Source organism: Streptomyces wuyuanensis (assembly GCF_900103455.1).
Classification (GTDB): domain Bacteria; phylum Actinomycetota; class Actinomycetes; order Streptomycetales; family Streptomycetaceae; genus Streptomyces; species Streptomyces wuyuanensis.
This window is the reverse complement of sequence record NZ_FNHI01000003.1, coordinates 59,565-117,235: the sequence shown is the minus strand read 5'-3', so window position 1 is coordinate 117,235 and position 57,671 is coordinate 59,565. Positions and strand designations below refer to the sequence as shown.

45 protein-coding genes and 3 pseudogenes (1 of these 48 only partly in view) are annotated in these 57,671 nt (G+C 72.7%); 27 read left to right on the top strand and 21 right to left on the bottom strand.

The genetic code is table 11. The features are described from left to right. Window positions 1–131 precede the first annotated feature (131 nt). Window positions 132–1,697 carry a phytoene desaturase family protein gene (locus BLT82_RS05985; RefSeq protein ID WP_093652782.1) on the top strand — a complete coding sequence of 522 codons (1,566 nt, stop codon included), beginning with the start codon at window positions 132–134 and terminating at the stop codon, window positions 1,695–1,697. A 128-nt stretch (window positions 1,698–1,825) separates the two neighbouring features. Here the strand turns inward: BLT82_RS05985 and BLT82_RS05980 are convergent, their stop codons facing one another. Beyond that, window positions 1,826–2,950: a GlxA family transcriptional regulator gene (locus BLT82_RS05980; RefSeq protein WP_093652781.1), complete on the bottom strand. Its 1,125-nt coding sequence runs from the start codon at window positions 2,948–2,950 to the stop codon at window positions 1,826–1,828. Between the two features lie 96 nt (window positions 2,951–3,046). Between BLT82_RS05980 and BLT82_RS05975 the strand changes: the two genes are divergently transcribed. Continuing rightward, window positions 3,047–4,021: an NADP-dependent oxidoreductase gene (locus BLT82_RS05975; protein ID WP_093652780.1), complete on the top strand. Its 975-nt coding sequence runs from the start codon at window positions 3,047–3,049 to the stop codon at window positions 4,019–4,021. A gap of 222 nt (window positions 4,022–4,243) precedes the next feature. Here the strand turns inward: BLT82_RS05975 and BLT82_RS05970 are convergent, their stop codons facing one another. Beyond that, complete coding sequence (locus BLT82_RS05970) at window positions 4,244–6,070, bottom strand: serine hydrolase domain-containing protein (RefSeq protein WP_093652779.1); 1,827 nt, start codon at window positions 6,068–6,070, stop codon at window positions 4,244–4,246. 150 nt (window positions 6,071–6,220) lie between these two features. Between BLT82_RS05970 and BLT82_RS05965 the strand changes: the two genes are divergently transcribed. From BLT82_RS05965 to BLT82_RS05950, 4 genes and pseudogenes are all read left to right on the top strand, one after another. Beyond that, window positions 6,221–7,330, top strand: coding sequence for an NAD(P)H-dependent flavin oxidoreductase (locus tag BLT82_RS05965; protein ID WP_093652778.1), 1,110 nt, complete (start codon window positions 6,221–6,223; stop codon window positions 7,328–7,330). Continuing rightward, window positions 7,327–8,904 (top strand): acyl-CoA synthetase, encoded by a 1,578-nt coding sequence (locus BLT82_RS05960; RefSeq protein ID WP_093652777.1) that lies wholly within the window; start codon window positions 7,327–7,329, stop codon window positions 8,902–8,904. Before BLT82_RS05965 ends, BLT82_RS05960 begins: the two co-directional genes overlap by 4 nt. 177 nt (window positions 8,905–9,081) lie before the next feature. Continuing rightward, complete coding sequence (locus BLT82_RS05955) at window positions 9,082–10,182, top strand: calcium:cation antiporter (protein WP_093652776.1); 1,101 nt, start codon at window positions 9,082–9,084, stop codon at window positions 10,180–10,182. A gap of 95 nt (window positions 10,183–10,277) precedes the next feature. Further along, a pseudogene (locus BLT82_RS05950) lies at window positions 10,278–11,767 on the top strand (acyl-CoA synthetase). Between the two features lie 77 nt (window positions 11,768–11,844). Here BLT82_RS05950 and BLT82_RS36760 read toward each other — a convergent pair. From BLT82_RS36760 to paaK, 3 genes are all read right to left on the bottom strand, one after another. Then, the gene (locus BLT82_RS36760; RefSeq protein ID WP_143041473.1) at window positions 11,845–12,027 is read right to left on the bottom strand and encodes a hypothetical protein; all 183 of its coding nucleotides are present in this window, start codon (window positions 12,025–12,027) and stop codon (window positions 11,845–11,847) included. A 174-nt stretch (window positions 12,028–12,201) separates the two neighbouring features. Beyond that, a complete protein-coding gene (locus tag BLT82_RS05945) occupies window positions 12,202–12,747 on the bottom strand; it encodes a hypothetical protein (RefSeq protein ID WP_093652775.1) in 546 nt (181 codons plus the stop codon). Window positions 12,748–12,925: 178 nt separating this feature from the next. Then, window positions 12,926–14,242 carry a phenylacetate--CoA ligase PaaK gene (gene paaK, locus BLT82_RS05940; RefSeq protein WP_093652774.1) on the bottom strand — a complete coding sequence of 439 codons (1,317 nt, stop codon included), beginning with the start codon at window positions 14,240–14,242 and terminating at the stop codon, window positions 12,926–12,928. Between the two features lie 189 nt (window positions 14,243–14,431). Here paaK and BLT82_RS05935 point away from each other — a divergent pair, with 189 nt between their 5' ends. From BLT82_RS05935 to BLT82_RS05920, 4 genes are all read left to right on the top strand, one after another. Then, window positions 14,432–15,289, top strand: a complete 858-nt coding sequence (locus BLT82_RS05935; protein ID WP_093652773.1) for an alpha/beta fold hydrolase — start codon at window positions 14,432–14,434, stop codon at window positions 15,287–15,289. A gap of 131 nt (window positions 15,290–15,420) precedes the next feature. After that, window positions 15,421–16,449: an L-threonine 3-dehydrogenase gene (tdh, locus tag BLT82_RS05930; protein WP_093652772.1), complete on the top strand. Its 1,029-nt coding sequence runs from the start codon at window positions 15,421–15,423 to the stop codon at window positions 16,447–16,449. Between the two features lie 81 nt (window positions 16,450–16,530). Beyond that, complete coding sequence (locus BLT82_RS05925) at window positions 16,531–17,730, top strand: glycine C-acetyltransferase (RefSeq protein WP_093652771.1); 1,200 nt, start codon at window positions 16,531–16,533, stop codon at window positions 17,728–17,730. Next, the gene (locus tag BLT82_RS05920) at window positions 17,727–18,641 is read left to right on the top strand and encodes a LysR family transcriptional regulator (RefSeq protein ID WP_093652770.1); all 915 of its coding nucleotides are present in this window, start codon (window positions 17,727–17,729) and stop codon (window positions 18,639–18,641) included. Before BLT82_RS05925 ends, BLT82_RS05920 begins: the two co-directional genes overlap by 4 nt. 28 nt (window positions 18,642–18,669) lie before the next feature. Here the strand turns inward: BLT82_RS05920 and BLT82_RS05915 are convergent, their stop codons facing one another. From BLT82_RS05915 to BLT82_RS05905, 3 genes are all read right to left on the bottom strand, one after another. Next, a complete protein-coding gene (locus BLT82_RS05915) occupies window positions 18,670–19,473 on the bottom strand; it encodes a GNAT family N-acetyltransferase (protein WP_093652769.1) in 804 nt (267 codons plus the stop codon). Between the two features lie 83 nt (window positions 19,474–19,556). Next, window positions 19,557–20,840 carry a pyridoxal phosphate-dependent aminotransferase gene (locus BLT82_RS05910; protein WP_093652768.1) on the bottom strand — a complete coding sequence of 428 codons (1,284 nt, stop codon included), beginning with the start codon at window positions 20,838–20,840 and terminating at the stop codon, window positions 19,557–19,559. A gap of 228 nt (window positions 20,841–21,068) precedes the next feature. Continuing rightward, window positions 21,069–22,700 carry an acyl-CoA synthetase gene (locus tag BLT82_RS05905; RefSeq protein ID WP_093652767.1) on the bottom strand — a complete coding sequence of 544 codons (1,632 nt, stop codon included), beginning with the start codon at window positions 22,698–22,700 and terminating at the stop codon, window positions 21,069–21,071. A 176-nt stretch (window positions 22,701–22,876) separates the two neighbouring features. Here BLT82_RS05905 and BLT82_RS05900 point away from each other — a divergent pair, with 176 nt between their 5' ends. The 7 genes from BLT82_RS05900 (at window position 22,877) to BLT82_RS05870 (ending at window position 28,684) form a co-directional block, all read left to right on the top strand. Further along, window positions 22,877–23,677, top strand: a complete 801-nt coding sequence (locus tag BLT82_RS05900; protein ID WP_093652766.1) for a crotonase/enoyl-CoA hydratase family protein — start codon at window positions 22,877–22,879, stop codon at window positions 23,675–23,677. 196 nt (window positions 23,678–23,873) lie between these two features. Continuing rightward, a complete protein-coding gene (locus BLT82_RS05895) occupies window positions 23,874–24,896 on the top strand; it encodes a Zn-ribbon domain-containing OB-fold protein (protein WP_093652765.1) in 1,023 nt (340 codons plus the stop codon). Window positions 24,897–24,898: 2 nt separating this feature from the next. Next, entirely contained in the window at window positions 24,899–25,951 is a 1,053-nt protein-coding gene (locus BLT82_RS05890) for a thiolase domain-containing protein (protein WP_093652764.1), read from the top strand. Continuing rightward, a complete protein-coding gene (locus BLT82_RS05885; protein ID WP_093652763.1) occupies window positions 25,941–27,110 on the top strand; it encodes a thiolase domain-containing protein in 1,170 nt (389 codons plus the stop codon). Before BLT82_RS05890 ends, BLT82_RS05885 begins: the two co-directional genes overlap by 11 nt. Before the next feature lie 149 nt (window positions 27,111–27,259). Next, window positions 27,260–27,502, top strand: coding sequence for a DUF397 domain-containing protein (locus BLT82_RS05880; protein ID WP_093652762.1), 243 nt, complete (start codon window positions 27,260–27,262; stop codon window positions 27,500–27,502). A 179-nt stretch (window positions 27,503–27,681) separates the two neighbouring features. Beyond that, window positions 27,682–28,080, top strand: coding sequence for an ACT domain-containing protein (locus tag BLT82_RS05875; RefSeq protein ID WP_093652761.1), 399 nt, complete (start codon window positions 27,682–27,684; stop codon window positions 28,078–28,080). Window positions 28,081–28,183: 103 nt separating this feature from the next. Beyond that, on the top strand, window positions 28,184–28,684 hold the full coding sequence (locus BLT82_RS05870; protein ID WP_093652760.1) for a hypothetical protein: 501 nt from the start codon (window positions 28,184–28,186) through the stop codon (window positions 28,682–28,684). A 313-nt stretch (window positions 28,685–28,997) separates the two neighbouring features. Here BLT82_RS05870 and BLT82_RS05865 read toward each other — a convergent pair whose 3' ends face one another. The 4 genes from BLT82_RS05865 to BLT82_RS05850 form a co-directional block, all read right to left on the bottom strand. Further along, window positions 28,998–31,292 carry a terpene synthase family protein gene (locus tag BLT82_RS05865; RefSeq protein WP_093652759.1) on the bottom strand — a complete coding sequence of 765 codons (2,295 nt, stop codon included), beginning with the start codon at window positions 31,290–31,292 and terminating at the stop codon, window positions 28,998–29,000. 141 nt (window positions 31,293–31,433) lie between these two features. Next, window positions 31,434–33,341, bottom strand: coding sequence for an N-acetylmuramoyl-L-alanine amidase (locus BLT82_RS05860; protein ID WP_093652758.1), 1,908 nt, complete (start codon window positions 33,339–33,341; stop codon window positions 31,434–31,436). Window positions 33,342–33,756: 415 nt separating this feature from the next. Continuing rightward, window positions 33,757–34,650: a universal stress protein gene (locus tag BLT82_RS05855; protein ID WP_093652757.1), complete on the bottom strand. Its 894-nt coding sequence runs from the start codon at window positions 34,648–34,650 to the stop codon at window positions 33,757–33,759. Window positions 34,651–35,030: 380 nt separating this feature from the next. Then, window positions 35,031–36,149: an aminoglycoside phosphotransferase family protein gene (locus tag BLT82_RS05850; protein ID WP_093652756.1), complete on the bottom strand. Its 1,119-nt coding sequence runs from the start codon at window positions 36,147–36,149 to the stop codon at window positions 35,031–35,033. A gap of 233 nt (window positions 36,150–36,382) precedes the next feature. Here BLT82_RS05850 and BLT82_RS05845 point away from each other — a divergent pair, with 233 nt between their 5' ends. Continuing rightward, window positions 36,383–37,876, top strand: a complete 1,494-nt coding sequence (locus BLT82_RS05845) for a DNA-binding protein NsdB (RefSeq protein ID WP_093652755.1) — start codon at window positions 36,383–36,385, stop codon at window positions 37,874–37,876. 314 nt (window positions 37,877–38,190) lie between these two features. On the opposite strand, the gene BLT82_RS05840 is transcribed toward BLT82_RS05845, so the two are convergent. The 5 genes from BLT82_RS05840 to BLT82_RS05820 form a co-directional block, all read right to left on the bottom strand. Continuing rightward, window positions 38,191–39,636: a PP2C family protein-serine/threonine phosphatase gene (locus BLT82_RS05840; protein WP_093652754.1), complete on the bottom strand. Its 1,446-nt coding sequence runs from the start codon at window positions 39,634–39,636 to the stop codon at window positions 38,191–38,193. Between the two features lie 171 nt (window positions 39,637–39,807). Next, window positions 39,808–41,202 (bottom strand): cytochrome P450, encoded by a 1,395-nt coding sequence (locus BLT82_RS05835; RefSeq protein WP_093652753.1) that lies wholly within the window; start codon window positions 41,200–41,202, stop codon window positions 39,808–39,810. Window positions 41,203–41,574: 372 nt separating this feature from the next. Continuing rightward, window positions 41,575–42,414, bottom strand: coding sequence for an amino acid ABC transporter ATP-binding protein (locus BLT82_RS05830; RefSeq protein WP_093652752.1), 840 nt, complete (start codon window positions 42,412–42,414; stop codon window positions 41,575–41,577). Between the two features lie 7 nt (window positions 42,415–42,421). Beyond that, the gene (locus tag BLT82_RS05825; protein WP_093652751.1) at window positions 42,422–43,222 is read right to left on the bottom strand and encodes an amino acid ABC transporter permease; all 801 of its coding nucleotides are present in this window, start codon (window positions 43,220–43,222) and stop codon (window positions 42,422–42,424) included. Next, on the bottom strand, window positions 43,219–44,058 hold the full coding sequence (locus BLT82_RS05820; RefSeq protein WP_208867735.1) for an ABC transporter substrate-binding protein: 840 nt from the start codon (window positions 44,056–44,058) through the stop codon (window positions 43,219–43,221). Before BLT82_RS05820 ends, BLT82_RS05825 begins: the two co-directional genes overlap by 4 nt. A 145-nt stretch (window positions 44,059–44,203) precedes the next feature. Between BLT82_RS05820 and BLT82_RS05815 the strand changes: the two genes are divergently transcribed. From BLT82_RS05815 to BLT82_RS05800, 4 genes and pseudogenes are all read left to right on the top strand, one after another. Then, a complete protein-coding gene (locus tag BLT82_RS05815; RefSeq protein WP_093652750.1) occupies window positions 44,204–44,962 on the top strand; it encodes a nucleoside/nucleotide kinase family protein in 759 nt (252 codons plus the stop codon). A gap of 410 nt (window positions 44,963–45,372) precedes the next feature. Next, window positions 45,373–45,996, top strand: coding sequence for a flavin monoamine oxidase family protein (locus tag BLT82_RS37780; RefSeq protein WP_244291854.1), 624 nt, complete (start codon window positions 45,373–45,375; stop codon window positions 45,994–45,996). Then, window positions 45,989–47,406: pseudogene (locus tag BLT82_RS05805) on the top strand (aldehyde dehydrogenase family protein). Before BLT82_RS37780 ends, BLT82_RS05805 begins: the two are co-directional and overlap by 8 nt. Window positions 47,407–47,587: 181 nt before the next feature. After that, on the top strand, window positions 47,588–48,463 hold the full coding sequence (locus BLT82_RS05800; RefSeq protein ID WP_244291853.1) for a class I SAM-dependent methyltransferase: 876 nt from the start codon (window positions 47,588–47,590) through the stop codon (window positions 48,461–48,463). A gap of 10 nt (window positions 48,464–48,473) precedes the next feature. Here the strand turns inward: BLT82_RS05800 and BLT82_RS37775 are convergent, their stop codons facing one another. Beyond that, window positions 48,474–49,652, bottom strand: a complete 1,179-nt coding sequence (locus BLT82_RS37775) for a hypothetical protein (RefSeq protein ID WP_167745971.1) — start codon at window positions 49,650–49,652, stop codon at window positions 48,474–48,476. 442 nt (window positions 49,653–50,094) lie between these two features. Further along, window positions 50,095–51,147 carry a hypothetical protein gene (locus BLT82_RS05785; RefSeq protein ID WP_093652747.1) on the bottom strand — a complete coding sequence of 351 codons (1,053 nt, stop codon included), beginning with the start codon at window positions 51,145–51,147 and terminating at the stop codon, window positions 50,095–50,097. 113 nt (window positions 51,148–51,260) lie between these two features. Between BLT82_RS05785 and BLT82_RS05780 the strand changes: the two genes are divergently transcribed. Continuing rightward, window positions 51,261–51,758 carry a GNAT family N-acetyltransferase gene (locus BLT82_RS05780; protein ID WP_093652746.1) on the top strand — a complete coding sequence of 166 codons (498 nt, stop codon included), beginning with the start codon at window positions 51,261–51,263 and terminating at the stop codon, window positions 51,756–51,758. Between the two features lie 151 nt (window positions 51,759–51,909). Next, window positions 51,910–53,082: pseudogene (locus BLT82_RS37770) on the top strand (MFS transporter); the annotation flags it as partial. Window positions 53,083–53,374: 292 nt separating this feature from the next. Here BLT82_RS37770 and BLT82_RS37765 read toward each other — a convergent pair. Further along, window positions 53,375–54,073, bottom strand: coding sequence for a trimeric intracellular cation channel family protein (locus BLT82_RS37765; RefSeq protein WP_244291852.1), 699 nt, complete (start codon window positions 54,071–54,073; stop codon window positions 53,375–53,377). 460 nt (window positions 54,074–54,533) lie between these two features. On the opposite strand from BLT82_RS37765, the gene BLT82_RS05765 reads away from it, so the two are divergent. Next, window positions 54,534–54,785 (top strand): hypothetical protein, encoded by a 252-nt coding sequence (locus tag BLT82_RS05765; RefSeq protein WP_208867733.1) that lies wholly within the window; start codon window positions 54,534–54,536, stop codon window positions 54,783–54,785. A 16-nt stretch (window positions 54,786–54,801) separates the two neighbouring features. Continuing rightward, complete coding sequence (locus BLT82_RS05760; protein ID WP_093652742.1) at window positions 54,802–55,101, top strand: ATP-binding protein; 300 nt, start codon at window positions 54,802–54,804, stop codon at window positions 55,099–55,101. A 322-nt stretch (window positions 55,102–55,423) separates the two neighbouring features. On the opposite strand, the gene BLT82_RS05755 is transcribed toward BLT82_RS05760, so the two are convergent. Further along, window positions 55,424–56,785 carry an FAD-dependent oxidoreductase gene (locus BLT82_RS05755; RefSeq protein ID WP_093652741.1) on the bottom strand — a complete coding sequence of 454 codons (1,362 nt, stop codon included), beginning with the start codon at window positions 56,783–56,785 and terminating at the stop codon, window positions 55,424–55,426. Window positions 56,786–56,999: 214 nt separating this feature from the next. On the opposite strand from BLT82_RS05755, the gene BLT82_RS05750 reads away from it, so the two are divergent. Beyond that, window positions 57,000–57,671, top strand: the 5' portion of a protein-coding gene (locus BLT82_RS05750) for a 4-hydroxybenzoate 3-monooxygenase (protein WP_244291851.1). Its footprint extends 561 nt past the window's final position; only the first 672 of its 1,233 coding nucleotides appear in the window; its start codon is at window positions 57,000–57,002; its stop codon lies beyond the right edge, outside the window.

Sequence of the window (57,671 nt, the reverse complement as noted above, 5' to 3'; positions counted from 1 at the left end):
GCGGGGCCGCCCGCGGCCGAGGCGCCCGTGTCCGGGGCCCATCTCCGTGTCCGGAGCCGCGCCTGCGGTCCGGAGCCGCAAACACGGGGCCGCTCTCTGGCCCGCGCGATCATCGCGTGTTACCAAGAGGCATGCGAGCAGCCTCCTCCGAATCGTTCAGCCGGTCCGTGTACGACGCCGTCATCGTGGGCGGCGGACACAACGGACTGGTCGCCGCCGCCTATCTGGCCCGAGCGGGGCGTTCCGTCCTGGTGCTCGAACGCCTCGGGAACACCGGGGGAGCGGCCGTCTCCACCCGCCCGTTCGCCGGGGTCGACGCTCGGCTGTCCCGCTACTCGTACCTCGTCTCCCTGCTGCCCGGCAGCATCGTGCGCGACCTGGGGCTGTCCTTCTCCGTACGCAAGCGCACCGTCTCCTCGTACACCCCGGTCGTCCGCGACGGCCGGGCGACCGGACTGCTCGTCGGCGGCGACCGTACGCGCGAGTCGTTCGCGGCCCTCACCGGCTCCGACCGCGAGTTCACGGCGTGGGAGGCGTTCTACGACAGGACCAGGCAGGTTGCCGAGCGGGTCTTCCCCACGCTGACGGAGCCGCTGCCGACCCGGCAGGACCTCCGGGAGAGGGTCGCTGACGAGACGGCGTGGCGGATGCTGTTCGAGGAGCCCATCGGCGCCGCGATCGAGGAGAGCTTCGCCGACGACCTCGTACGCGGCGTCGTCCTGACCGACGGCCTCATCGGCACGTTCGCGGACGCGCACGACCCGTCGCTGGTGCAGAACCGCTGTTTCCTCTACCACGTCATCGGCGGCGGGACCGGCGACTGGGACGTGCCCGTCGGGGGCATGGGCGCGCTCACGGACGCCCTCGCCGAGGCCGCACGGAGCGCCGGTGCGGAGATCGTCACCGGCCACGAGGCGATCCGGATCGAGACGGACGGGACGGCCGCCGAGGTCGCCTTCCGCACGGACGACGGCGAGGGCACGGTCGCCGCCCGCAATGTGCTGGTCAACGCCTCACCGCAGGCCCTCTCCGCCCTGCTCGGCGAGCCCGCCCCGCCCCCCGCCGAGGGTGCCCAGCTCAAGGTCAACATGCTGCTGCGCCGGCTGCCCCGGCTGCGGGACCGCTCCGTCGACCCGCGGCAGGCGTTCTCCGGCACCTTCCACATCTCCGAGGGCTACGGCCAGCTGGCGGCGGCGTACGCCCAGGCCGCGGCCGGACGGCTGCCGGAGGCGCCGCCGTCGGAGATCTACTGCCACTCGTTGACCGACCCGTCCATCCTGGGCCCCGAACTGGCAGCCCAGGGCTACCAGACCCTGACCCTCTTCGGGCTCCACACGCCGGCCCGGCTGTTCACCGAGGCGCCGGACGCGACCCGCGACGCGCTGCTCAAGGCGACGCTCGCCGAACTCGACGCGCATCTGGACGAGCCGATCAGCGACTGCCTCGCGCTGGACGAAGCAGGCCGTCCCTGCATCGAGGCGAAGACCCCGCTGGACCTGGAACACGACCTCCGGCTGCCGGGCGGGCACATCTTCCACCGGGACCTGGCCTTCCCCTGGGCGGAGGCCTCGACCGGTCGCTGGGGGGTGGAGACCGCCCACGCCAATGTGCTGCTGTGCGGGGCGGGAGCGGTGCGCGGCGGCGGCGTGAGCGGTATCCCGGGCCACAACGCGGCGATGGCGGCGCTGGGCCGCTGACCGTCCCCGTCCCGCGGCGGAGGGCACACACTTGTCGCCGTCTGCCGTCTGCCGTCCGCGCCGGCCCGTCCGAGGAATGCCCGGTCCGGGCCCTGCCGCACGTCCGCCCGCCGTGTACCGCGCCTCGCTCAGACTCCGGCCGTGGCACGGCCTGCGGTGGCGGCCGAGGTGTGGGTGGCCGAGGTGTGGGCGGCCGAGGTGTGGAAGGTGCGCCGGTAGGCGGCGGGGGAGACGCCCACGAGCTCGCGCATGTGCTGCCGCAGCGAGTTGGCGCTGCCGAATCCGGCCCGGTCGGCCACCAGGTCGATCGACAGGTCGCTGGTCTCCAGCAGTTGCTTGGCCACCTCGACCCGCTGTGCGGTGAGCCACTGACCGGGGGTGACGCCCGCCTCGTCGCGGAACCGCCGGGTGAAGGTCCGTACGCTCATCCGCGCGTGCGCGGCGAGTTCGCCCAGCGTCAGCGGCCGGTCGAGCCGTTCGAGCGCCCAGGCCCGGGTGGGCGCGGTCGTGGCCGTCGTGGGCTCGGGCACGGGCCGCTCGATGTACTGGGCCTGGCCGCCGTCCCGCCACGGCGGCACGATGCAGCGGCGTGCCACCTGGTTGGCGAGCGCGCTGCCGTGGTCACGCCGCACCAGGTGCAGGCACACGTCGACGCCCGCCGCCGCACCGGCCGAACTCAGCAGGTCGCCGTCGTCGACGAAGAGGACGTCCGCGTCGAACCGCACCCGCGGGAACAGCCGGCGGAAGTGCTCGGCCTCCGCCCAGTGGGTCGTGGCGGGCCGGCCGTCGAGCAGTCCGGCCGCGGCCAGGACGAAGGCGCCCGTGCAGATCGACACCGTGCGGGCGCCGGGCCGGATCCGTGCGAGGGCCTGCGCCAGCGGCGCCGGCAGCACGCCCTCCTCGGCGATGCCCCCCAGCCGGTGGGTCGGGGCGACGATCACGGTGTCGGCGCTCTCCAGCGCCTCCGGGCCGTGTGCCACCTCGATGGAGAAGCCCGCCTCGGTGCGGACGGGCCCGCCGTCCGGGGTACAGACGACCACCTCGTACAGCGCCGTCCCGTCCGAGGACCGGGCGCTGCCGAAGATCCGTGCCGGGATGCCGAGTTCGAAGGTCATGACCCCGTCGAGGGCCAGAACCACCACGCGGTGGGGATCCGGCCCGGGCGGTACGACGCAGCCGTCGTACACGTCCCACTCGCCGCTCGCGTTCCGCTGCTCGCCGGCGCCATCCGAAGCACGTCCCGAAACACCCATGGCCAAATTCTGTCACATCATGGCCATCCGGCCAGTTCTGGGCGGGCCCGTGAGCCGTGATCGTGGAGGCGTACCGAGAACGGAAAGGAAGCACACATGCACGACACCGATGCCGGCACCACGATGCGCGCGATCAGCCCGGCCGCCTGGGGCGGCCCCGAGGTGCTGCGCGAGGTGACCCTCGCCCGGCCCGCCCCCGGCCCCACCGAGATCCTGGTGCGGGTGCACGCGGCCGGAGTGAACCCCATCGACTGGAAGACGCGCGCCACCGGAGGCTTCGGGATGCACGGCGAGCCGCCGGTGCTCGGATACGACGTCTCCGGCGTCGTCGAGGCCGCCGGGCCGGGCGTCACCCTCCACCGGCCGGGCGACGAGGTGTTCGGCATGCCGGAGTTCCCGCGCCAGGCCGGCGGCTACGCCGAGTACGTCACCGGCCCGGCCCGGCACTTCGTCCCGAAGCCCGCGGCCCTGAGCCACGTGGAGGCGGCCGCCCTGCCGCTCGCCGGCCTCACCGCCTGGCAGTCCCTCGTGGAGACCGCGGGGCTCGCCGCCGGCCAGCGGGTGCTCGTCCACGCGGCGGCGGGCGGCGTCGGCCATCTGGCCGTCCAGATCGCGGCGGCCCGCGGCGCCCACGTCATCGGCACCGCCCGCGAGGAGAAGCACGCGCTGCTGAGGGAGCTCGGCGCGGGCGAACTCATCGACTACACCCGGCAGGACTTCACGGACGTGCTCGGGAACCAGGACGTCGACGTCGTACTCGACTCGATCGGCGGGGACTACGGACACCGGTCCCTGCGGGTGCTCCGCGACGGCGGCACGCTCCTCACGCTGCCCTCGCCGGACGAGGTGCCGGCCCCGGACGGGAGCGCGCCGAGGGGCATCCGCACCGGTTTCACGCTCGTGGAGCCGGACTCCACCGGGATGCGCGCCCTCGCCTCCCTCGCGGCGGAGGGAAGGCTGCGACCCGTCGTCGAGACCGTGCTGCCGCTGGAGCGCGCCGCCGACGCCCACCGGCTGGGCGAGACCGGGCGCACCCGCGGGAAGATCGTGCTCACGGTCGTGGGGGCCTGATCCGGCGCCGCGGCCGGGGGACGTGCCCGGTCGCGCCCCGCGCCCGGGCCGGCCCGCAGCCTCCCGAGGTCTGCCGCGGGCGCGTCGGGGCGCGTCGGGGGCAGGACTTCGGCCACGGCTCCCGGGGGTCCGCCGCGTGGCGCGCCGGGGCGCGTCGGGGGCAGGACTTCGACTTCGGCCACGGCTCCGCGGGGGCGCTCCGGGGCAGACCCCGGGGGAGCCTCAGTCTGCGGACGGGCTCCAGCCGGCCGCCTCGATCCGCGCCGCGTCGCCGGGCCGGGACTCGTCGAAGAGCGTCCTGCCGCCGTCGTCGACCCGCAGGCCGTCCACGTAGGCGCCGCGCCCGACGTACAGCTGGTCCGTCGTGTACCGCCAGCGCAGCCTGAGCGGCCGCCCGCGCCACGCCGACAGATCGGACTCGACGCCGTGCCAGGCCCGGCCCGACCAGCCGCTCACCCAGCCTTCGGGGCGCGGCACCGCGCCCTCCCCGCGGCGCCGGGTCTCGAAGGGCACCGCCTGCCAGGTCGTCCCGCCGTCGGCCGACGCCTCCAGGAACACCTTGTCGGCGCCGGGTTCGGTGTCCCACCACAGGGAGCAGTGCAGCAGGGCGCGCCTTGTGGCCGGGGTCACCTCGGGCAGCGCCAGCGTGGCCGTGCCGGCCGAGGCCATCCCGGAGAACCAGGCGGTGCGGCCGTGAACGGGCCGTACGGGTACGGCGCGGGCGAGGTTGTTCGCGGCGGCGACGCGCGGTGCGCTGCCGGAGCGCCAGGTGCGCACCGGATGCACGGAGTTGCCGAGGACGATCAGGAAGGAGTCCGTCGACGGGTCGAGTACGAGACTGGTGCCGGTGAAGCCCGTGTGCCCGGCGGTGCGGGGCGTGGCCATCGCGCCCATGTACCAGTGCTGGTACAGCTCGAAGCCCAGTCCGTGCTCGTCGCCGGGGAAGGCGGTGTTGAAGTCGGTGAACAGCAGCTCCACGGACTCGGGGGCGAGGATGCGGGCCCGTCCGTACGCACCTCCGTTCAGCAGGGTGCGGGCGAGCACCGCCAGGTCCCAGGCGCGGGAGAACACTCCGGCGTGCCCCGCGACCCCGCCGAACGCGTAGGCGTTCTCGTCGTGCACCTCGCCCCACACGAGTCCGCGGTCCAGTCCCGACCACGGCAGCCGGGCGTCCTCGGTCGCCGCGATCCCCGGCCGCCAGGAGGCGGGCGGGTTGAACCGGGTGCGGTCCATGCCGAGCGGCGCCGTGATGTCCTCGCGCAGCAGGTCGTCCAGGCCCCGGCCGGTGATCTGCTCCAGGACCAGCTGGAGAGTGATCAGATTGAGGTCGGAGTAGAGGTACTTGGTGCCCGGCGGGCTGGTGGGCGCCTCGTTCCACAGCAGCCGGAGCCGGCCCTCGCGTGTGGGCTCCTTGAAGAGGGGGATCCACGACCGGAACCCCGAGGTGTGGGTGAGCAGTTGGCGTACGGTCACGTCGTGCTTGCCCGCCGCCCCGAACTCCGGCAGGTACGCGGCGACCTTCTGCTCCAGCTCCAGCGTGCCCCGTTCGATCTGCTGCACGGCGAGGATCGACGTGAACAGCTTTGACACCGACGCCAGGTCGAACACGGTGTCCTCGGTCATGGGGATCTGCTGCTCCTGCGGCAACTCCACGCCGGTGTCGGTCTTCTCGTCGTAGGCCGAGTAGCGCACGGCCCTGCCGATCGCGTGGTGCAGGGCGACGGTGCCGCCCCGGCCCGCGAGCAGGACCGCCCCGGCGTACCAGGGGCGCCGGGGGGAGGGGGAGAGGAAGGCTTCGGCGTCCGCGACCAGCCGGTCGAGATGCCCGGCGGTGAGCCCGGCCCGTGCCGGAGTACCGCGCCGCAGCGTCGTCCGCGGGTGCCCGCCGCCTCCGCCTGCGGCCGGCACCGCCGCTGCTGCTCCCGGGACGGGTCCGATCACCTGGGGGTACCTCCCATGCGAAGCTCTGGGGGGAGCTCCTCCCAGTGCCAGCAGCCCGCCGGCGAACCGGCGGCGGCTGATCCCTCCGCCTGCAGAGGCCTCCGTCATACCTCACCCTCCCTGAAAGGATCCTTCGGGCGACCGTGCAACACGTGAAACTTTCTTGCCGAGGTGAGGGGGCGTCAAGGCCGGGCAAGAATCTGACACGGCATCAGAAAATCTCTTCCCTCGGTCGCTCCGCTGCGGCATCCTGCGCCCATGGAGACGGAGCTGAGCAAGAGACTGGGAGTCGAGCACGCCATCTTCGGCTTCACCCCGTTCCCCGCGGTCGCCGCCGCGATCAGCCGGGCCGGCGGCTTCGGCGTCCTCGGCGCGGTCCGCTACACGGCACCCGGCGACCTCGCCCGGGACCTCGACTGGATGCAGGAGCACACCGGCGGCAGACCGTACGGCCTCGACGTCGTGATGCCGGCCCGAAAGGTCGAGGGCGTCACCGAGGCCGAGGTCGAGGCCATGATCCCCGAGGCGCACCGCCGCTTCGTCCAGGATCTCCTCGACAAGCACGGCGTCCCCCCGCTACCCGAGGGAGAGGCGTCCGGCTGGCGGATCACCGGCTGGATGGAACACGTCGCCCGGAGCCAACTCGACGTCGCCTTCGACTATCCGATCAAGCTCCTCGCCAACGCCCTCGGCTCGCCGCCCCCCGACGTCGTCGGCCGCGCCCACGATCACGGGGTGCTCGTCGCCGCCCTCGCCGGCAGTGCCGCACACGCCCGCCGCCATGCCGAGGCCGGCATCGACATCGTCGTCGCCCAGGGCTACGAGGCGGGCGGCCACACGGGTGAGATCGCCTCGATGGTGCTCACCCCCGAGGTCGTCGACGCCGTCGGCCCGCTGCCCGTCCTCGCCGCCGGCGGCATCGGCAGCGGCGAGCAGATCGCCGCCGGACTGGCCCTGGGAGCCCAGGGCGTCTGGCTCGGCTCGATCTGGCTCACCACCACCGAGGCCGACCTGCACTCCCGCGCCCTCACCGCGAAACTGCTCGCCGCGGGCTCCGGGGACACCGTCCGCTCCCGCGCGCTCACCGGCAAACCCGCCCGCCAGTTGCGCACCGAGTGGACCGACGCCTGGGACGACCCCGACGGACCCGGCACCCTGCCCATGCCCCTCCAGGGCCTCCTCGTCGCCGAAGCCGTCTCCCGCATCCAGAAGCACGGGACCGAACCGCTGCTCGGTACTCCGGTCGGCCAGATCGTCGGCCGGATGACCTCGGAGCGGAGCGTCCAGCAGGTGTTCGACGAGCTCACCCGCGGTTTCGAACGCGCCGTGGACCGCATCCAGCGCATCGCCGGAAGGAGCGCATCATGAGCGAGCGGCCGTCGGGAACCCCGCGGACGGAATCCCCGGGAGGCTTCTGGGCCCAGGCCGGCGCCGATCCGGAACGGACCGTGCTGATCGCCCCCGACGGCGAGGAGTGGACCGCGGGGCGCCTGCACGCCGACGTCAACCGGCTCGTGCACGGGCTGCGTGCGGCGGGCATGGAGCGGGGCGACGCCTTCGCCGTCGTACTGCCGAACGGCGTCGAGTTCTTCACCGCGTACCTCGCCGCCTCCCAGGCCGGCTTCTACCTCGTCCCCGTCAACCACCATCTCGTCGGCCCGGAGATCGCCTGGATCGTCGCGGACTCGGGAGCCAAGGTCCTCATCGCGCACGAGCGATTCGCCGCCGCCGCGACCGCCGCCGCGGACGAGGCGGGCCTGCCCGGCGCCCGGCGCTACTCCGTCGGCGACGTGGACGGCTTCCGCCCGTATGCCGAACTGCTCGACGGACAGCCGGCGGCACCGCCCGCCGACCGCACCCTCGGCTGGGTCATGAACTACACGTCCGGCACCACCGGCCGGCCCCGGGGCATCCGCCGCCCGCTTCCCGGCAGACCGCCGGAGGAGACCCATCTCGGCGGATTCCTGGGCATCTTCGGCATCAGGCCCTTCGACGGCAACGTCCACCTCGTCTGCTCGCCGCTCTACCACACCGCCGTGCTCCAGTTCGCCGGAGCCTCGCTGCACATCGGCCACCGGCTGGTGCTGATGGACAAGTGGACGCCCGAGGAGATGCTGCGGCTCATCGACACCCATGCGTGCACCCACACCCATATGGTCCCGACCCAGTTCCACCGGCTGCTCGCGCTGCCCGAGGAGGTCCGCGGCCGCTACGACGTCGGCTCCATGCGGCACGCCATCCACGGAGCCGCACCCTGCCCCGACCACGTGAAGCGGGCGATGATCGACTGGTGGGGGCACTGCGTCGAGGAGTACTACGCGGCGAGCGAGGGCGGCGGTGCCTTCGCCACCGCCGAGGACTGGTTGAAGAAGCCCGGCACGGTCGGCCGGGCCTGGCCCATCAGCGAACTCGCCGTCTTCGACGACGACGGCAACCGGCTGCCGCCCGGTGAACTCGGGACCGTCTACATGAAGATGTCCACCGGAGGCTTCAGCTACCACAAGGACGAGGCCAAGACCCGCAAGAACCGCATCGGCGACTTCTTCACGGTCGGCGACCTCGGACTCCTCGACGAGGACGGCTATCTCTTCCTGCGTGACCGCAAGATCGACATGATCATCTCGGGCGGCGTCAACATCTACCCCGCCGAGATCGAGTCCGTGCTCCTCGGCCACCCCGCCGTCGCCGACGCGGCAGCCTTCGGCATCCCGCACGCCGACTGGGGCGAGGAGGTCAGGGCCGTGGTCGAGCCCGCCGAAGGCCACACGCCCGGCCCCGAACTCGCGGCCGCGATCCTCGCCCACTGCGAGCAGCGCCTCGCGGGCTACAAACGGCCCAGGAGCGTCGACTTCATCGGCGCCATGCCCCGCGACCCCAACGGCAAGCTCTACAAGCGCCGGCTGCGGGAACCGTACTGGGAGGGACACGACCGGCCGGTGTGATGCCGCACGGGCGCCCGTCGCCGCCGTCCGGTCGCGGTCCGCACGGCGCGGCCCGCTGCCGGTCCGTACCCGTACGCGCGCGGGTCCGGCCCGTGCTCCCGCACGGGCCGGACCCGCGTGGTCCCGTTGGCCCACCAGCCCGCGCGACCCGCCCGGCATCCTGGCAGCCTGGCGCGCATGAAGACCGGCACGAAGGCGCTGAGCGCGCAGTGGACCACATGGGTGCCGGTCGCCGCCGCGTTGGCGCTCGTCGTCGGCTGGGGCAGACACCTCCCGGGCTTCGCCGTGACCGTGGTGGGACTGTGCCTCGTCGGCGCGGTGCTGGCCGCGGTGCACCACGCCGAGGTCGTCGCCCACCGGGTCGGCGAGCCCTTCGGCTCGATCGTCCTCGCCGTCGCCGTCACCGTCATCGAGGTCGGACTCATCGTCACCCTCATGGCGGGCGGCGGTGCGAAGGCCTCGACCTACGCCAGGGACACGGTCTTCGCCGCCGTGATGATCACCTGCAACGGGATCGTCGGGCTGTCCCTGCTCGTCACCGCCCTGCGCAAACGGGTCGCCGTCTTCCACGCCGAGGGCTCCGGCGGTGCGCTGGCCACGGTGTGCACCCTCGCGACCATGACGCTGGTGCTGCCGACCTTCACCACCGGCCGCCCGGGCCGTGAGTTCACCACGGGGCAGCTGGCGTTCGCCGCGATCGCCTCGCTCTGCCTCTACGCCATCTTCATCGCCGTGCAGACCGTCCGGCACCGCGACTACTTCCTGCCCGTCGAGCGCGACGGGCACATGAGCGACCCCGACGAGCACGCCCCGCCGCCCGGGACGCGCCAGACCTGGTGGAGCGTCGCACTGCTGTTCGTGGCGCTCGTCGCCGTCGTCGGGGACGCCAAACTCGTCTCGCCGACCATCGAGGGCGGAGTGGAGTCGGCGGGACTGCCCAACTCCGTCGTCGGCGTCGTCATCGCCCTGATGGTGCTGATGCCCGAGACCCTCGCCGCCGTACGGGCCGCGCGCCGGGACCGGATGCAGACCAGCCTGAACCTCGCCTACGGCTCCGCCATCGCCAGCATCGGGCTGACCGTCCCGGCGATCGCGCTCGCCTCGATCTGGCTGCCCGGCGCGCTGATCCTGGGCATCGACGCCACCCACATGGTGCTGCTCACGCTCACCGCCGTGGTCAGCGCACTGACCGTGGTCCCCGGCCGGGCCACCCTGCTCCAGGGCTTCGTCCACCTCGTGCTGTTCGCCGCCTTCGTCCTGCTGTCCTTCAGCCCCTGACGGCCTGTGGGGCGACGGGCCGCACCCGGGCGGACCGGACCGGCCGCGTCCTTGACCCGGTCCGGATCGGCGCCCAGGATCCAGCCATGGCAGCCATGGAGCACCTCCTCAGCAGCACGGTCGACGGCATCCTGCGCGGCAGCGCCCTGCGCACCCCCGACCGGACCGCCGTCCGGTACGCCGACCGGAGCCGGACGTACGCGGAGCTCGACCAGGCGGTCAGCACCGCGGCAGCCGTTCTGGCCGGCCACGGGCTCGGCCCCGGGGACCGGGTCGCCGCCTACGGACACAACTCCGACGCCTACCTCATCGTCTTCCTGGCCTGCGCCCGCGCCGGCCTCGTCCACGTGCCCGTGAACCACAATCTGACCGGCGACGACCTCGTCTACGTCCTGCGCCAGTCGGGCAGTTCGCTCGTCCTCGCCGACCCGGCGCTCAGGGACCGCGTCCCCGGCGACTTCGCCGTACGCGACCTGCGCGATTCCGCCGACTCGCTGTCGGCCGCGCTCGCCGACCCGCAGGAGTTCGAAGCCGACCGGAGCCCCGGCGACCTCGTACAGCTGCTCTACACCTCGGGCACCACCGCGCTGCCGAAGGGCGCGATGATGACGCACCGTGCCCTGGTGCACGAGTACGTCAGCGCCATCACCGCCCTGGACCTGGACGAGGACGACAAGCCGGTCCACTCGCTGCCGCTGTACCACTCCGCCCAGATGCACGTGTTCCTGCTCCCGTACCTGGCGGTCGGCGCGGAGAACACCATCCTCGACGCGCCGGATGCCGCACGGATCTTCGAACTGGTGGAGCAGGGACGGGCCGACAGCCTGTTCGCGCCGCCCACCGTCTGGATCGGCCTCTCGAACCACCCGGAATTCGCCACCCGCGATCTGAGCACCCTGCGGAAGGCGTACTACGGGGCGTCGATCATGCCCGTGCCCGTCCTGGAGGGACTGCGCGGCAGGCTGCCGGGGCTCGCCTTCTACAACTGCTTCGGTCAGAGCGAGATCGGGCCGCTCGCGACCGTGCTCGGGCCCAAGGAGCACGAGGGGCGGATGGACTCCTGCGGCAGGCCGGTGCGCTTCGTCGAGGCGAAGGTCGTCGACGAGGACGGCACGGACGTGCCGGACGGGACGCCCGGCGAGATCGTCTACCGCTCGCCCCAGCTGTGCGAAGGCTACTGGGACAAGCCGGAGGAGACCGCCGAGGCCTTCAGGGACGGCTGGTTCCGCTCCGGCGATCTCGCGGTCCGCGATCAGGAGGGCTACTACACGATCGTCGACCGCGTGAAGGACGTCATCAACTCCGGGGGGTGCTCGTGGCGTCCCGTCAGGTCGAGGACGTGCTCTACACACATCCCTCGGTCGCCGAGGCCGCCGTCGTGGGTCTTCCCGACGAGCGCTGGATCGAGGCGGTCACGGCCGTCGTGGTGCCGCGGGACGCCGTGACGCAGGAGGAACTGGTCGCCCACGCCCGCCGGGTCCTGCCGGGGTTCAAGGTGCCGAAGCGGGTGCTGTTCGTCGACGAACTGCCGCGCAACGCCAGCGGCAAGATCCTCAAGCGGGAACTGCGCGACCGGTTCGCCTGAGGGCCGGCGCCCGCGGCGAGGGCCGAGGGGCCGCTCTCACCGGCCGGCCCCGGCCCCACGGCGGCGGGTCCGGGGTGCTACGGCCCGGGCGGGAACGGCTGGGCCTGCTGCGGGTACATGCCGGCCGGGGCGACGCCCAGCCGGATCACCTGCTCCAGGCCGCGCAGGGTCTGCTCGGCCTCCCGGCGCACCTGAGCGGGCACGTCACCGCGTTCGGTGACGAGCCGGTCGTAGATCGGCGCCTCCTGCCACACAGCCAACCAGCCCTTTCCGCAGACGAGTTCCACCCCCGGTACCGGAGGCGGCTGCCGAGCTTAGCCGGTCACCGCTCCGGGCCCGAAACCGGCCCGTCGGAGCTGCCGGAGGACCGGCCCCACGGCTGCTCCGCCGGTCCGGGGCCTCCCCTCGGGCAACCGGCGCCGCCCCGGCCCCGGTCAGCGGCTCCGGGCCGCGAACGCCGCGGTCGAGGTGTCGTCCAGATCCACGCAGCAGCCGTAGCCCCAGTAGACGTAGTAGTGCGGGGTGGCGAGCCGGCGGCGGCACTCGACGCACTGCACCTGCTGGTGCGGGTTGGCGCGGATCACGGCGGTGTCCTTGAGCGCGAACACCGCCCGGGTCGCTTCGAGGCCGTGTTCCTCGATCCCCTGCTTGACGAATTCGAACGCCCCGTAGACGTGGCCCGACGGGCACTTGATCCGGTTCGAGTAGGCCGAACCGCACGCCTCGGCCCCGAGTTCCGCCGTGATCCGGGACATCTCCTCGTCGGACACGGGCTCCAGACCGAGCTGCTTCATCCGGCTGGGGGTCCAGTACCACGCATTGACCGCGTCGAACTGGGACCGGGTCAGATAGAAGGTCGCCGTGCGGCCGCTGCGCACGGTCTCCTTCACCGCATCCACGACAGCGGTGTCGTCGGCCGCCACGACCGCTCTGCCGCCCTTGACGACCGACTCGATCCCGGCGAGTGAGGATGTGTCCACGGTGTATCCCTCCGCAGGAAGGACAGGCCCGGGCGGCCTGTGGCACGAGGCTTCCGCAGCGATGCTCCGTCCGGTGGCGGCGCCCCGCAAAGCGTGGCGACCGTTCGGGTGCACGGCGCACGGGTGAACGGCGACCGCTCCCGCGCCGCGCCCGCCGCGGCGCCCCGCGGCCCCGGCTTCAGCGCAGGTCGACGATGCGCTTGATCTTGCCGACGGACCGCTCCAGCGTCTCCGGATCGACCACCTCCACCGTGACGGACACCCCGATCCCGTCCTTGACCGCCGCCGCGATCCCCAGGGCCGCCGCCTGCCGCTGCTCCGGCGACACGCCCTCGCGCGCCTCGGCCCGGACCGTGAGCGCGTCCATCCGGCCCTCCCGTGTCAGGCGGAGCTGGAAGTGCGGGGCGACCCCGGGCGTGCGGAGCACGATCTCCTCGATCTGTGTCGGGAAGAGGTTCACACCCCGCAGGATGATCATGTCGTCGCTGCGCCCGGTGACCTTCTCCATGCGCCGGAAGACCCGCGCCGTCCCCGGCAGCAGCCGCGTCAGGTCCCGTGTCCGGTACCGGATCACCGGCATGGCCTCCTTGGTGAGCGAGGTGAAGACCAGCTCGCCCTCCTCGCCGTCCGGCAGCACCTCGCCGGTAAAGGGGTCCACGACCTCCGGGTAGAAGTGGTCCTCCCAGATGTGCAGACCGTCCTTGGTCTCCAGGCACTCCTGGGCCACACCCGGCCCCATCACCTCGGACAGCCCGTAGATGTCGACCGCGTCGATCGCGAACCTCTCCTCGATCTCCCGCCGCATCTCCTCGGTCCAGGGCTCCGCGCCGAATATCCCCACCTTCAGCGAGGTGGACCGCGGATCGACGCCCTGCCGCTCGAACTCGTCCAGCAGCGTCAGCATGTACGAGGGCGTCACCATGATGATCTCGGGCCGGAAGTCCTGGATCAGCTGCACCTGCCGGGCCGTCATCCCGCCGGACGCCGGGACGACCGTGCAGCCGAGTCGCTCGGCGCCGTAGTGCGCGCCGAGACCGCCGGTGAACAGCCCGTACCCGTACGCCACATGGACCTTGTGCCCCGGCCTGCCGCCGGCCGCGCGGATGGAGCGGGCCACCACGTCCGCCCAGGTGTCCAGGTCCCGGTCGGTGTAGCCGACCACCGTGGGCCGGCCGGTCGTGCCGCTGGAGGCGTGGATGCGGCGCACCCGCGACTGGTCGACGGCGAACATCCCGAACGGGTAGTTGTCGCGCAGATCCGCCTTGGCGGTGAAGGGGAAGCGGGCCAGGTCCTCCAGGGACCGGCAGTCCTCGGGGCGCAGTCCGGCCTTGTCGAAAGACTCCCGGTAGAAGCCGACGTTGTCGTACGCGTGGCGCAGCGTCGTCAGCAGCCGCTCGAGTTGCAGGGCCCTCAGCTCGTCGCGGCCGAGGCGCTCTCCGGCGTCCAGCAGGTCCGCCGACTCCGCCGACTCCTTCGGTTCCGTCCGATCCGTCATTCGGATGACTCCCGTGTCACTCGCAAACCGGGCGACCGATCATTCGGTCGAGCTGTCCGTGATCAGTAATCCAGTCACCCGGCCGGGCGTCAAGGCATCGGACCGTCCGGTCGCCGCCGCGGTCGCGCTGCGCTCCCGCGACCGTCCGATCCGTTGGCGGGATCGCCGCGGGCCGGAGAGGATCACGGTATGCCGACCTTCCGTGCGCACGACGGTACGGTGCTCGCCCATCACACCGAGGGCGAGGGCGAACCGCTGGTGTGTCTGCCCGGCGGCCCCATGCGCGCCTCCGCGTACCTCGGCGATCTCGGCGGCCTCACCGCGCACCGCGCTCTCGTCCGGCTCGACCTGAGGGGCACCGGCGACTCCGCGCTCCCCGACGACGACACGACGTACCGCTGCGACCGGCTCGCCGGCGACGTCGAGGCGCTCCTCGACCGGCTGGGACTCGACCGCGCCGATCTCCTCGCCCATTCGGCGGGCGGCAACCTCGCCCTGCTGTACGCGGCGGCGCACCCGGGCCGGGTGCGCTCCCTGATCCTCGTCACCCCCGGCACCCGTGCCCTCGGCATCGAGGCCACGGAGGACGACTGGCGCGGCGCGATCGCGCTGCGCCGGGGCGAGCCCTGGTACGAGGCGGGCAGCGCCGCCTGGGAGGCGTTCCTCGGCGGGGCCGAGCTCGACGACCTCTGGCCGGACATCGTCCCGTTCATGTACGGCCGCTGGGACGCCGCCGCCCGGGAGCACGCGGCGGACGACGCGCACCAGACGAATCCCCGGGCCCGGGGTTCCTACTACGCCGAAGGCGCGTTCGACCCGGCCGCGACACGGAAGGCGCTCGCCGCGCTCGAGGCGCCCGTCCTGGTGCTCGCCGGCGAGTACGACGGAGGCCCCACCCCGGCCCGGGCGCGCGAGATCGCCGCGCTCTTCCCGCACGGCACGGCCGCCGTGCTGGCCGGGGCCGGCCACTATCCGTGGCTGGACGACCCGGACGCCTTCCGCCGTACCGTCGCCGCCTTCCTGGAGGCGGACGGACGCCCGCCGTGAAGTTCTGCTGTCGGCCCGCTTAAGAAGATCTCGATGGACTGAACGCCCGAGGCTCGGCAGATTGGTGCGCGTCACCGCCGGCCGGGTCGTCATGCCTGGTCAACCCTCTCGCCATGCCTGGAGCCGCACTCATGAAGGCACTCGTCAAGCAGCACGCCGAGCCCGGGCTGTGGCTCATGGACGTCCCCGAGCCCGAGTACGGCCCCGGCGACGTGCTGATCAAGGTCCTGCGCACCGGCATCTGCGGGACCGACCTCCACATCCGCTCCTGGGACGGCTGGGCGCAGCAGACGATCTCCACGCCGCTCGTCGCGGGACACGAGTTCGTCGGCGAGGTCGCCGCGGTGGGCTCGGACGTCGAGGACGTGGCCGTCGGCGACCTGGTGAGCGGTGAGGGGCATCTGGTCTGCGGGAAGTGCCGCAACTGCCTGGCCGGCCGCCGCCATCTCTGCCGCAGCACGGTCGGGCTCGGTGTCGGCCGTGACGGGGCGTTCGCCGAGTACGTCTCCCTGCCCGCGTCGAACGTCTGGGTGCACCGGACCCAGGTCGACCTCGACGTCGCCGCGATCTTCGACCCCTTCGGCAACGCGGTGCACACCGCGCTCTCCTTCCCGCTCGTCGGAGAGGACGTCCTGATCACCGGCGCCGGCCCGATCGGCGTCATGGCGGCGGCCGTCGCCCGCCACGCGGGCGCCCGCAACGTCGTGGTCACCGACGTCAGCGAGCCCCGGCTGGAGCTGGCCCGCAAGGTCGGCGCCACCCTGGCCGTCAACGTCGCCGAGTCCGACATCGCCCAGGCGCAGCGCACGCTCGGGCTCAAGGAGGGTTTCGACATCGGTCTGGAGATGTCCGGCCGTCCCGAGGCCGTTCGCGACATGATCGACAACATGACGCACGGCGGCCGGATCGCGATGCTGGGCCTGCCCGCGCAGGAGTTCGCCGTCGACTGGTCGAAGATCGTCACCTCGATGATCACGATCAAGGGCATCTACGGCCGCGAGATGTTCGAGACCTGGTACGCGATGACCGTCCTGCTGGAGGGCGGGCTCGACCTCGGCCCCGTGATCACCGGCAGCTACGCCTACCAGGACTTCGACGCCGCCTTCGACGAGGCCGCCACCGCCCGCAGCGGCAAGATCATCCTGGACTGGACCGCCTGATCCCCGGCCCGGCCGACGCGCCGGGCCCCGCAGCGCCCCCCCGCCATCCGCCCGCAGCAACACCCCAAGGGAGCACCCCGCATGTACGCCTCCGTGCGCGACGACCTCCGCGCCACCCTCGACGAGATCCGCGCCGCCGGCCTCCACAAGCCGGAGCGGGTCATCGGCACCCCGCAGTCGGCCTCGGTGGCCGTCACCGCCGGTGGCGCCCCCGGCGAGGTGCTGAACTTCTGCGCCAACAACTACCTCGGTCTCGCCGACCACCCGGAGGTCGTCGCCGCCGGCAAGGAAGCGCTCGACCGCTGGGGCTACGGCATGGCCTCGGTCCGCTTCATCTGCGGCACGCAGGAGGTCCACAAGGAGCTGGAGCGGCGCCTGTCCGCGTTCCTCGGCCAGGAGGACACGATCCTCTACTCCTCCTGCTTCGACGCCAACGGCGGCGTCTTCGAGACCCTCCTCGGCCCCGAGGACGCCGTGATCTCCGACGCCCTCAACCACGCCAGCATCATCGACGGCATCCGCCTGTCGAAGGCGGCCCGCTTCCGCTACGCCAACCGCGACATGGCCGAGCTGGAGGCCCGCCTCAAGGAGGCGAGCGACAGCGGCGCCCGCCGCAAGCTCATCGTCACCGACGGCGTGTTCTCCATGGACGGCTACGTCGCGCCGCTGACGGAGATCTGCGACCTGGCCGACCGGTACGACGCCATGGTCATGGTCGACGACTCGCACGCCGTCGGCTTCGTCGGCCCCGGCGGCCGCGGCACCCCGGAACTGCACGGCGTGATGGACCGCGTCGACATCATCACCGGCACCCTCGGCAAGGCCCTCGGCGGGGCCTCCGGCGGCTACGTCGCGGCCCGCGCCGAGATCGTCGAGCTGCTGCGCCAGCGCAGCCGCCCGTACCTGTTCTCCAACTCCCTCGCCCCGGTCATCGCAGCCGCCTCCCTCAAGGTCCTCGATCTGCTGGAGTCCGCCGGCGACCTGCGCGAGAAGCTCACCGCGAACACCGCGCTCTTCCGCCGCCGGATGACCGAGGAGGGCTTCGAGATCCTCCCCGGCGACCACGCGATCGCCCCCGTCATGATCGGCGACGCGGCCGAGGCGGGCCGCATGGCCGAGCTGCTGCTGGAGCGGGGCGTGTACGTGATCGGCTTCTCGTACCCGGTCGTCCCGATGGGCCAGGCCCGCATCCGGGTCCAGCTCTCCGCCGCGCACTCCACGGAGGACGTGGAGCGGGCGGTGGCGGCCTTCGTCGACGCCCGGGCGACAATGGCGGGGTGATCGACCCTCGCAGGCTCCGCATTCTGCGCGCCGTGGCGGACCACCGTACGGTGACCGCCGCGGCCGCGGCGCTGTACCTGACCCCGTCGGCCGTCTCCCAGCAGCTCGCGGCGCTGGAGCAGGAGACCGGCCACGCCCTGCTCGTCCGCAGCGGCCGGGGCGTACGGCTGACGGCGGCCGGCGAGATCCTCCTCGGCCACGCCCACGCCGTGCTCTCCCAGCTGGAACGGGCGGAGGCGGAGCTGGCCGCATACGCGGGCGGCGCGGCCGGCGAGGTCACCGTCGCCTCCTTCGCCACCGGCATCGCCGAGGTCCTCGCCCCGGCCATCGGGCGGCTCGCCCGGGACCACCCCGGAATCCGGGTGCGCGTACGGGACGCCGAGGGAGACGAGAGCCTCCCGATGGTCCTCGACGGGGACGCCGATCTGGCCCTGGCCGTGGAGTACCGGGGCGCACCGCGCGAGGACGACCGCCGCCTCGCCCGCGTCCCGCTCTACGCAGAGCCCTTCGACGCGGTGCTGCACTGCGACCACCCGCTCGCCGACAGCGGCCAGGTGGAACTCGCCGCCCTCGCCGACAGCGACTGGATCGGCCAGTACCCCGGCAACCCCTGCCATGACGTCATGCTGCTGGCCTGCGAACTCGCCGGATTCCAACCGCGTCTCGCCCATTCCTCCGACGACTTCAGGGCGGTGGTGGCCCTGGCGGGGGCCGGCGCGGGAGTGGCCCTCGTACCCCGGTCGGCCCTGCGCGGGATGGAGCTGAAGGACACCGTGGTCCTCCCCGTCGCCGGTCCCGCCGCCACCCGGCGCGTCTTTGCGGCGGTGCGGCGCGGCGCCGAGGGCCATCCGCTGCTCAGCCCCGTCCTGGAGGCGCTGGCCCGGGCGGCGGCGGGTCTCTCCACCGGCTGACGGACCACGAGGGGCCCGTCACCGCGGGTCAGCGGTCCGTGGGGGGCGCCGGCGGCCGGTACAGGAACGGCGTCGTGGTGGTCAGTGCGGTGAACCCGAGCCGTTCGAGGATCGGCCGGCTCGACGGCAGCGCGTCCACCTGGAGGAAGCGGTGGCCCCGCTCGGCCGCCAGGCGCGCGCGGAAGGCCACCGAGGCCCGGTACAGGCCGCGGCCGCGCCACTCCGGCACCGTGCCCCCGCTCCACAGGCCCGCGAAGTCCCGGCCCGGGGCCGACTCCAGCCGCGAGGAGCCCACCGGCTCCCCGTCGGCGGTCGCCACCACGGCCACCACCGTCCGTTCCGGCGACGACAGCTGCGTCAGCAGGTGCTCCCGCAGCCAGGAGGCGTCGGTGTCGAACGCACGCTCGGACGCCCGCACCGCGAGCTCCACCCCGGCCGCGTCGGTCACCTCGCGCAGCTCCACACCCGCGGGGAGTTCCACGACGAGGTCCCGGAGAGCGCCGACCGCGGCGACCATCAGCGTCTCGGTGGGCTCCCGTACGAATCCGGCGGCCGGCAGCCGGTCCGCCAGCTCCGCCGGCCGGTCGTGCCCGTACAGCTTCCACTCGAACTCCCGCCCGAGGGCCGCGAAGTGGCGCACCTGCTCGGCGACTGCCCCGTCCACCGTGGCCTCGTCGAGGTCCGACCAGAGGACCCCGTTCCAGCCGCCGTGCTGCCCGGCGGTCTGCCGGACGACCCCGCCCACGTGCTCGACCCGTGCCCCCGGCCCGTCGGGCACCGCGCCCCGTCTCATCTGCCGGTCGTACAGCGCCAGTACCTCGTGTTGATCCATCCGGCCAGTCCAGCACCGCGGGAGCCGTCGCGGCAACGGAGTTGCGCCGGGGTGCGGTGCGGCGGCGGGCCTGCGGGCCCGAGTCAGGCCCCCTGCACCAGCCGGTCGACCGCCGCCGTGCCGGAGGCGTACGGCAGTGCGTGGGCCGGTGCGGGCTGGGCGGCGGGCATGGGCATGGGCCCGGGGTGCCGGCCGGCGGGTACCAGGGCCTGGCCGGGCATCGCGGTATGGCCGGACGGGTGGGGCATCCCGTACAGCGTCCGCTCCAGCCCGGCCACCAGCCGCTGGACGTCCGGCTGGGGCCGCACCACGAGCCGCAGATACCTGCTGGAGCTGCCGATCTTGTTGCCGCACTCCCGTACCAGCACCCCGTGCTCCTCCAGCAGCCGGTCCCGGAGCAGCGCGCCGTCCGCCCCCTCCGGGAGCCGCACGTACACGAAGTTGCCCTGCGACGGGTACACGGTGAGCCCGGGCAGCCGACTCAGCTGCCAGATCATCTCCTGGCGGTCGCGCTGCACCAGCCGCAGACTGTGCGCGTACTCCAGCCGGTGCTCCTTCAGCATGAACACCACGGTCTCCGCGAAGGAGTTGAGGTTCCACTTGGGCAGCGCGGCCCGCACCCGGCCCGCGAGCCCCGGGTTGGCGACGAGATAGCCGAATCGCACCCCGTGCAGCCCGAAGTTCTTGCCCAGGCTCCTCAGCACGATGGTGTTGGGCCGCAGCACCGCGTCGCCGACGACACTGGAGTCCGCCTCGGCGTCGGCGAACTCCAGGAACGACTCGTCCACGACGACCAGGTCCAGATCCTGGAGCTGGTCGAGCAGCGCGAGGACGCCGTGCCGCGGCAGCAGCCCGCCGTCCGGATTGTTCGGATTGCAGATGACGGCGGTACGGGAGCCCCGGGAGCGGACGAAGTCGACGAACGACGCCGGATCGAGCGCGAATCCCTGCGACTCGGGCAGCGGGAACATGTCCACCCGCTTGCCCGTCTCCATCGGCTGGTCGGTCCAGCGGCCGAAGGTCGGGACCGGCACCGCCAGCGACTCGCGCACCAGCAGATGGTCGATCCAGGTGATCAGCTCGGTGGAGCCGTTGCCCATCGCCACGGTCTGCGGGTTGAGGCCCAGCACGGAGCACAGCTCCGCTGTGATGGCGTCCGCGCTGCTGGGGTAGTAGGTGAGGATCTCCCGCAGCCGGTCGCCCAGTTCGTCGAACATCTCGGGTGTCGGGAAGTACGGATTGCAGGGGATGCAGAAGTCGGTGATCGGCTGCCGCTCACCGCTCGCCCGGCTCAGCGCCGCGTACGACGGGCTGTGCGCCGTGGACGTGCGGAAGAGCTCGGTGACGTTGCTGCCGGCTTCGGGCATGGGGGTCCTCCGGAGGTGGCTCGCTGCTCCCTGCCGGGGAATACGTACGCCCGCACGACCGTGCTCAACGCGAGTGACGCATGCGGCGCCCGGGACGCGCGCGACGGGCGCGCCGGCCCGCGACCCGGGGCGGTTCACCATCGCCCTGCGTGCCGGTGTCCTGGCGTGCGGGTGTCGTGGCGTGCGGGTGTCGTGGCGTGCCCGGCGCCCGGTGGCGTCCGGACGGGCTCACTCGGTCCCCGTCTCGCCGGCAGCCGCGGCGACCGCACGCGCCCACCGGTAGTCCGCCTTGCCGCTCGGCGAGCGCTGGATGGCCGGTGCGAGGACCAGCTGCCGCGGAATCTTGTAGCCCGCCAGCCGGCTGCGGCAGTGCGCCTGCACCGACTCCAGGTCCAGCGCGGGCGCTCCCCGGCGCAGCTGCACGACAGCGGCGACGTGGTTGCCCCACTTCGGGTCGGGCACGCCGGCCACCAGCGCGTCGTAGACGTCCGGATGGGCCTTCAGCGCCTGCTCGACCTCCTCCGGATAGACCTTCTCCCCGCCGGTGTTGATGCACTGGGAGCCGCGTCCGAGCACGGTGACCACGCCCTCCTCGTCCACCGTGGCCATGTCGCCCAGCAGCACCCAGCGCTCGTCGCCCCTGCGGAAGAACGTCTCGGCGGTCTTGCCCGGGTCGTTGTAGTAGCCGAGCGGCACATGGCCGCGCTGGGCTATCCGGCCCGGCTCGCCCACCGGGACCGGCTCGTACGTGACCGGATCCACCACCTGCGTACGGTGGTTGACCCGCAGCCGGAACCCTTTCTCCGGGCCCGAGTCGTCCGTGGCGGTGCCGTTGAAGCCGGACTCCGACGAGCCGAAGTTGTCCAGGAGCATCACGTGCGGTGCCAGCGCCTTGAACTGCTCGCGCACGGTCTCGGACATGATGGCACCGGACGACGACACACTGAACAGCGACGACAGGTCCGTGCCCTTGAGCGGGCCGTTCAGCGCGTCCACGAGCGGTCGCAGCATCGCGTCGCCCACCAGCGACACCGACGTCACCCGCTCGCGCTCGATCGTGCGCAGTACCTCCTCCGGAGCGTACTTGCGGTGGAGCACCACCCGCTGGCCGAATCCGAACCCGATGAACGAGGTGAGCGTCGACGTGCCGTGCATCAGCGGGGGAGTGGGGAAGAAGGTGATGCCGTCGCCGCCCGCCGCGACCCGCTCGGCCAGTTCCTCGGGCCGCCGCACCGGCTCACCGGTCGGCGCGCCGCCGCCGAGCCCGGCGAAGAAGAGGTCCTCCTGGCGCCACATCACGCCCTTGGGCATCCCGGTCGTGCCGCCCGTGTAGATGATGAACTGGTCGTCCGCCGAGCGCGCACCGAAGCCGCGCTCCGGCGAGGCGGTCGCTTCGGCGTCCGTGAAAGCCGTGCAGTCGAGGGCCGGCGCGTCCCGCTCCGGGACGCCGACGCGTACGAGGTGCCGCAGCTTCTCCGTGCGCGGCAGCGCGGCCGCCACCCGGTCGGTGAACTCGGCGTCGAAGACCAGGGCCGCGAGGTCCGCGTCGCGGTAGAGGTAGACCAGCTCCTCTTCCACATAGCGGTAGTTCACGTTGACGGGGACGATGCGCGCCTTCAGGCAGCCCAGGACCGTCTGCAGGTACTCGACGCCGTTGTACAGGTGCAGACCGAGGTGTTCGCCGGGCTTCAGTCCCGCTCCGGCGAGGTGGTGGGCGATCCGGTTCGCCGCCGCGTCGAGCTGGGCGTAGGTCAGCCTGCGCTCCGCGCCCGTACCGGGATGGTCGAGGTAGAGGAGCGCCTCGCGGTCCGGCACCACGTCGACGACCGACTCGAACAGGTCGGCAAGGTTGTACTCCACCGTTCCTCCTGACCCCGGCCCGTACGGCGCATCCGCTTCGGAGCGGTCATTAGAGCGCCGCCGCCCACAACTGGGAAGGGGTACCGCAGAAGAAATCTGACTGACTGTCAGAAAACTATTGAACTGCTTCCCGGGCTCCTGCAACCTGTTCTAGGTCTTGAGACGGGAGGACGGTCATGACGGGTACGGAACACCTCGCCGTGCAGCGCGAGGGCGCGACGCTGGTGCTCACGCTGAACAGGCCGGAGGCCAGGAACGCGCTGTCGCTGCCGATGCTCGTGGGGCTGTACGACGCATGGCTGGAGGCCGACGCGGACGACGGCGTCCGCTCTGTCGTCCTGACCGGCGCGGGCGGCTCGTTCTGCGCCGGGATGGACCTCAAGGCCCTCGCCGGGAAGGGCATGGAGGGGGAGGCGTACCGGGACCGGCTCAAGGCCGATCCGGACCTCCATTGGAAGGCGATGCTCCGCCACCACCGGCCCCGCAAGCCGGTCGTCGCCGCGGTCGAGGGGCCCTGCGTGGCCGGCGGCACCGAGATCCTCCAGGGGACGGACATCCGGGTCGCCGGGGAGAGCGCCGTGTTCGGGCTGTTCGAGGTCCGCAGGGGACTGTTCCCGATCGGCGGCTCGACCGTGCGGCTCCAGCGCCAGATCCCGCGCACCCACGCGCTCGAGATGCTGCTCACCGGCCGTCCCTACACGGCCGCCGAGGCGGAGCGCATCGGGCTCGTCGGGAGCGTCGTACCCGACGGCACGGCGCTGGAGCGGGCCCTCGAAATCGCGGAGAGGATCAACGCCTGCGGGCCGCTCGCCGTGGAGGCGGTCAAGGCGTCCGTCTACGAGACGGCCGAGATGACGGAGACCGAAGGGCTCGCGGCCGAACTGAAGCGCGGCTGGCCGATCTTCGACACCGCCGACGCGAAGGAGGGCGCCCGCGCGTTCGCGGAGAAGCGCGACCCCGTGTACCGCCGGGCCTGACCGTCCGACCGCCACCCGACCACCCGGCCGCCTGATCGCCCGTCCGTGCGGCCGCCGGACCCGCCCCGACCGTCCGGCTCGCCGCTCCGCCGCCTCACCGCCCGAGCGCCTCACCGGGCCGAAGCCGCGGGCCGGAGCACCACGGCACTCCGGGGACCCGCAGGGCCCTCCGTACGCAACCGGCAGAAGGAGTCCCATGTCCGCCACCCCCGCATCCGAGGTGAACCCGGCACCGGAAGTGCTGCGCGCCCCGCTCGTCGTCGAGTTCCCCTTCACCCGCTCCCTCGGCCCCGTCCAGTCCGCCTTCCTCACCGGTCTGCGCGAACGCACCGTGCTCGGCGTCAGGACCACCGGCGGCCGGGTCCTCGTCCCTCCCGTCGAGTACGACCCCGAGACCGCCGAGGAGATACGCGACCTCGTCGAGGTCGGCGCCGCCGGCACCGTCACCACCTGGGCCTGGAACCCGGAACCGCGCCGGGGCCAGCCGCTGGCCACGCCCTTCGCCTGGGTGCTGGTACGACTCGACGGCACCGACACCCCCCTGCTCCACGCCCTCGACGCCCCCGGCCCCGACGCGGTGCGCACAGGGATGCGCGTCCGAGTCCGCTGGGCAGCCGAACGCGCCGGAGCCATCACGGACATCGCCTGCTTCGAGCCGTACGAGGACCACGACGAGGGGGACCCGGCCCCGGCGGCACCCGGGACCGAGGAGCGCATCGCGACCGGACCGCGTTCGCACAGCGGGGAGTTCGAGGATCCCGTCGCCGGAATCGTGGCCCCCGCACGGCTCGACTACACCTACACGCCCGGCCGTGCCCAGGCCCGCTTCATCGACGCCCTCGCGGAGCGCCGGACCACCGGAGAGCGCTGCCCTTCGTGCCGCAAGGTGTACGTACCGCCCAGGGGCGCCTGTCCGACGTGCGGCATCGCCACCTCCGAACAGGTCGAGGTCGGTCCCCGCGGCACCGTCACCACCTTCTGCATCGTCAACATCAAGGCGAAGAACCTCGACATCGAAGTGCCGTACGTGTACGCGCACATCGCCCTCGACGGCGCCGGACTGGCGCTCCACGGCCGCATCGGGGGCATCCCGTACGACCAGGTGCGCATGGGCCTGCGCGTCGAACCGGTGTGGACCGAGGGCGGGCGCCACCCCGACCACTACCGCCCCAGCGGCGAGCCCGACGCGGACTACGACACCTACAAGGAGCTGCTGTAGCCATGCGAGACGTCGCGATCGTCGCCTTCGCCCAGACCGACCACGTACGCAGCAGCGAAGCGCTCTCCGAGGTGGAGATGCTCATGCCCGTGCTCCACGACGTCCTCGGACGGACCGGGCTGCGCACCGGCGACATCGGCTTCACCTGCTCCGGCTCCTCCGACTACCTCGCCGGCCGGGCGTTCTCCTTCACGATGGCCCTCGACGGGGTGGGCGCCTGGCCGCCCATCGCGGAGTCGCACGTGGAGATGGACGGCGCCTGGGCGCTGTACGAGGCATGGGTCGAACTCCTCACCGGCGAGGCGGACACGGCCCTCGTCTACTCCTACGGCAAGTCCTCGCCCGGCTCCGTCCGCGACGTGCTCACCCGCCAGCTCGACCCCTACTACCTCGCGCCCCTGTGGCCCGACTCGGTCGCCCTGGCCGCCCTCCAGGCCCAGGCGCTCATCGACGCGGGGGAGACGGACGAACAGGCCCTGGCCGCGATCGCGGCGCGCAGCAGGACCGACGCCGAGGACAACCCCCACGCCCAGCTCCGCGGGCCCCGCCCCCAGGGCGACTACGTGGTACGGCCCCTGCGCACCGGCGACTGCCCGCCCGTCGGCGACGGCGCCGCGGCGGTCGTCCTCGCCGCCGGCGACAGGGCCCGGGAACTGTGCGAGCGCCCCGCCTGGATCCGGGGCATGGACCACCGCATCGAACCGCACGCCCTCGGCGTACGCGATCTCACCGACTCCCCCTCGGCCCGGCTCGCCGCCGAACGCGCCGGAGCCTTCGAGCGGCCCGTGGACACGGCCGAACTGCACGCCCCCTTCACCTCGCAGGAGGTCGTGCTCCGCAGGGCACTGCGTCTCGGCGACTCCGTGCGCGTCAACGCCTCGGGCGGCGCCCTCGCCGCCAATCCCGTCATGGCCGCGGGCCTGGTACGCATCGGCGAGGCCGCCGCCGCCGTCCACCGCGGCGCCTCCCACCGCGCCCTCGCCCACGCCACCTCCGGCCCCTGCCTGCAGCAGAACCTGGTCGCCGTCCTCGAAGGAGAGCCACATGTCCGCTAGGGAGCCCGTGGCCGTCGTCGGCGTCGGCCAGACCAAGCACGTCGCGGCCCGCCGCGACGTGTCGATCGCGGGGCTCGTCCGTGAGGCAGCGCGGCGGGCCCTCGACGACGCCGGCCTCGGCTGGGCCGACGTCGACGCCGTCGTCATCGGCAAGGCGCCCGACTTCTTCGAGGGCGTGATGATGCCGGAGCTGTACCTGGCCGACGCCCTCGGCGCCGTCGGCAAGCCGATGCTGCGCGTGCACACGGCCGGCTCGGTCGGCGGCTCGACGGCCCTGGTCGCCGCCAACCTCGTGGCGGCCCGTGTCCACCGGACCGTCCTCACCCTCGCCTTCGAAAAACAGTCCGAATCGAACGCGATGTGGGGACTCTCGCTGCCCATCCCGTTCCAGCAGCCGCTGCTCGCGGGCGCCGGCGGGTTCTTCGCCCCGCACGTGCGCGCCTACATGCGCCGCAGCGGCGCCCCCGACACCGTCGGCTCCCTCGTCGCGTACAAGGACCGCCGCAACGCGCTGAAGAACCCGTACGCGCATCTCCACGAGCACGACATCACCCTGGAGAAGGTGCAGTCGTCACCGATGCTGTGGGATCCGATCCGTTACTCGGAGACCTGCCCGTCCTCGGACGGCGCCTGCGCGATGGTCCTCACCGACCGCGCCGGAGCCTCCCGCGCGCCGCACCCCCCGGCCTGGGTGCACGGCGGCGCGATGCGCAGCGAACCCACGCTGTTCGCCGGAAAGGACTTCGTGTCGCCGCAGGCCGGCAAGGACTGCGCCGCGGACGTCTACCGCCGGGCCGGCATAGCGGACCCGCGCCGTGAGATCGACGCCGTCGAGATGTACGTCCCCTTCTCCTGGTACGAGCCGATGTGGCTGGAGAACCTGGGCTTCGCCGCGGAGGGCGAGGGCTGGAAGCTCACCGAGTCCGGTGTCACGGAACTGGACGGCGACCTGCCCGTGAACCCGTCCGGCGGGGTCCTCTCCACGAATCCCATCGGGGCCTCGGGGATGATCCGCTTCGCCGAGGCCGCCCTCCAGGTGCGGGGACTGGCCGGCGCGCACCAGGTCGACGGGGCGCGGAAGGCACTCGGCCACGCCTACGGCGGCGGGTCGCAGTTCTTCTCCATGTGGCTGGTCGGCAGTGAGCCCCCGGCGACCTGAGCGCCCGGCGCGGAGCGCGGCGAGGAGGCCCGGCGCGCGGCCCCGCCGGCCCTTCCGGCGGGCGGCGGCGAGTCCTCCCGCGGCGGCCTGTCCGCGACCGGCCCCGATCGCTACGCTGACCCCGACGACGAACCGGGAGGAGTAGGGACGTGGCCGAGACCATCACCACGGAGCAGCCGCTTTCGGGTTGGGACAAGCCGGAGCTCGACCTCAGCCAGGCCGACTGGCAGTCGGGGAGCCACGGGGCGGGCGACGTCGAGATCGCCTTCGTCGAGGGCTTCATCGCGATGAGGAACGGCGGCCGTCCGGGGAGCCCGTCACTGATCTTCAGCCCGGCGGAGTGGCGCGCCTTCGTCATGAACGCCCGGCACGGGGAGTTCGACCTCACCTGACCGCACGCCCGGAAGGCGGCCCGTGCGTGATGCGCGATGGGCCGCCACTCCGGGCACACTCCTTCGATTCGAAGGGCGACCCGCCAGAGTCGCCTTGCATCCTCGCCTGCAGTGGTGGCGGCAAGAGGTCGTGTCGGCCGAGTGCGGGACCACTCCGCACGCGGCCTAAGCTGCGGATCATGACCCCAGAACGCGACCTCGGCCGGCTGCTGACCGGCATGCGGCCCGAACTCAACCCCGGCCGCTACGTCTTCACCACCGTCACCGGGGCGCCGCCGTCCGGCCTCGCACCCGTGGTCACCGTCGCCGAGGACGAGGGCCTGACCCTCGTCCTGCGCCGGGAGGAGGCCGACGCCGCGGGACTGGGCTACGACTACGTCGCCGGCTGGATCACCTTGCGAGTGCACTCCGCGCTCGACGCCGTCGGGCTCACCGCCGCGGTCGCCACCGCCCTGGCGGACGCGGGCATCAGCTGCAACGTCGTCGCAGGCCACCACCACGACCATCTGTTCGTTCCGCACGAACGGGCCGACCAGGCCGTCACCCTCCTGCAGGAGCTGACACGGCGCACGGGCTGACGCCACCGGCCCGGGCGCGACCTGCCGGACGGCCCGCTCCGGCGTGTCGCGGGCACCTGCGCCCGGTCGGCGGCACCGGCCACCGGGCACGTACCATGTCGGCATGTCCTTCCTCCGCCGCCGCAGCGCCTCAACCCCCGCGGGCCCGGACTTCGACGTCCTGGCCATGGACCCGGGGGACTGGCCCGGCAATCTGGGCGCCGGGCTGCTGCCCGCGCCCGACGGCAGCTGCCAGGGCGTCTTCCTGCGCTACGACCTGTTCGGCGGCCGGGGACCCGCGATGATCATCGGCAATCTGCCGGAGGGCTCGCCCGCCCGCGAGGTCGCCGAGGGCCAGGCCCCCTTCGAGGTGGCCCAGCTGCTCGCGGCGCTGGACAACGACGAGGAGGTCACGGTCGTCGGAGCCGAGGACGTCCCCGTCATGCAGGGCGACAACCTGCTGATCGTGCGCAGGATCAAGCTCTCCGAGGGCCGGATCTCCTGCGTGCAGTTCGACCGCAGCGACAACGTCCTCGTCACCATCGCCAGCTGGGACCGGCCGATCACCGACGATCTGTACGCCCTGCTGAAGCCACTGCCCGCGGAACTCTTCCAGCAGGGCTGAGCCGGCACCCCCCGGCCGGGCGGCGGGCCGGAAGAGCGGGGCGAGCAGGACGAACCCCGCCGGGGCCGCCCCGCCCGCCCGTGTACCCGCAGGTCAACCTCCCGGGCCCGGCTTCGTACCCCCGCCGCGGCCCGCGCCCGGTCCTCGGGTCCGGTCCTCGCGCCCCGGTTGACCGGCCGGGACCTCTCCTCCGCGAGGGGCCCGACCGCCCGGAGGGCCGTACGGACCCGGGACCCGGTCCCGCCCGGCCGACCAGCGACCCGGCCGCTCCGCACACGAAGGAGCCGCGCGCACGTGACCTCCGGACGTCCGGTCAGAGCCGCACGGCCCCCGCCGCCCTCGTGCCGGAGCCGGATCCCACGACCGCTCCCGCCGCCGATCCGGCGCCCGGCCACGGCTCCCCGGCGCCCGTGGCCGCACCCGGCCGGAGCAGACCGACGACTCTCGCCGCCGACATCCCCAGCGCCAGGGGCCCGTCGACGCGCAGCGCCGAGCCGGCGCCGGACCGCACGTCCTCCGCGCCGTAACGGCGCACCTCCCGATGCCAGTTGAGGATGCCCGCGATCCAGTCCTCCAGTTCCCGCACATAGCTGTCGAGTGCCGCCCTGCCCCGCGAGTCCAGGGCGAACTGCTCGTGCAGCAGCGGGAGTTCATGCTCCTTGACATGGAGGAACTGGCCCAGCCGAGACCGCATCAGGTCGTCGACGATCGCGACGGCGGCCTGGTATCCGCAGCCGAAGAAGTTCTGCACCACCAGCACACCGTTGTGCAGCTCGCCCTCGACCTCGATCTCCTTCTGGTACGAGAAGAGGTCGTTGATCAGACAGGCGTAGTCCGACGCGGAGTTCTCCAGGCTCCGCATGGTCCCCGAACCGTAGATCTCCGGAGGCAGCTCCCCCTCGTGCCGCAGCCGGCACAGCATCATCGTGAGGTCGCAACCGAAGGTGCGGCGCCGCATCTCCATGTAGTCCACGGGGTCGGGCACCCGGTGCTGCGCCTGGTTGTGGAGCTCCCACAGCCAGCTCTCCAGCATCACGTCCAGCGCGCGCCGCAGCCCCGCCCGTGCCTCGGGACCCATCGGACCGGCCGTACGCGCCCACAGGTCCGCGAGCGAGCGCTCCATGGGACTCACCGCGACCACCTCGCCCGACTCCGGATCGTCGAGCGGCATGCAGGCCGTCAGCCGGTCAGTGCAGGCCTTCGCGCCGAGGAGGTCGCCGGTGCGGCCGAACACCAGCGGGTAGTAGTCGTCCCCGTACGTGCCCCACGTCAGCCACTCCGCGCTCAGCTCCAGCTCCTCGGGCGTGGCGTCCGGGTCGAGCCCCGCCGAGCAGAGCGCGAAGTCGAAGCCGGTGAGCATCGCCTCGTCCCAGATGTCCCCGAGCAGCCCCATCCGCTTCGCCCAGGCGACCGACCTGCTGCGCGCCTCCTCGTGGTGCGGACTGAGCGTCAGCGGGAACGGGCAGTCGAAATCGGGCAGCAGCGACGGCCCCGTCGACCGGTGCGGCACATGCGTCAGTCCGCGCAGCCGCGCCGCTGCCGGCCTGCCGAACAGCGTCCTGACGTCCAGGGCCGACGTCCCGAGCACCCCGTCGAACAGCGAAGGCCCCGTCACCGCGCCCTTGTTCATGTAGCGGCTGGACCGCAGATGCCATTCATGGCCGCCGGACTGCCAGTCCTGCAGGCCCTTCGTGTACGCGGCGACCGCCGCGCACTCCGCCGGGTCCAGCCCGTTCTCCACGCAGAGCGCCGGAACCTCGGTGAGCGCGGTGTTCTCGAACTGCTGCAGCCGCGAGGTCAGCAGGTCGTTGACCGCGTCCGCCGCCTCCTGGGTGGAGCAGCCGAGGAACTTCTCCAGCACGAGGACGCCATTGCTGTTCTCGCCCTCCTCACCGACCTCGCGCTCGTACGAGAACAGGTCGTTGCGCAGGTGCACCGCGTCGGAGAACGCGTCCCGCAGCACCTGCATAGGCCGGGAGCCGGCCACCCGCTCGGGGACCTCCGCGCCCGCCGCGTACTCGACGAGCCCGGCCGACCACGGCGCACCACCGACCTTGCGGCGCATCTCGACGTACTCGACCGGGTTGGCGATCCGGCCCTGGTTGATGTTGTGCAGCTCCCACAGCGACTCGTTGAGCAGATGCTCCGTCGCCTCGGCGAACCGGGCCCGCCAGGCCGCGGACATGCTCGGCACCGTCCGCGCCCACAGGTCGGCGAGTCCCGCCTCGACCTGGTTGGTGGGCTCCGGGAAGCCCTGCCCCGGGTCCGACGGCATGAACGCGGGCAGCCGGTCCAGATAGGCCTTGCCGCCCGCCGTGTCACCCGTGCGCTTGTAGACCTCCAGGAAGTGGTCGTCGAAGAAGAACACCCACACGTACCAGTCCGTGACCAGCGAGAGCGCCTCCGCCGAACAGTCCGGATGCGTGTAGGCGCACAACAGGGCGTAGTCGTGCGCCTCGAGGTCCTCGAGCTCCCAGACCCCCGACCCCTCCAGCATGCCCATGCGGCGCGCCCACTCGCGGGTGTGCCGGCGCGCCGCGTCGACATGGGGGTTGAGTCGGGCCGGATGAGGGACGTAGAAGTCCGGCAGTCGGAAGGGCTGTGCCATACGTGCCCGGCCTTTCGGTGTGCGTCCGCGCGCGAGCCGCGCGGACCGGTCGGCGTACGGGCGAGCCCTACCCGTCGCCTTTCCGGACCACGCGGCCCCGATGATCACCCGTCCGGATGAACCGGTCGCGCGCCGCCGGCCCTACCGGCGCACGACCCGCACGTCGGAGGCCTTCACGAAGGCGACCCGGTGACCGAACTGGATCTCGTAGTACCGCTCCTTGCCGCGCACCACCGTGTGCTTGGACGCGTCGAACGTCGTCGCCCAGTAGTACTCGCCCGGGGTGCTGCCACCCGTCACGTACCGCTGTCCCGAGAGCAGCTTGTACGGCAGCGGCGTCACCGCCTGCACCGGCACTCCCGCCGGGTACGCCGACGCCTCCGGATAGGCGCGCCCGTACACCGGGATCTGAGCCAGGCCCTCGCGCGGGGTGACGAGCGCGGCCCGCGCGCCCACCGCGGTCGGCTCGGTGCGCGGATTGTGGAACCAGGCCTTCTGGCCCAGGTACCAGATGGCCGTCCAGTCCCCGCGGCGCTCCGCCACGGCGTACTGCTGCCCCGTCGTGGCCCGGGCGCCGGTGTCGTTGACACCCGTCGTCGAGTCGCCGCCGTTCGGCCGCAGCCCGATGTCCTTGACCAGCGGTGCCGAGGCGTCCGGTGCGGTGTGCAGCCGGACCGCGCCCGAACCGTGCGGTGCACACGTGTCGCCGGCCTTCTCGCAGCCCGTGTACACCGGCTGGTGCCGGTCGTAGTCGGGACGGATGGTCACCGCCGAGGCGCCCGGTCCCGCGGTCGGCACGAAGGGCCGTCCCAGCAGGGTGAAGTAGTGCGCCCAGTCCCAGAACGGTCCCGGGTCGGTGTGCATGCCGGCGATGGTCGACGGCAGCGTGCCCGGCACGTTGTCGTGGCCGATGATGTGCTGCCGGTCCAGCGGGATGTCGTACCGCTTGGCGAGATACCGCACCAACCGCGCAGAGCTCCGGTACATCGCCTCCGTGTACCAGGCGTCCGGGCTGACGAGGAAGCCCTCGTGCTCCAGTCCGATCGACTTGGCGTTGACGTACCAGTTGCCGGCGTGCCAGCCGACGTCCTGCAGCCGCAGATGCTGGGCGACATGACCGTCCGAGGACCGCAGCGAGTACTGCCACGACACGTACTCCGGGTCCTGGACCAGCTGGAGGGTGGTGTCCCAGGTCGCCTCGGTGTCGTGGACGACGATGTACTCCACCGACTGCGACGCGGGCCGGTTCGCCTTGTCGTGGTTGCCGTAGTCGCCCTCGCCGAAAGGCTCGTACGGCGCGGGGATCCACTCGCAGGCCACGGTCACCGGACACACGGTGAGCGCCCGGTCCGCGGTGCGCAGCCCGAGGCGGGCCACGGCCGAGGTGTCGGGACGCAGCCCCTCCTGGGCCCTCAGGGACACCCGCTGGCCGCTGTCCGTGGTCCGGTCCTGACCGGTGCGGATGACGTCGAACACGTCGTCGGCGTACGTCGTCGCGGTGGCCGTGTCGTCGGCACCGGAGAAGCGTGCGACCGCCCCGTACCAGTCCGCCGCGGAGCCACCGGGCGCCCGTCCGAGCTTCCGCTGGGCGTCGGCGAGCAGCGCGGCTCCGCCCCGGATGTTCGCCGCCGTGTTCGTGCGCAGCTGCTCGGCCGGGATTCCGGTGAGGTCCGCGGCCCGCTCCAGCGTCTTCAGGCGGGCCGGCAGTGCGGCGCGTTCCAGGACGGGTGTCCCGTCACTCGTCCGCGGCGCACGGGCCGCGTCGCCACGGGCGTCCTCCGCGCCGTGCGAATGGTGCGGAGCCTCCGCCAGGGCCGTTGCGGCGTCCGTCAGGTGCATCGGCCCGTATCCGCCGGTCACGCTCGGGGCGCCGCCGTGTCCGTCCCAGCGCGACTGGAGGTACGAGACACCGAGCAGCACGCTCTGCGGCACCCGGTACTCGGCGGCCGCGTCGGCGAAGGCACGTTGGAGTTCGTCGGAGGGCGCTGTCTGCTCCGCGGTGGCGGACGGAGCGGCCGAGGCCAGCGTCAGCAGCAGCGCCGCGACCACCGCCCCCCGCCTGCGAGCACGTCTCGGTCGTACGAGGGCGGATGCCTGCAATGCAGCCTCCAGTGACGGATGGTGCGCGAGGGACCCGTACAGGGGTAGCGGCTCCCGGACGATCCGTCAATGAGGCTCAGCGGCCCGGAAGTCCACGTCAGGGACGGGCGGGGCGCGGCCTGCGGCGCGTCAGAGGAATGGACCAATGATCTTTGTTGAGGGGCCGTCAGGGCACCGGCCGGCCGGGCCGTGGCCCGGCTGCGGGAACACGGCCGCGCGGCCGGTCGGCGCGACGGCGCGACGGCGCGACGGCGCGACGGCGCGACGGCGCGCCGACCGTGCCGCCGGGCCCGGGCCCGGGCCCGGTCACGGCCGACGGTCGGGGCGTCCGGGGCCGCGTTCCCGGCCGCGGACAACGCCGGGATCAGCCCGGCGGCACGACCGCCACGGGGCAGGGTGCGTGGTGCAGCGCGGCATGGGCGACGGAGCCGATCCGCGTGCCGATGGGGGAGCGCCGCGCACGACGGCCGACGACCAGCAGCAGAGCACGGGCCGTGGCGGACAGCAGTACCTGTCCCGCACTGCCGATCTCGACGTGTTCCGTCACCGGCACCTCGGGGTAGCGCTCGCGCCAGGGCTTCAGCGCCTCCGCCAGCGCCTTCTTCTCGAAAGGCTCCAGGCCACCCGCCTCGTCGGCGAGGCGCATCGACCCGGGGCTGTACGTGTAGAGGGTCGGCAGGCTCCACGCGCGCACCGCACGCACCCCCACTCCGTGTGCGGCAGCGGTCTCGAAAGCGAATCCGAGGACCGCGTCGCAGTCGTCCGGTGTGCCGTGCTGGCCCACCACGACCTCGTCGCCCTCGCGGGGTTCGGGGATCGCGCCCCGGTCCTGGTCCTCGGCTGCCGGCGCACGAACGGCGACGACGGGCGAGGCGGCGGAAGCGATCACCTGCTGGCCGTAGGAGCCGACGATGAAGCCGACGATCGCTCCGTGACCCCGGGAGCCGAGCACCAGCATCGACGTGCGCTCTGACTCGTCGAGCAGCGCCGCCACCGCCGTGTCCGGCACCACCTCGGCGGACACCTGCAGTTCGGGGTACCGGCGGGTGATCTCCGACTCCGCCTCACGCAACAGGCTCTCGGCCGACCGTGCCTGTGCCTCGCGGTCCTGGACGATCGGAACGTCGAGGGGCTGCCACAGCCATGCGTGCGCCAGACGGAGGGGAAGCCCGCGGAGCGCCGCTTCGCGGGCAGCCCAGTGCACCGCGGCCCGGCTCTCCGGCGATCCGTCCACTCCTGCAGTGATGGGTCGGGCCATGGGGTTGTGCCTCCTGTCCGGGGTCCGGGCTCGACCGCGCGGGCCGCCCTCGGCATGTCGGTAGCGCCGGGCCGGCACCGCGCGCGGGCGGATCGGCCGGCCCTCGACCTCGGACCCGTCCCGCCGTGCCGCCCGGACCGGCTGCGACCGGTAACGAGTTCCCCCGCGTAGGACTCGCTACACCTGGCATAACGGCCCGTCCTTCTGTGGCGGGCAGCCGGTCCGCCGGGCAGGTGACCTCGGGCCGCGGCCCCGCCCGGGTGTGAGCGGACCCCGGCGCACCCGTCAACCCGGGCGCGGCATGACGTCGGCCCACGACAGAGCGCTGTGCGTCCAGTGTGTCGGCACTGGGCGCACAGCGCTCTTCCCCCTCGTCGCGGTCAGCGTGTGCCGACCGCCGCGCGCACGGCCCGCCGTGCCAGCGCGCAGTCATCGTGCAGCCGCCGCAACAGCAGCCGCTGCTCCTCTCCGGAGGAGATCCCGGCGTGCGGTGACGGGACCGAGCCGGCCGGAGGTGCCTCCCGCATCGTCCGCTGCACCGCCGTCTCGTAGGTCCTGATCTCCCGGGTCAGCACCAGCATCAGATTCACCAGGAAGGCGTCACGTGCCGCAGGGCCCGACTGCTGCGCCAGCTGGCTGATCTGCCGTCGCGCCACCGGCGCGTCGCCGAGCACCGCCCAGAGCGTCGCCAGGTCGTACCCCGGCAGGTACCAGCCGGCGTGCTCCCAGTCGACGAGCACCGGACCCGTCGGCGCGAGAAGGATGTTCGACAGCAGGGCGTCGCCGTGACAGAACTGGCCCAGCCCGCCCTGTCGTCCTCCGGAGTGCGCCAGGCCGTGCAGCAGCTTCTGCAGGTCTCCCAGATCACGGTCCGTGAACAGCCCGAGCTCGTGGTACCGGGCGATCCGCGACGCGTAGTCCAGCGGAGCGTCGAACATCCCGGCCGGCGGCCGCCATGAGTTCAGCCGGGCGATGGCCCCGAGCGCGGCGCGGACGTCCGCGCGCGGCGGTGCCTCGGAGGGATGCCGGGCGAGCGCGGCCGGACGGCCGGGCATCCGCTCGATGACCAGTGTGCAGTTGTCCGGGTCCGCGGCGATGAGCCGGGGCGCACGCACCGGCGGCCGGTGCCGGACGAACGCACGGTATGCCGCTATCTCGTGCCGGAACCGCTCCGCCCACGCCGGCGACTGGTCCAGTAAGCATTTGGCGACGGCCGTGGTCCGCCCCGTCGTGCCGACGAGCAGCACCGAGCGACCGCTCCTGCGCAGCACCTGCACCGGGTTGAACTCCGGGCAGATGCGGTGCACCGAGGCGATCGCCATGCGCAACTGGGCGCCCTGGGGGCCGGACAAGTCGATCCTCCCGCTGAGCGGCTGGCCGACCGCCCCCGGCCACCGCCGGGACCTGCCGGTCGTGGAGGGCTCGAGCAACGGCCCGCCGCCTGCCTGCAGGGAGCGCGGGCGGGGCGGGGCGGACACGGAGGACGATGCTGTGTACATGGGCGATACAGATCCCTTCGTGTGCCGACAAGTCGCGTGCGCGGCCCTGCCCCGGAAGCCTTCGGCACCCTGGGGAATGCGGTCTCGCTCCCGGGGCGGGGTGGCGCTTTCCTACCTGACACCCGGCCGCGGGTGGCACACCATCTGGCGGACCCTGGCGAACCCTGGCGAATAGTCGCGGCGCATCTGACAGGGGGTTACTGTCAACTCAGCCGAGAACCTGGGGGCTTGACGTGACCGGAGAACCCAACACCCGTCTCGCGGACCTGTTCGGCCTCGCCGGCTGGTCCAAGGGCGAGCTCGCGCGGCTCGTGAACCGGCAGGCGGCGGCCATGGGCCATCCGCAGCTGGCGACCGACACCTCGCGGGTGAGGCGCTGGATCGACATGGGGGAGTCCCCCCGCGATCCCGTGCCGAAGGTGCTGGCGGCTCTGTTCACCGAGCGACTCGGCCGTGTCGTGACCATCGAGGACCTCGGGTTCGTACGGCACGGGCGCACGCGCAAACGAAGGGAGGCCGGCGGTGCCGGCCATCCCGACGGCCTGCCCTGGGCACCCGAACGTACGGCGGCGGTCCTCACCGAATTCACGGGAATGGACCTCATGCTCAACCGACGCGGCTTGGTGGGCGCGGGCGCCGCGCTCGCCGCAGGCTCCGCACTCAGCAGCGCCATGTACGACTGGCTGCACACCGACCCCGCTCTCGCCACCCACGCTCCTCGCGTCCACGACCCCCTGCACGCCGACCCCGCTGGGTTCGACCGCTACGAGGCCGCCCCCATCGGGTCGCAGGAGATCGACGCACTGGAGCGCTCCGTCGAGGTGTTCCGCGCCTGGGACGCGTCCCGGGGCGGCGGACTCCAGCGCAAGGCCGTGGTGGGCCAGCTCAACGAGGTGGGCGGCATGCTCGCCTACCACCACCCCGACCATCTCCAGCGGCGCCTGTGGGGCGTCGCCGCCAACCTCGCCGTACTCGCCGGCTGGATGTCCCACGACGTCGGCCTCGAACCCACCGCCCAGAAGTACTTCGTCATCGCCGCCCACGCGGCACGCGAGGGCGGCGACCGCCCCCGCGCCGGCGAGGCCCTCTCCCGGGCCGCGCGCCAGATGGTGCACCTGGGCAGGCCGGACGACGCCCTCGACCTGATGAAGCTGGCCAAGTCCGGTTCCGGCGAGGAGACCCTGCCCCGCACGCGGGCGATGCTGCACACCATCGAGGCCTGGGCGCAGGCCTCCATGGGGCGGGCCCAGGCCATGCGCCGGACCCTGGGCGAAGCCGAGGAGCTGTTCGTCTCCGACAAGGGTGACGTACCGCCGCCGAGTTGGATGCAGATGTTCGACGAGGCGGACATGCACGGTATGCAGGCGCTCGCCTACCGCACCCTCGCCGAGCACGACCCGGCCGCCGCGGGCATCGCCCAGCGCCATGCCAAGCAGGCGCTGGAGCTCAGGGAGGGCGGCCGTCAGCGGTCCAAGATCTTCGACTACATCTCCATGGCGTCGGCGTGCTTCATCGCCGACGACCCGGAACAGGCCGACAGGTACGCCCGGCTGGCGTTGGTGTCGATGGGGGAGACCTCGTCGCACCGCACCTGGGACCGGCTCCGGGAGATGTACCGCCTCACCGGTCAGTTCTCCGGTTACGCGAAGATCGAGGACCTCCGTGAGGAGATCCAGCACGCGATGCCCAACAGCCCGGCCAAGAGCACGCGGAGCGCCAGGATCTGACGGCCGGGATCTGAGGACGTCGCTGTCCGAGGACGTTGGGATCCGGGCGAGGCCAGGACCGGGACGTCGCCGGGATTGGGGCATTGTGAGGATCCGGGCGGGAGGGTCCGCGGACCTGTCGGAGTCCGGCCGCCTTCCGCTCAGGGTGGGGCCGCAGGCGTGGCGGTGGTGCCGGACGGACGGTGTCACGGAGGAGACGGAAGCAGCGAAGTCACAGTCACCGTTCCCGTGCGAGAGGTACGGGAGGCACGCGAAGCGCATGCACCCTTCGACTACGGCCGGATGCCGCCTCGGCCGCGCACCCGACACCGCGCCTATCGACCGACCCTGACCACCATCACACAGGCGTCGTCCTGACGCTCGCTCTCGCCGAACTCCTCGACGATCAGGCGCGCGCACTCCTGGACGCTCCGGGCGACGGCGATCTCCGGGGCGAGGGCGAGCAGACGGTCGCGTCCCGAGCTGTCATGGGCGGTGCCCGTGCCCCTCGTCAGCCCGTCGGTGTGCAGAACCAGCACATCACCGGGCAGCAGGCCGACCTCGGCCTGCTCGTACGCTCCGCCGGGCGTCGCGCCCAACAGGACGCCGTCCGGCTGAGGCAGGGCGCGCCCCGTCCCGCCGCGGAACAGCAGCGGGGCAGGGTGTCCACCCTGCGCCCAGGACAGCAGCCGGGTCTCCGGGTCGTAGTGACAGCACACCGCGCTGCCGAGCGCGGGTTGCGCCGAGGCGTCCAGCAGCCCGTTGAGATGGCCCATCAGCGGGCCGGGGCGGATGCCCGCCAAGGCCAGAGCACGCAGGGCGCCCAGCAGCATCGCCATGGTGGACGTCGCGGCGATCCCCTGACCGGTCAGATCGCCCACGCTCAACAGCGCTCGTCCGCCGGGCAGTTCCTGGGCGTCGAACCACTGGCCGCCGTGGAACGTGCCCTGTGCGGACGGGAGCTGATGGCCTGCAAGCTCAAGTGTCGTCGGACCGCTCGCGGGGAGGCTGAGTGCTCCGCGCCACGGCGGGAGGACCGCCTCGTGCATGTCCGCCGCGACACGGCGCTCGGTCCGGTCGACGTGCTGTCGCCGGGCGAGCGAGCCCTGGGATTCGCGCACCGCGCGCTGGGACCGTCGCAGCTCGCTGACGTCCCGGAGGACGGCCCACATCGAGGCGGTGCAGCCGTCGGCGTCGAGGACGGGCTCGCCCATCATGTGGAGCGTACGGACCCGTCCGTCGGTGCGGACGATGCGGAACTCCCCGTCGATCGGCTTTCCGTCGACCAGGCAGTCCGTCACCATTTCCGTGAGCAATCCCTGGTCCTCGGCGAACACCATCGAGGGCAGCTCGTCCAGGGTCATCGGGTCGCTGCCGGCGGGCCGCCCGAAGATCTGGTGCAGTTCCTCGGACCAACTCACCTCGTCCGTCAGTAGATTCCACTCGGCGCTGCCGACCCGGCTCAGCAGGGAGCCCTGGCGCGGTGGCAGGTCGTCGTGGGGGGCGTCCTGCGGATCGAGGAACTCCTCGGGCTCCGGCAGGACAGGGAGCCCTTCCTTGAGCTGGCCCAAGTGCGCCCCGAGATCGTCGAGCTGATGCACGGCCAGGTCACAGAGGGCCCGCTGCCAGCGTCCCTGGGGATCGTCCTCGTCCACCACCGCGTCGCGCCGCACCGCGTCCACGTCTCCGCGCAGCCGTCGGGTCTGCGAGATCAGCTCGTCCACCGAGCCGCGCCGTGGAGGCTGCGGGGCAGGACGATCCGCGAACAGATGGGACGGCATGTCGTACTCCGATGCAGGCGCGGCATGGCCAGGTCTCGGCAATTGGACCGGTTACGACTGTTGCACAGGTAACGGGGGCGCGTAAGGGATTTGGCAACACTCGATACGGTGGTGCACCTGGCATATGTCAATGGCTCGCAGTGCTCCGACCAGGAACGACCTCGCCCCGTGTTACTCCTGAGCCCTCGTGAGGCGTGGCTCTGAAATGTCCTGTTCGACGTTCCGCAGCGTCGCCGGCATCGGCGAACCCGGCTGAAGCGTCAGTCCCGTACGCGGCGCCACTTCGCCTGGATCGAGATCGACATGGAACCGCTGCGCCAGGGTCGCCAGCACCAGCACCGCCTCCACCATCGCGAACCGTGCCCCCAGACAGGCCCGCGCACCCCCACCGAACGGGAACCACGCGTGGTCCGGCACCGAGGGCTCGGCGCCGGCGTCCCACCGCTCGGGCCGGAACGCCCCGGGGTCCGGGAACCAGCGCGGATCCCGGTGCGCGCTCCACTGGCTGGACCAGACGACCGTCCCCTCGGACAGCGGCAGTCCGCCCAGGGTCGAGCCCTCCTTCGCGATGCCCGTCATCAGCCACACCGGCGGGTACAGCCGCAGGGTCTCCTTCGCCACCTGCTCGGTGTACGGCAGCAGGCGCAGGTCGTCGAGCCGGGGCGTACGGCCGCCCAGGACCTCCGCCAGCTCCCGGCCGAGCCGGGCCCGCGCCCCGGGATTGCGCGAGAGGAGGTACCAGGCCCAGGTCAGCGTCGTGCCGGTCGTCTCGTGCCCGCCGATGTAGAGCGTCACCGCCTCGTCACGGAGCTCCTTGTCCGACAGCGGGCGGCCCTCCTCGTCCCGTGCCGCCAGCAGCCGGCCGAGGAGGTCGTCCCGCTCCTCGCCGGTGCGCCGCCGCTCCTCGGTCACCCGGCCCACCTCGGCGTCGATCACCTCGACGGCCCTGCGCAGCCTGCGCCTGCCGGGCGTCGGAACCCACGGCGGCAGGAACAGCGTCAGTCCCCGGAACTCGGCGCCTATCGCCCGCTGGGCGACGTCCATGGCCGAGCCGATCACCTCTTCCAGGCCCGCCGTCTCGGCGCCGAACAGCGTGCGCACGGCGATCCGCTGGGTGAGCGCCAGCATCTCGCGACGTACGTCGATCCGCTGTCCCGGCCGCCAGGCGTCCGCCAGCGCGGCTGCGCAGTCCGCCATCGTCCCGGCGTACGACCGCACCTGCCGAGGACGGACCGCCGGCTGGACCAGCGCCCGTTTGCGGCGCCAGACCGGCCCCTCGGAGGTCACCACTCCGTCCCCGAGGACGAGCTTGAACGCCCAGCCGAGCTCCGGGTGGCGGAAGACCGTCTCGACGCCCTTCAGCAGCTCGCCGATGTGCTCGGGACGTGACACGAACAGTGCCCGCTGCGGCCCGAGTCGCCACTCCACGAGATCGCCGCGGTCGCGCAGTCGTACGAAGAAGGCGAGCGGATCGCGGGCGAACGCCGGGAGATTGCCGAGGCCCGGCAGCCGCCGGGGGCCGGGCACGACCGGATCCGGTCCGGGCAGTGCGGTTTCCGCCGTCATCCCTGGTGCCTCCCCGGGGGCCGAACCGCCGGGCGTCCGGCGGGGTTTCTGTCTGCACGGCATGTGCACGACCACTCTGCCAGGATCGCCCCGCGCGAGGGCACGGCGATCCGGCCGGAACGCGGCGCACACGTCCGGAAGTCGCTGCCGGCAGCGGGACGGGGAGACGCGCCACGGCTCCGCTGAGCCGCCCAGGCGTCCAGATGGGCCTGGACCGCGGCCTGCGGCCCGGGTCGTGGTGGCCGAGGAGCCGACGGCGGGCCGGGCGGTCACTCGGCCGACCACGCCGACTGCGGAAGCCCACCGGCGCGCGCCGCGACCCGGGTCGTGGTGGCCGGCCGGCACGGTGAACGGCTCATTCACGCCTCGAATTCAGCCGGTTTCCCTGCCGGAGCCGGAGCCGGACTCCTTGCCGGAGCCGGACGAGGCGTGCCCGTTCCCGGCGGCGGTGGAGCCCGGGTCCTCCGCCGCCGCGGGGTCCAGGATGCGATTGAGGAAGTTCCTCGTCCGCTCGTGCCGCGGCGAGCCCACCACCTGTTCCGCCGGGCCCTGCTCGACGATCGCTCCCTCGTCCATGAACACGACCCGGTCGGCGACCTCCCGGGCGAAGCTCATCTCATGGGTGACCACCATCATGGTCATGCCCTCGGCGGCGAGCATCCGCATGACCGCGAGCACTTCTCCGACGAGCTCCGGGTCCAGCGCCGACGTCGGCTCGTCGAAGAGCATCACCTCCGGGTTCATCGCCAGCGCCCGCGCGATCGCCACACGCTGCTGCTGCCCGCCGGAGAGCTGCGCGGGGTAGGCGCCCGCCTTGTCCGCCAGCCCCACCCGCTCCAGGTTCTCCCGGGCCACCGAGGCGGCCCCGGCCCTGCCGCGCTTCAGCACCCGCCGCTGCGGCAGGGTGAGGTTCTCCGTCACGGTCACGTGCGGGAAGAGGTTGAACTGCTGGAAGACCATGCCGATCCGGCGCCGTACCGCGTCGATGTCGACATCGAGGTCCGTCACCTCCGTACCGCCCACGAAGATCCGGCCCGCGCTCGGCTCCTCCAGCAGGTTCACACACCGCAGCAGGGTCGACTTGCCCGAGCCCGACGGGCCGATGACGCACACCACCTCGCCGCGCGCCACGTCCAGGTCGATTCCGCGCAGCACCTCGTTCTCGCCGAAGGACTTGCGCAGTCCGCGGATCTCGATCTCGTTCTCCGCCATTGCGTGATCACCTGGCCTTCTCGGTACGGGCTTCCAGCCGGCGCACGACGAGACTCAGCGGAATCGTCACCAGCAGGTAGCAGAGACCGGCGACGAGGATCGGTGTGGAGTTGGCGGTCTGGCTGGCCAGGTCCCGGCCGAACTTGGTCAGTTCACGCTCGCTCAGCGTCACACCGAGGAACAGCACCAGCGACGAGTCCTTGAACAGCAGGACCAACTCGTTGGTCAGCGGCGGGATCACGATCCGGAAGGCCTGCGGGATGATCACCGAGACCATCGCGCGCGCATGGGAGAACCCGAGCGAACGCGCCGCCTCCATCTGGCCCTTGGGCACGGCCTGGATCCCGGCCCTGATCGTCTCGGCCATGTACGCGGCGGCCACGAGCCCGAGCCCCAGCGCGACCTTGCCGTACACCCCGCCCGGAATCTCCGTCCCAGGGAAGGCAAGCGGCACCGCCACCCCCACGAAGATGAAGATCAGCAGTGCGGGCAGACCGCGGAACAGCTCGATGTAGACGCTCGCCACCCAGCGGTACGGCGCCACCGACGACAGCCGCATCAGCGCCACGACCATGCCCAGCACCAGACCGAACGCGAAGCCCGACAGCGTGTACACGACCGTGTTGCGCAGGGCGATCGTGATGATGTCGGGGAACAGCTCGCTCGCGAGGTCCTTCTGCGCGAACTGGTTCTGCAGCCGGTCCCAGTCGGCGAGCGCGGCGATCAGGACCACCGCGGCGACGAACACGGCGTACTGGATCCCCTGCGACACCCTGCGGCGCTGCCGCCTGGTCAGCCGCGATGTCACGACCGGCCCTCGGGCAGCGGCCCGATCCACTGCTGGTACAGCTTGTCGTAGGTGCCGTCGGCCTTGGCGTCCGTGATCGCCTTGTCGATGGCCGCGCGGAGCTTGTCGTTGCCCTTCTTCACCGAGAAGCCGTACTGCTCGCCGGTCTCGATGTTCTGCCCGAGTGCGAAGGCGTCGGCGTTGGCCTTGTCCTTGAGCCAGCCCTGGACCACCGGGTAGTCGATGACCACCGCGTCGACCTGCCCCGTGCGCAGCCCGTTGAGCACCGCGTCCGAACTCTCGAACGCCACCGGGTCGAAGCCCTGCGACTTCGCGTAGCTCTCGCCGGTCGTCTCCGCCTGCGCGCCCAGCTTCGCGCCCTTGGCCTTGACGTCGGCCAGCGAGGTGACGCCGCTCTTCTTCGTGGCGAGCAGCGCCTGGGTGGCGTCGAAGTACGGGACGGAGAAGTCGACGTTCTTCTTTCGCTCGTCGGTGATCGTCATACCGGCGGCGGCGAGGTCGCACTCGCCCGAATTCAGGAACGCGCCGGTCTTGAAGTTCTCGAAGGGCGTGTCGAGGATCTTCTGTTCGACCTTGAGGTTCTTCGCCACCAGGTCGACGAGGGCCACGTCGAAGCCGACGACCTTGCCGTCCTGCTCGAACTGGAAGGGCGGATAGGGAAGGTGTGTACAGGTGGTCAGCTTCCCCTTCTCCACCACCGGCACTCCGCCCGCGGCCTCGCCGGGCCCCTCGTCCTTGGAGGAGCAGCCCGCGGTGAGCGACAGGCCCGCCGCCGCGGCGCAGAGCAGGGCGAGAAACCGCATCGGGTGGGCACGGCCGCCGGCAGTCCTGGACATGGTGACCTCCATGGGCACAGGGAAACGTGTATGGCACCGCCACCCATGAGCGTAGGCCACCCGGACCGCCCCGGCCCGGAAGATCGTGGACCTCACCGGTCGGGGCGGTCTTTCCGCTGGTGAGGGACGCGGATACGGTGAGGCGATGACCAAGCCGCACGCCCCCGTGCACCTCTCGGCCTCGACCTGGCAGCAACCGTGCCCGGCCCCTGCGTCCCCCGAGCGCGAGGCCCTCGTGGCGCGGATCGCTGAACGGGTCCTCGCGATCGGCGACGGCCGGCTGCTCGTCGGCATCGACGGCTTCACGGCCTCCGGCAAGACGGGCTTCGGCCATGAACTGGGCGCCCGGATCGGTGCGGCGGGCCGCCCGGTGCTCCGCGCCACCCTGGACGACTTCAAGCGGCCCTGGAAGGACCGCAACCTCTACGACCGGGAGTCGGGCGAGGGCTATTACCGCAACGCGTACGACTACGACGCGGCCCGCCGGCTGCTGCTCGACCCCTGCCGCACCGAGGGCGCCGAGTCCTGCGCGCTGTGCGGCATCGACCCGCTGACCCAGAAGGACCACTCGGCGACGAAGACACCGCTGACCGACGACACCGTGCTGATCGTGGACGGGGTCTTCGCGTTCCGCCCCGTGATCGACGCGTACTGGGACTTCCGCATCTGGCTCGACATCGACGCCGGTCTGTCGGTCGCCCGCGGCGCCGCCCGGGACGGGAACTGGGCCGGTTCCGAGGCCGAGGCGATCCACCGCGACCGCTACCTGGCCGCCATGCGCCTCCATGTCGAGGAGGCCGACCCGCTGCCCAGGATGGACGCGATCATCGACAACACGGACTTCGCCCGCCCCCGGCTCCTCGGACCGGACGGCCGCCCTCAGCGTCCGGCGCCTTCGGAGTGACGGGCCCGGCCACCGGCGGTCCGGGGATCCCGCGGACCGGCACCGGCCGGCGCGGCCGCTCACCACCGCGTTCACCGCACTCGCCGCCGGCGTTGACCCGGATGACCGTGGTCCCACCCCGAAGCCGCCGCCCTCGACTCGCTGTCGGTCGCCGACTGGCTCCGCTCCGAAGGCGCGAGCCCGGCCGTCGTCCGCCTGTGGGAGATCGGGCAGCTCGCCCTCGCGAGCGGCTCCCACGAACGGACCTCGCTGCTGTCGGCCCTGCGCAAGCACGCCGCCGTCCCCGGCGGCGACGACCGCGAACACTACGACTACGAGGACTGGGAAGGGCTGAGGGTGGCCGAGGGCTCGGCCACCGTCGCCCACCGCATGGCGCGCGAACTCGGCCCCGCGTCCGTACCGGCACCCCCGTGGAGCGGCTCGCCGTGCGCCCCGGCCGCTGCGCCGTCCGGGTCGCCGGCGGGGAGACCCTCACCGCGAGCGCCGTCGTCAGCGCCCTCCCCGTCGGCCCGTTGCGCGCCGTCACCGTCAGCGGCGTCTCGGACGAACGACTCGCCTCGCTGCACCGCCAACGCCAGGCCGTCGCCGCCAAGTTCACCGCCGCCTACGACAAACCGTTCTGGCGCGACAGCGGACTCAACGGGCTCTCCGAATGCGAAGGCGTCCTGGGCTCCACATGGCCGCAGAACGAGGGCGTCCTCTCCGCCCTCGTACCGCCCGAACGGTACGGAGTGCTCCTCGGTATGCCCGACGCGCTGCGCACCCGGGAACTGCTCGCCGACATCGCCCGCCTCTACGGCGAAGAGGCCCGCACCCCGCTGGGCAGCCATGTCCGCATGTGGGGCACCGACCCCTGGACCCAGGGATACGTCACCCAGTGGGCCCCCGGCGACGTGACGGCCGTCGGCCCACGGCACGGCACCCACGAACCGCCCTTCTACGTCTGCGGTTCCGACCAGTGGGTCGCCGGCTACATGGAAGGCGCGGTCCGTACCGGACGTGCCGCCGCGAAGGAGGCACTGCGCCATGGCTGACGCACCCGGGACCGTCCTCAACCACATCGGGGGAGCCGACCTCCCCGCCGCGTCCGGCGCGACGATGCCGCTCGTCGACCCCACCGGCGGGCCGGCCCGCGGCACCGCGCCGCTGTCCGGCGCGACCGACACCGACACCGACGCCGCCTGCGCCGCGGCGGCGGCCGCCTACGAGCACTGGTCACGGACTACCCCCGCCGAACGGCAGCGCGCCCTGCTGCGCATCGCCGACGCCATGGAGGACCATGCCGACGCGCTCGCGGCCGCCGAAGCCGGCGACACCGGCAAGCCCGCGGCCCTCTTCCGCGCCGACGAACTGCCCGCCGCAGTCGACACCCTGCGCTACTTCGCGGGCGCGGCCAGGAACCTTCCGGGGGCCGCCGCCGGTGAGTACACCGAGGGGCGCACCTCCCTGCTCCGGTGCGAACCGGTCGGCGTGTGCGCCCAGATCACACCGTGGAACTACCCGCTGATGATGGCCGTGTGGAAGATCGCCCCGGCGATCGCCGCCGGGAACACCACCGTCCTCAAACCCGCGGACACCACCCCCTCGTCGACCGCCCTGCTCGCCCGCCTCGCCGCCGAGCACCTGCCGCCCGGCGTCCTCAACGTGGTCTGCGGCGACCGCCACACCGGCCGCGCCCTCGTCCAGCAGCCCGTCGTGCGGCTCGTCGCCGTCACCGGGAGCGTCCGCGCCGGCCGGGAGATCGCCGCCGCGGCGGCGGCCGACCTCAAACGCGTCCACCTGGAGCTGGGCGGCAACGCCCCCGTCATCGTCCACGACGACGCCGACATCGAGACCACCGCCGCGGAACTCGCCGCCGTCGCCTACTACAACGCCGGCAGGACTGCACCGCCCCCACGCGCATCCTGGTGCACACCGCCCTCCACGACGACTTCCTCGCCGCGTTCGCGGCGCAGGCGGAGAAGCAGCGTCCCGCGGCCGACTTCGGCCCCCTCAACAGCGCACGCAGCCCAACTCGCCGCGGTCGACGGGCTGCTCGAACGACTCCGTCCCGCGCGCAGATCGTGGCCGGCGGCTCCCGCTCGCTGCGCCCCGGCTTCTACCACGAGGCCACCGTCGTCACCGGCGTGCACCAGGACGACGAGATCGTCCAGGAGGAGGTGTTCGGCCCGGTCGTCACGGTGCAGCGCTTCACCGACGAGGCAGAGGCGTTCCGGCTCGCCAACGGGGTACGGCTCGGGCTCGCCGCCGGCGTCTGGACCACCGACCACGACCGGGCCATGCGGGCGACCCGCGCCCTCCACACGGGCATCGTCTGGGTCAGCACCCACGGCACCACCGTCTCGGAGATGCCGCACGGAGGCGTCAGGCACTCCGGCTACGGCAGCGATCTGTCCCTCGCCGGCCTGCTCGACTACACACAGGTCAAGCACGTGATGCTGTGACCATGTCACGGTGTGTGGGCCGGTTGGCCCCGTGTGCGGCGCGCCTCGGCCGGACGGCCGGGACGGCGGGGAGGATCGCTCCGGCGGTGGTCCGGGACGGGGCCGCCGCCGGAGTCGCCCCCGCAGGATGGAGAGGCCACGCCATGCCCGTGCCCGACACCGCGGCCTGCGCCGTACGCCCGTGACACCCCCCGAGGACGGCGCCGCCACCCGCGGCACACCCGACGACGGCCGCTACGGCCAGGACGTCTTCCCTCCCGGACGGACGGGCGAGGACGACAGGATCGACCTCGGCGCCCTGACCTACGACGAGGCGACACTCGCGCGCCTGACGGACCTCGGCGCCGGGCCGGGCTGGCGCTGCCTCGACCTCGGCGCGGGCACGGGCACCGTGGCGCGCGGTCTGCTGCACCGTGCCGGAGTGCGCTCGGTGCTCGCCGTGGACCGGGACGTCCGGTTCCTCGCCGCCCGGCCGACGCCCGGACTCACCGCACTCGAAGCCGACGTCACCGACCAGGCGTTCGCCCCGGGCCGGTTCGACCTGGTCCACGCGCGGTTCGTTCTGATGCACCTGCCCGGCCACGAGGAGCTCATCCGCAGACTCAGCGGCCTGCTCACCCCCGGAGGGGTCCTCGTGCTCGGTGACGCCATCGACCTCACGACGGCGACGGCGCCCCCGAACCCGTACACCCGGGTGATGCGGGCGATGTGGCAGGGGCTGCGGGACACCATCGGCACCGACGTCTCATGGGTGCCGCACTATCCGGAACTGCTGCGCGGCGCGGGCCTCGTGTCCGTGGGCGCCGAGATCCATGTCCCGCCGTTGCTGCCCGGCAGCCCCATCAGCCGGTTCTGGGCCGAGACCTGGGACCGGGCGCGCGAGGCGATCCTGGCCACCGGGGAGGTGGACGCCGGGACGATCGACGAGGCCAAGGCCTATCTGGACTCGCCCGGTTGCGCAGCCCTCTCGGCCGGGATGATCACGGCGTGGGGCCGTGACCCCCAAGTGCCGCCCCCGGCCGTCGGGCGGCCGGGGGAGGCAGAGGTGCACGAGTGAAAGCGGGCGTCTACCAGTAGATGACGACGTATCCCGCGCCGCCGTCCTGACCGGACTCGCCGGGACGGGCGAAGAACGCGTCGTCCTCGCCGTTGCCGCCGACACCGCCGCTGCCACCGACAGCGGCATTGGCGGGCAGGGCGACGATGCCGTCGGCGACCGTTCCGCCCCCGTCTCCGGAGGAGCCGTCGGATCCGGGCCGGTTCACACCGCCGGTGGTGCAGGAGCTGTCCCCGCCGTCCCCGCCGGCACCGGGCGCACCGGCGTCGGTGTCGTCGGACGTACCGCCCTCACCTCCGCCACCGCCCTCGGCGGTGAGGAGTTCGGTGCCGTTGGGGGAGTGGAAGGAGGTCGGGCCGCCGGACGACCCTTCCCGGCCGTCTCGGCCGGGGCCGCCGCCGGATCCGTTGTCACCGGCGGTTCCGATGTCCACCAGGTAGTTCTTGCCCGGCTTGACCGGGACCAGGCACCAGGTGAACCCGCCCCCGCCGCCGCCACCGCCGTCACCGCCGTCGGCCTCCGGCGTGCTGCCACCGCCCCCGCCGCCGGCTCCACCGCCGCCACCGCCCCAGGCCTGGACGAACACCGAATTGACGCCCGCCGGAGGGGTGAAGGTGTCGTCTTCGCTGAACTGCTCGATCCCGTGCAGGACTTCGGGGCGCTTCGGCCTGTTCTTGCCGTGGTCCCAGCCGAACTCCTTGCCGTGGTTCTTCTTGGCCTCGCCACGGCTGCCGTTCTGCTCCTCGCGGCCGCCGTTCTGGGCTTCGCCGCGGTTCGCGTCCTCGTCCTCGTCTGCTTCTTCGTCTGCTTCTTCGTCTTCGTCTTCGTCTTCGTCTTCGTCGTGCCGGTCCTCCCCGCGGTCTTCGCCGCGGTTTCCGCTTTGCTCCTTGCCCTGTTCCTCCTGGCGGTTTCCGCTTTGCTCCTTGCCCTGTTCCTCCTCGCGGCTGCCGCTCTGCTCCTGACCGCGGTCCTCGTCCTGCCCCTCTGCCTGGTCCTCGCGGCGGTCATCGGACGGACGCGCGTCGGCCGACTGGGGCCGGTGGTCGCCGCGCGGCTCCGGGTCGGCCGCGTGAGTGGCAGGAGCCGCTACCAGAAGTTGGCCGGTCACAGCGACCACGCCGGCTATTGAGGCAAGCAGGACCCGAGCGCGTCGCGCCCGGGGCAGTCCCATCGGTGTACGAGTGTTCATGTCTTGGATTCCTTCCCCGCGGTCACGAGGGACTGCGCGGGAGAGCCGGGGCACAACGCACGGACCGACGGCCCGTACGTGGTCATCCCAGCCGTCGGCACCGGGGCTCGCGCGTCGCCCGCACACCGTAGTGATCCGGTCAGGTGATCGTTCTACCTGACTGGAGTCAGGCCAGGTCGGCGGAGGCAGCCTCGGCTTCCGGAGCCGAGGAGGTACGTTGCCCGCGTCCGACCGGAACGCCCGTGAAGGGGGGGCGACGGGCGGGAAACAGGGAGCTGCGGGGCGGGTCATGGCCCGCAAGGACGGCAGGAAGCGGCCCCGCGGCGGTGCGCGCGTCACGGCCTGGGGTGCCGGTGTGGTCACGGCCTGGGAGTCCGCCTCCAACCGGCCGGTGTGGTCACGGCCTGGGAGTCCGCCTCCAACCGGCCGAAGAGGCCACCGCCTAGGAGCCCGCCTTGAACCGGTCGGCGAGGTCGGCGGCCGTACGGGCCCGTCGGCGTGCCTGCCTGGCCGCCCGTCTCGCATCGGTGACCCGCTCGCGGGCCGTTTCCAGAGCCGCGCGGGCGGGATCCACCCCGGCCTCGGCCTCGTCCAGCCGTTCGCGGAGGGTACGCAGCCGCTCCTGCGCTTCTGCGACCTCCGTGGCCACGGCGGCCGCCGCTTCCTTCGCCTGCTTCAGCCGCGTTCCGGCATCCTCGCGCTCCGATTCGGCCCGCCGGAGTTCGTCCTCCAGCTCGTGCGCCAGGCGGTCGGCCGCCTCCGCTTCCCGGCGCGCACGAGCGTGTTCCCGCAGGTGCTCGTCGCCGCGGCCCTTCCGGGCCGTGCGTTCCCGCTGCTCCTTCCCCGGCCGCTCCCTCCGCGGTTCGGCCGCCGCCCGGCCCCCGCGCGGCTCCTTCGGCGCCCGTTTCGCGGGTTCCGCGAGCAGCGTGCCCCCGTCGCCGTCCCGACCGGCTGCCGAGCCCGCCCCGTCGTCGGGGCCGGCGGCCGGGGCCGGACGGCGCGCGGCTCCGGCGACGGCGGCGCCGGTGAAGCCGACCGGTGGTGTGAGGGGCCTCGCCAGACGGCCCGCCGCCCACTGCTCGGCCGCATCGGAATCGGCGAGGACCGCCTGCAACGTCGACTCGATCTCGCGCAGCGTGGTCTCGCCGAGCGGTCGGCCCGCCGCGCCCGACAGTTCCCCGACGTGCCGGGACAGCGCCCCGACGAGACGGTTGCGCCGCGCGCCGAGCTCCCGCATCCGGTCGCGGTCCAGCTCCTGGACCGCCTGGCGCAGGCTCTCGCCGAGCCGGAGCAGCTCCGCCGCCCGGTCCGGCTCGGAACGGACCAGGAGATTGCTCGCCCACGCCGACAGCGTCGGGCGCCGCAACGCGGTGATCCGCCCGGCGAGCGCCCGGTCGCCCGCCTTCCGCGCGGCGGCGGCCTGTCTGCCGCGGGCCTCGACGAACCGCTCCGGCGGCAGCCGGTACAACTCGTCGGCGACGCTGTCCAGATCCACTGCCCACCCGGCCCTTTCGTCCGCTGACCTTCATCCTGCCCGCTTTCGCCCGCTGTTCCCTGTCGAGGGGGCCGTGGCAGGGCCTCCGGAGCCCGGCCGTACAGTGACGCCCCATGGCGAGAACGGATCTGGTCCCCTTCGATGTGACTCACGCGGCCGCGGTCGCGGGCTGGCCCGTGTCGTCGGGCGAGGTGGCGATGTGGTGCGGACGGCACGACTTCCCTCTCGCGGCGCAGGTGGTCGCCCAATGGCAGGACGCGGACGACGTGCGCGCCCATGCGCTCCTGCGGGACGGGGAACTCGTCGCCTACGGGGAACTGTGGTTCGACGCCGAGGAGGACGAGGTCGAACTCGCCCGGCTCATCGTGTCGCCCGCCGTCCGTGCCCGCGGCATCGGCCGGGAACTCGTGGCCCGGCTCACCGCAGCGGCGGGCGAGGCAGGTTACGAGGACGTCTTCATGCGGGTCCACCCCCACAACGAGCCCGCGCTGCGGTGCTACCGGCACGCGTCCTTCCTGCCCGTCGACCCGCATCTGGCCGCCGCCTGGAACGCCGCCCAGCCGGTCGACTACGTCTGGCTGCGCCACACCGGAGGGGCCGAGCCCGCATAGGTCCGAGGGCGCTCCGCAACTCGCCGGGGTTCGGGAGGGCCACGTCCGCGCCACTCCGGCGGCCCGCTGCCGGGTGCCGTCCCCGTTCCGGCGCGGGACAGTGGTCCGGGTGGGCACCCTCAGGGAACTGACGCCGCAGCAGCGCTCCGCCATGATCGCCACCGTCACCGCGAGCGTGCTGCTGTTCTCCAGCCTGACGAGCGTCATCGTCGCTCTGCCCCGGATCCAGCGGGACTTCGGACTGGACAGTTCCGCCCTCCACTGGGTGGTCGTCGCCGCCCTGCTGCCGCTGTGCGCCGTCGCCGTGGTCAGCGGCCGGCTCGGTGATGTGCTGGGGCGGCGCCGGGTGTTCCTGCTGGGCATGGTCTGCTTCGGGATCGGCTCGGCCCTCTGCGCGGCCGCGCCCGACGGGCTCGTCCTGGTGGTGGCCCGCGGTGTGCAGGGGCTCGGCATCGCCCTGGCCGTACCGCTCGCTCTCGCCAACCTGACCGCCGCGCTGCCCGAGCGGCGCCACGGCTGGGCCATCGGGGTGCAGACGGCCTTCACCAGCTTCTTCGGCGTGGCCGTCCCTCTGGGTATCGCGCTGCTGGTGGAGTTCGGCAGCTGGCGCTGGGCGTTCGCCGCCTGCGTCCCCCTCAGCGCGCTGGTCGTGCTCATGGCCCGCAGACACCTCGTGGAGAGCCGGGCGCCCACCGGGACGTCCATGGACGTCCCGGGCGCGGTGCTGATCGCCGCCGGCCTCACCCTCGTCGTCCTCGCCTGCGAGCGCTCCTCCGACCTGGGCTTCGCGGATCCCGGCACCCTGCTGCCGCTCGTCGCGGGCGCGGCGCTGCTCGCCCTTTTCGCCGCCGTGGAACTGCGGACGGCCGAACCCCTGCTGGACCTGCGTCCGCTGCGGTCCTCGGCGGTGTCCGTGCCGATGGTCGCGCTGGCGCTCGTCCAGTGCACCTCACTCGCCGTCGCCGTCTATGTGACCCTCTATCTGCAGCACGTACTGGACCTCGGGGCACTGCGCACGGGTCTGCTGCTCGCGGCGTCCAGCGTGGGCACGGTGGTGCTGTCGCCGTTCGTCGGGCGGCTCACCGATCAGGGGTACGGCCCGCGGCTCATCCTCGCGGGACTGGCGGTGCTGGGCTGCTGCCTGCTGTGGCTGACCTACGGGGTGACGAGCCGCCACGGCACCCTGCTCGTCCCGGCCCTGCTGGTGTTCGGGCTCGCACCGCCCCTGGTGTATCCCGCGGCGACTGCAATGATCATGGATTCCGCGCCCGGCTCCGCGCGGGGCGTCGCAGCGAGCCTGTCCGTCCAGAGCCGGCAGATCGGCGCGACCCTCGGACTGGCCTTGCTGAACGCGCTGTTCACCACGGCCGAGTGGGACGAGCGCAACGACCTGCTGGCCTCGGCCGCCGGGGAAGGCGACGAATTCACCCCGCGGGAGCAGCGCGCTCTCGACACCGTCCTCTCGCGCGAGGAGGAGCGGGAGGAGCTGCTCGCCAGGCTTCCAGGTGCCGCGCACGAGCGGGTCGGGGCGGCCGCCGACAGCGCGTTCGTGACCGCGCTCGAGGCCAGCCTGCTGACCCTGGCCGGTCTGATGCTGGTCAGTGCGGTCCTGCTCGTCATGGTGGGCGGCCTCGGCCGAGGCGCCGCGCCTCCGGCCGGGCGGGCGCGGGCTGCTCGCTCTTCCAGGCGAGCGGGCCCCGCCAGCCGTAGCGCAGGGCCAGCAGCCGGAGAACGAAGGTGGCCAGCATGGCGGCGGCGCTGCTGATCGGTCCGAGCAGGCCGAACTGCAGCAGGACTGCCACCGTGCCCGCCCCGAGTACGGAGGGGAGCGCGTACATCTCGCGGTCGCGTCGCAGCAGCGAGGGGATCTCCATGGCGAGCAGGTCCCTCAGCACCCCGCCACCCACGGCCGTCGCGACGCCGATGGCGGCGGCGTGGAACGGCTCGATGCCCCACACCGCGGCCTTCACCGTGCCCGAGACGCTGAACAGCGCGAGCCCGGCGGCGTCGACGACCTGGACCGCTCCGCCGATCCGGTTGATCGCGGGATGCAGGAAGAACACCAGCGTCCCCGCGATGATCGGGGTGACGAAGTAGCCCATGTCCCGGAAGGCCGCGGGCGGGACGTCACCGATCACGAGATCCCGGAAGATCCCGCCGCCCAGCGCCGTGATCTCGGCGAGCGCCATGATGCCGAAGATGTCGAACCGCATGCGCACGGCCACCAGCGCACCGGTGACCGCGAAGATGAAGATGCCCGAGAGGTCCGCCACGAGGTGCACCGAGTGATCGAGGATCTCGTAGGTCTGCGCCACCCCGGATCTCTTCCTGGCGCGGTGGGCCGCGAGGCTCCGCCATTGGAGCGGCCGGTGCGGGGCGGAGCCCGGGCAGATCGCCGGTGCCGTCGGGCGCGGCGGAGCTGCGCCGGGCCGCCTCACCCTCCACGAGTCGCTCGCGACGTCGACGACGGGCGTTCCGCAACCGTGACCGGCTTCCGGTCCCGGTGCGGCGGAGGGCCTGGGCTCGTCCCGGCCGGCCCACCACAGGGGTATGGCGCTTGTCACACGAGTGGAACCGCACTTAGGGTTCGGTAATGCCGAACAACGGTCGGATGAAGTGGCCCATCGGTCGGGTTCGGGTCGGGCAGAACCGAATACGTGCAGCGGCCGACGCAGCGTGGCGCCCCGCCGGCCGTAGCAGAGCGAGCCGTCAGGGCCGCGCCGGGCAACCGCCGGGCGGCCATCGAGCTGACAACCGGGAACCGCCATGGGAACCATGTCCACCAGCCCGTTCACGACGTGCCACGGCGCCGCCGTGCCCGGCGACCCGGCCTCGTGCCGGCCGCCGGGCAGAGCGGTGTTCGTCCATGCCTTCGGTCTGCCCGCGGTACCCGCGGCCGTGCCCGGGGCGCGCCGGAGGGCGGCACGCGTGCTGCGGGACTGGGGGCTGTGCGAGGACGGTCTGCACACCGCCTCGCTCGTGATCTCCGAACTCGTCGGCAACGCCGCCCGGCACGCCGTCCCGTAACGCCGGCAGGGCCACGGTGAAGCTCACCCGTACCGGCGCGACGCTGACCCTCGCCGTCCGTGACGAGCACCCGGCACTCCCGGAGCCCCGGATCACCGCCGACCTCGAACAGGACGGAGGCCGTGGCCTGATGATCGTCGACTGCCTCACCCGCGAGGCGGGCGGCGCCCTGCGGATCCGCCGTATGCCGAGCCGCGGCAAGGAGGTGCGCGCGGCCTTCCGCTCCGCGGACCGCGCCCACGGTCCCCACGCGACGGCCTGCCCGCCCGGCCGGTGTCCGTACATGCACTTCGACACGGCGCGCCGGTCCGGCTGAGAGCCGTCCGGTCCGCAGACGGGCGGCGAGGCCGGTACGCCGCGCCGGCCGTGCGGCCGGCCGGCCGCGGTCGGTACGGGGCGGCCTCCGGGGCGAGCCGGTGTCGGCCGTACACCTGTACGCCTGCACCCCCGGCGGCGATGGCCGAGCAGGGCGGCCCTGGGCTGAGGGCGGCGATGGCCGAGGCGGCGCGGCTCTGGCGTACGGCAGCGATGGGCGGAGCCGTGCGGCCTTGGGGCCCAGGGCGACGGGTGCGCGGACGTGCGGCGCCTCGTCGGCTTCCGGCCGGAGACCGCGAGGCGCCGCACGCCGGGGTCGTCCGTCAGGCGCCGCTCGCGCGGAGCATCCCCTCGCGGTCCACGATCTTCACCCGCTCGCGGCCCTCCGGCTCACCCAGCGCGCGCTCGGCCTCGTCCAGCCGGTACCAGCCGTCCCACGTGGTGTAGCGGACGTTCCGGTCCCCGAGGAAGGCGACGACCGCCTCGGGGTCCGGTGCCGACGGCGTGTGCAGCCGGTCGTTGGCGTGGTCGTCGAGGAGGCTCGCGACGGTCTCGTTGGCGTCGCCCTTGGTGTGGCCGATGAGGCCGACGGGACCGCGCTTGATCCAGCCGGTGACGTAGGTCGACTGCAGATGCGCCCCGGCCTCGATGACACGGCCCGCCTCGTGCGGCACGGTGCCGCTGTCGAGGTCGAAAGGCAGCTTGGCGACCTCCTCGGAGAGGTAGCCGACCGCGCGGTACACCGCCTGTACGTCCCAGTCGTGGAACTCGCCGGTGCCGGTGACGTTCCCGCTCCCGTCGAGGACCGTCCGCTCGGTGCGCAGCCCCGTCACCCGGCCGTCCTCGCCGACGACCTCGACGGGGGACTCGAAGAAGTGGAGGAACAGCTTGTGCGGCCGGTCGCCGACGTCCCGGATCGCCCAGTTCTCCAGCGTCTTCGCGACCATGTCCGCCTGCTTGTTGGCGCGGCGCGTGGCGATGGAGCCCTCGTCGTAGTCGATGTCCTCCGGGTTGACGATGACCTCGATGCTGGGGGAGTGGTCGAGCTCGCGCAGCTCCATGGGGCTGAACTTCGCCTGCGCGGGGCCGCGGCGCCCGAACACGTGCACCTCGCGCGCCTTGTTCAGGGCCAGCCCGTCGTACACGTTCGGCGGGATCTCGGTGGGCAGCAGTTCGTCGGCGGTCTTGGCGAGGATGCGCGCCACGTCGAGCGCGACGTTGCCGACGCCGAGCACCGCCACCTTCTCCGCCTCCAGCGGCCAGGTGCGGGCCACGTCCGGGTGGCCGTCGTACCAGGACACGAAGTCGGCCGCGCCGTACGAGCCGTCGAGGCCGATGCCGGGTATGTCGAGCGCCCGGTCGGCGTTGGCGCCCGTGGAGAAGACGACCGCGTCGTAGAAGGCGCGCAGGTCGTCGATGCCGATGTCGCCGGGGTAGTCGACGTTGCCGAACACCCGGATCTGAGGCTTGTCGAGCACCTGGTGGAGTGCGGTGATGATGCCCTTGATCCGCGGGTGGTCGGGAGCAACGCCGTACCTGATCAGCCCGAAGGGAGCCGGCAGCCGCTCGAACAGGTCGATGGACACGCCGGGGTCGGCGGCGGCCTCGGACTTCAGCAGGGCGTCGGCGGCGTAGATCCCCGCGGGTCCGGCTCCGACGACAGCTACCCGCAGGGGGCGAGGCATGACAGTTTCCCTTCGAACGGCAACGGCGATCTCACCGATCACTCTCTCACCCGGATGACCTGCTCAGGTAAGGGGGCCCTAATTTATGACCTCATAAGTCTGGCTTATGGGTTCCCAAGGCGAAGGTGATGGTCGGGTGTCTCCGTGGTCCGGGTGTCGTGACCACGGCCCTGCTCCGGCCGAGATCTTGACTGCACACCGTCATAATGACCGCGTGACTTCCGACGCCACCCCCACCCCGTCGCCGGCCGCCCCCGCGACGCACCGCACCCGTGTCGTCGTCGTGGGAGCCGGACCCGCCGGGCTGACCGTCGCCAACATCCTCCGGGCCGCCTCCGTCGACTGCGTCGTGCTGGAGACCGAGAGCCGCGCCTTCATCGAGCAGCGGCCGCGCGCCGGATTCCTCGAGGAGTGGGCGGTCCACGCGCTGGAGCGGCGAGGACTCGCCGACGGTCTGCTGGAACGGGCCCAGGTGCACCACGAGTTCGAGTTCCGGTTCGCCGGCGAACGCCACCGCTTCCCGTACGGCGAACTGGCGGGTCGCCGTCACTTCGTGTACCCCCAGCCCCTGTTGGTGACCGACCTCGTGCGCAGATACGCGGACGACACGGGCGGCGACATCCGGTTCGGCGTCCGGGACGTGGAGTTGCACGGCATCGACACGGAGCGGCCCTCGGTGTCGTACACCGATCCGGACACGGGCCGGCGGGAGCGCATCGACTGCGACACCGTCGCCGGCTGCGACGGCGCACGCGGTGTGTGCCGGGAGAGCCTGCCGCAGGGACACTCCACGATCGCCCGGCACGACTACGGCATCGGCTGGCTCGCCCTTCTGGCCGAGGCCCCGCCGTCCAGCGACTGCGTCGTCTTCGGCGCCCATCCCCGA

Coding starts and splice junctions, on each gene's coding strand:
- BLT82_RS05830 (WP_093652752.1), bottom strand. CDS start 42,414: ATGGCGGAGAACGAGATCGAGATCCGCGGACTGCGCAAGTCCTTCGGC.
- BLT82_RS05765 (WP_208867733.1), top strand. CDS start 54,534: ATGTCCACCAGCCCGTTCACGACGTGCCACGGCGCCGCCGTGCCCGGC.
- BLT82_RS05855 (WP_093652757.1), bottom strand. CDS start 34,650: ATGGCCCGACCCATCACTGCAGGAGTGGACGGATCGCCGGAGAGCCGG.
- BLT82_RS05875 (WP_093652761.1), top strand. CDS start 27,682: ATGACCCCAGAACGCGACCTCGGCCGGCTGCTGACCGGCATGCGGCCC.
- BLT82_RS05885 (WP_093652763.1), top strand. CDS start 25,941: ATGTCCGCTAGGGAGCCCGTGGCCGTCGTCGGCGTCGGCCAGACCAAG.
- BLT82_RS05835 (WP_093652753.1), bottom strand. CDS start 41,202: ATGACGGCGGAAACCGCACTGCCCGGACCGGATCCGGTCGTGCCCGGC.
- BLT82_RS05820 (WP_208867735.1), bottom strand. CDS start 44,058: ATGTCCAGGACTGCCGGCGGCCGTGCCCACCCGATGCGGTTTCTCGCC.
- paaK (WP_093652774.1), bottom strand. CDS start 14,242: ATGACGGATCGGACGGAACCGAAGGAGTCGGCGGAGTCGGCGGACCTG.
- BLT82_RS05960 (WP_093652777.1), top strand. CDS start 7,327: ATGAGCGAGCGGCCGTCGGGAACCCCGCGGACGGAATCCCCGGGAGGC.
- BLT82_RS05965 (WP_093652778.1), top strand. CDS start 6,221: ATGGAGACGGAGCTGAGCAAGAGACTGGGAGTCGAGCACGCCATCTTC.
- tdh (WP_093652772.1), top strand. CDS start 15,421: ATGAAGGCACTCGTCAAGCAGCACGCCGAGCCCGGGCTGTGGCTCATG.
- BLT82_RS05985 (WP_093652782.1), top strand. CDS start 132: ATGCGAGCAGCCTCCTCCGAATCGTTCAGCCGGTCCGTGTACGACGCC.
- BLT82_RS05850 (WP_093652756.1), bottom strand. CDS start 36,149: ATGTACACAGCATCGTCCTCCGTGTCCGCCCCGCCCCGCCCGCGCTCC.
- BLT82_RS05925 (WP_093652771.1), top strand. CDS start 16,531: ATGTACGCCTCCGTGCGCGACGACCTCCGCGCCACCCTCGACGAGATC.
- BLT82_RS05980 (WP_093652781.1), bottom strand. CDS start 2,950: ATGGGTGTTTCGGGACGTGCTTCGGATGGCGCCGGCGAGCAGCGGAAC.
- BLT82_RS05865 (WP_093652759.1), bottom strand. CDS start 31,292: ATGGCACAGCCCTTCCGACTGCCGGACTTCTACGTCCCTCATCCGGCC.
- BLT82_RS37775 (WP_167745971.1), bottom strand. CDS start 49,652: ATGAACACTCGTACACCGATGGGACTGCCCCGGGCGCGACGCGCTCGG.
- BLT82_RS05975 (WP_093652780.1), top strand. CDS start 3,047: ATGCACGACACCGATGCCGGCACCACGATGCGCGCGATCAGCCCGGCC.
- BLT82_RS05755 (WP_093652741.1), bottom strand. CDS start 56,785: ATGCCTCGCCCCCTGCGGGTAGCTGTCGTCGGAGCCGGACCCGCGGGG.
- BLT82_RS05840 (WP_093652754.1), bottom strand. CDS start 39,636: ATGCCGTCCCATCTGTTCGCGGATCGTCCTGCCCCGCAGCCTCCACGG.
- BLT82_RS05890 (WP_093652764.1), top strand. CDS start 24,899: ATGCGAGACGTCGCGATCGTCGCCTTCGCCCAGACCGACCACGTACGC.
- BLT82_RS05895 (WP_093652765.1), top strand. CDS start 23,874: ATGTCCGCCACCCCCGCATCCGAGGTGAACCCGGCACCGGAAGTGCTG.
- BLT82_RS05910 (WP_093652768.1), bottom strand. CDS start 20,840: ATGCCCGAAGCCGGCAGCAACGTCACCGAGCTCTTCCGCACGTCCACG.
- BLT82_RS05955 (WP_093652776.1), top strand. CDS start 9,082: ATGAAGACCGGCACGAAGGCGCTGAGCGCGCAGTGGACCACATGGGTG.
- BLT82_RS05780 (WP_093652746.1), top strand. CDS start 51,261: ATGGCGAGAACGGATCTGGTCCCCTTCGATGTGACTCACGCGGCCGCG.
- BLT82_RS05915 (WP_093652769.1), bottom strand. CDS start 19,473: ATGGATCAACACGAGGTACTGGCGCTGTACGACCGGCAGATGAGACGG.
- BLT82_RS05815 (WP_093652750.1), top strand. CDS start 44,204: ATGACCAAGCCGCACGCCCCCGTGCACCTCTCGGCCTCGACCTGGCAG.
- BLT82_RS05900 (WP_093652766.1), top strand. CDS start 22,877: ATGACGGGTACGGAACACCTCGCCGTGCAGCGCGAGGGCGCGACGCTG.
- BLT82_RS05970 (WP_093652779.1), bottom strand. CDS start 6,070: ATGACGGAGGCCTCTGCAGGCGGAGGGATCAGCCGCCGCCGGTTCGCC.
- BLT82_RS05870 (WP_093652760.1), top strand. CDS start 28,184: ATGTCCTTCCTCCGCCGCCGCAGCGCCTCAACCCCCGCGGGCCCGGAC.
- BLT82_RS05935 (WP_093652773.1), top strand. CDS start 14,432: ATGCCGACCTTCCGTGCGCACGACGGTACGGTGCTCGCCCATCACACC.